This is a genomic window from Streptococcus sp. 27098_8_148 (assembly GCF_041432105.1).
GTDB lineage: Bacteria > Bacillota > Bacilli > Lactobacillales > Streptococcaceae > Streptococcus > Streptococcus parasanguinis_AE.
Map to the genome: position 1 here is coordinate 173,015 of NZ_JAPVYY010000002.1, position 56,457 is coordinate 229,471.

Annotated in this window: 69 protein-coding genes and 3 pseudogenes (2 of these 72 only partly in view); 70 read left to right on the forward strand and 2 right to left on the reverse strand. The window is 37.2% G+C overall.

Annotated features, from left to right (window positions below; all coding sequences use genetic code 11):
- The 3 genes from O3646_RS02275 to O3646_RS02285 form a co-directional block, all read left to right on the forward strand.
- Window positions 1–191: the 3' portion of a hypothetical protein gene (locus O3646_RS02275; protein WP_303942425.1), read on the forward strand. 151 nt of this gene lie to the left of the window's left edge; the window shows 191 of its 342 coding nt (coding positions 152–342); its start codon lies off the left edge, out of view; the stop codon is at window positions 189–191.
- Between the two features lie 46 nt (window positions 192–237).
- Entirely contained in the window at window positions 238–666 is a 429-nt protein-coding gene (locus tag O3646_RS02280) for a hypothetical protein (RefSeq protein WP_371610463.1), read from the forward strand.
- Between the two features lie 358 nt (window positions 667–1,024).
- The gene (locus O3646_RS02285; protein WP_070678959.1) at window positions 1,025–1,477 is read left to right on the forward strand and encodes a hypothetical protein; all 453 of its coding nucleotides are present in this window, start codon (window positions 1,025–1,027) and stop codon (window positions 1,475–1,477) included.
- A 72-nt stretch (window positions 1,478–1,549) separates the two neighbouring features.
- Here O3646_RS02285 and O3646_RS02290 read toward each other — a convergent pair whose 3' ends face one another.
- Window positions 1,550–1,702 carry a hypothetical protein gene (locus tag O3646_RS02290; protein ID WP_371610464.1) on the reverse strand — a complete coding sequence of 51 codons (153 nt, stop codon included), beginning with the start codon at window positions 1,700–1,702 and terminating at the stop codon, window positions 1,550–1,552.
- On the opposite strand from O3646_RS02290, the gene O3646_RS02295 reads away from it, so the two are divergent.
- The 22 genes and pseudogenes from O3646_RS02295 (at window position 1,664) to O3646_RS02400 (ending at window position 12,881) form a co-directional block, all read left to right on the forward strand.
- Complete coding sequence (locus tag O3646_RS02295) at window positions 1,664–1,753, forward strand: RHS repeat-associated core domain-containing protein (RefSeq protein ID WP_371610511.1); 90 nt, start codon at window positions 1,664–1,666, stop codon at window positions 1,751–1,753. The genes O3646_RS02290 and O3646_RS02295 overlap by 39 nt on opposite strands.
- A 145-nt stretch (window positions 1,754–1,898) precedes the next feature.
- A complete protein-coding gene (locus O3646_RS02300; RefSeq protein WP_371610465.1) occupies window positions 1,899–2,174 on the forward strand; it encodes a hypothetical protein in 276 nt (91 codons plus the stop codon).
- A gap of 296 nt (window positions 2,175–2,470) precedes the next feature.
- Window positions 2,471–2,770, forward strand: coding sequence for a hypothetical protein (locus O3646_RS02305; RefSeq protein ID WP_371610466.1), 300 nt, complete (start codon window positions 2,471–2,473; stop codon window positions 2,768–2,770).
- Window positions 2,771–2,950: an HNH endonuclease gene (locus O3646_RS02310; RefSeq protein ID WP_371610512.1), complete on the forward strand. Its 180-nt coding sequence runs from the start codon at window positions 2,771–2,773 to the stop codon at window positions 2,948–2,950. It abuts the gene before it with no gap.
- A 37-nt stretch (window positions 2,951–2,987) separates the two neighbouring features.
- Window positions 2,988–3,473, forward strand: a complete 486-nt coding sequence (locus O3646_RS02315; RefSeq protein WP_371610467.1) for an SMI1/KNR4 family protein — start codon at window positions 2,988–2,990, stop codon at window positions 3,471–3,473.
- 106 nt (window positions 3,474–3,579) lie between these two features.
- Entirely contained in the window at window positions 3,580–3,966 is a 387-nt protein-coding gene (locus O3646_RS02320; RefSeq protein WP_371610468.1) for an ankyrin repeat domain-containing protein, read from the forward strand.
- Between the two features lie 57 nt (window positions 3,967–4,023).
- On the forward strand, window positions 4,024–4,764 hold the full coding sequence (locus O3646_RS02325) for a hypothetical protein (RefSeq protein ID WP_371610469.1): 741 nt from the start codon (window positions 4,024–4,026) through the stop codon (window positions 4,762–4,764).
- 378 nt (window positions 4,765–5,142) lie between these two features.
- Window positions 5,143–5,352: a hypothetical protein gene (locus tag O3646_RS02330; RefSeq protein WP_371610470.1), complete on the forward strand. Its 210-nt coding sequence runs from the start codon at window positions 5,143–5,145 to the stop codon at window positions 5,350–5,352.
- 652 nt (window positions 5,353–6,004) lie between these two features.
- The gene (locus O3646_RS02335) at window positions 6,005–6,604 is read left to right on the forward strand and encodes a DUF6707 family protein (protein WP_371610471.1); all 600 of its coding nucleotides are present in this window, start codon (window positions 6,005–6,007) and stop codon (window positions 6,602–6,604) included.
- Between the two features lie 101 nt (window positions 6,605–6,705).
- On the forward strand, window positions 6,706–7,182 hold the full coding sequence (locus O3646_RS02340) for a hypothetical protein (RefSeq protein WP_371610472.1): 477 nt from the start codon (window positions 6,706–6,708) through the stop codon (window positions 7,180–7,182).
- 68 nt (window positions 7,183–7,250) lie between these two features.
- On the forward strand, window positions 7,251–7,568 hold the full coding sequence (locus tag O3646_RS02345) for a hypothetical protein (RefSeq protein ID WP_371610473.1): 318 nt from the start codon (window positions 7,251–7,253) through the stop codon (window positions 7,566–7,568).
- A gap of 94 nt (window positions 7,569–7,662) precedes the next feature.
- Window positions 7,663–7,788, forward strand: a pseudogene (locus tag O3646_RS02350) (RHS repeat-associated core domain-containing protein); the annotation flags it as partial.
- A gap of 99 nt (window positions 7,789–7,887) precedes the next feature.
- Window positions 7,888–8,157, forward strand: a complete 270-nt coding sequence (locus tag O3646_RS02355) for a polymorphic toxin type 8 domain-containing protein (RefSeq protein WP_371610474.1) — start codon at window positions 7,888–7,890, stop codon at window positions 8,155–8,157.
- A gap of 14 nt (window positions 8,158–8,171) precedes the next feature.
- Complete coding sequence (locus O3646_RS02360; protein WP_371610475.1) at window positions 8,172–9,011, forward strand: DUF2750 domain-containing protein; 840 nt, start codon at window positions 8,172–8,174, stop codon at window positions 9,009–9,011.
- 130 nt (window positions 9,012–9,141) lie between these two features.
- The gene (locus O3646_RS02365) at window positions 9,142–9,678 is read left to right on the forward strand and encodes a hypothetical protein (RefSeq protein WP_075567340.1); all 537 of its coding nucleotides are present in this window, start codon (window positions 9,142–9,144) and stop codon (window positions 9,676–9,678) included.
- 65 nt (window positions 9,679–9,743) lie between these two features.
- Window positions 9,744–9,908 (forward strand): RHS domain-containing protein, encoded by a 165-nt coding sequence (locus O3646_RS02370; RefSeq protein WP_371610476.1) that lies wholly within the window; start codon window positions 9,744–9,746, stop codon window positions 9,906–9,908.
- Window positions 9,909–9,962: 54 nt separating this feature from the next.
- Complete coding sequence (locus tag O3646_RS02375) at window positions 9,963–10,160, forward strand: RHS repeat domain-containing protein (RefSeq protein ID WP_371610477.1); 198 nt, start codon at window positions 9,963–9,965, stop codon at window positions 10,158–10,160.
- Between the two features lie 25 nt (window positions 10,161–10,185).
- Entirely contained in the window at window positions 10,186–10,536 is a 351-nt protein-coding gene (locus tag O3646_RS02380; protein WP_371610478.1) for a hypothetical protein, read from the forward strand.
- The gene (locus O3646_RS02385) at window positions 10,536–10,889 is read left to right on the forward strand and encodes a hypothetical protein (protein ID WP_247912216.1); all 354 of its coding nucleotides are present in this window, start codon (window positions 10,536–10,538) and stop codon (window positions 10,887–10,889) included. Before O3646_RS02380 ends, O3646_RS02385 begins: the two co-directional genes overlap by 1 nt.
- A gap of 59 nt (window positions 10,890–10,948) precedes the next feature.
- Window positions 10,949–11,449: an SMI1/KNR4 family protein gene (locus O3646_RS02390; protein ID WP_045615700.1), complete on the forward strand. Its 501-nt coding sequence runs from the start codon at window positions 10,949–10,951 to the stop codon at window positions 11,447–11,449.
- Window positions 11,450–12,102: 653 nt separating this feature from the next.
- A complete protein-coding gene (locus tag O3646_RS02395; RefSeq protein WP_247912218.1) occupies window positions 12,103–12,507 on the forward strand; it encodes an immunity 22 family protein in 405 nt (134 codons plus the stop codon).
- Window positions 12,508–12,698: 191 nt separating this feature from the next.
- Window positions 12,699–12,881, forward strand: a complete 183-nt coding sequence (locus O3646_RS02400; RefSeq protein WP_247912219.1) for a hypothetical protein — start codon at window positions 12,699–12,701, stop codon at window positions 12,879–12,881.
- Window positions 12,882–13,743: 862 nt separating this feature from the next.
- On the opposite strand, the pseudogene O3646_RS02405 reads toward O3646_RS02400, so the two are convergent.
- Window positions 13,744–13,940 (reverse strand): annotated as a pseudogene (locus tag O3646_RS02405) (hypothetical protein).
- Window positions 13,941–14,099: 159 nt separating this feature from the next.
- On the opposite strand from O3646_RS02405, the gene O3646_RS02410 reads away from it, so the two are divergent.
- The 45 genes and pseudogenes from O3646_RS02410 to lpdA form a co-directional block, all read left to right on the forward strand.
- Window positions 14,100–14,741 (forward strand): hypothetical protein, encoded by a 642-nt coding sequence (locus tag O3646_RS02410; RefSeq protein ID WP_000933083.1) that lies wholly within the window; start codon window positions 14,100–14,102, stop codon window positions 14,739–14,741.
- 9 nt (window positions 14,742–14,750) lie between these two features.
- Window positions 14,751–15,836, forward strand: coding sequence for a toprim domain-containing protein (locus O3646_RS02415; RefSeq protein WP_125394038.1), 1,086 nt, complete (start codon window positions 14,751–14,753; stop codon window positions 15,834–15,836).
- Between the two features lie 50 nt (window positions 15,837–15,886).
- On the forward strand, window positions 15,887–16,120 hold the full coding sequence (locus tag O3646_RS02420) for a DUF5965 family protein (RefSeq protein ID WP_371610479.1): 234 nt from the start codon (window positions 15,887–15,889) through the stop codon (window positions 16,118–16,120).
- A complete protein-coding gene (locus tag O3646_RS02425) occupies window positions 16,117–16,500 on the forward strand; it encodes a DUF5945 family protein (protein WP_002933294.1) in 384 nt (127 codons plus the stop codon). Before O3646_RS02420 ends, O3646_RS02425 begins: the two co-directional genes overlap by 4 nt.
- Window positions 16,501–16,537: 37 nt before the next feature.
- Window positions 16,538–16,810 (forward strand): hypothetical protein, encoded by a 273-nt coding sequence (locus tag O3646_RS02430; RefSeq protein ID WP_037606804.1) that lies wholly within the window; start codon window positions 16,538–16,540, stop codon window positions 16,808–16,810.
- A 67-nt stretch (window positions 16,811–16,877) separates the two neighbouring features.
- Window positions 16,878–17,354: a type II toxin-antitoxin system antitoxin PezA gene (pezA, locus tag O3646_RS02435; protein WP_000579622.1), complete on the forward strand. Its 477-nt coding sequence runs from the start codon at window positions 16,878–16,880 to the stop codon at window positions 17,352–17,354.
- Entirely contained in the window at window positions 17,354–18,124 is a 771-nt protein-coding gene (gene pezT / locus O3646_RS02440) for a type II toxin-antitoxin system toxin PezT (protein WP_037606801.1), read from the forward strand. Before pezA ends, pezT begins: the two co-directional genes overlap by 1 nt.
- Window positions 18,125–18,378: 254 nt before the next feature.
- Window positions 18,379–19,062, forward strand: coding sequence for a helix-turn-helix transcriptional regulator (locus O3646_RS02445; protein WP_037606799.1), 684 nt, complete (start codon window positions 18,379–18,381; stop codon window positions 19,060–19,062).
- 2 nt (window positions 19,063–19,064) lie between these two features.
- Window positions 19,065–20,481, forward strand: a pseudogene (locus O3646_RS02450) (Y-family DNA polymerase).
- Window positions 20,478–20,855 carry a hypothetical protein gene (locus tag O3646_RS02455; protein WP_037606795.1) on the forward strand — a complete coding sequence of 126 codons (378 nt, stop codon included), beginning with the start codon at window positions 20,478–20,480 and terminating at the stop codon, window positions 20,853–20,855. Before O3646_RS02450 ends, O3646_RS02455 begins: the two are co-directional and overlap by 4 nt.
- Window positions 20,833–21,123, forward strand: coding sequence for a DUF5960 family protein (locus O3646_RS02460; protein WP_037606793.1), 291 nt, complete (start codon window positions 20,833–20,835; stop codon window positions 21,121–21,123). Before O3646_RS02455 ends, O3646_RS02460 begins: the two co-directional genes overlap by 23 nt.
- 295 nt (window positions 21,124–21,418) lie before the next feature.
- Window positions 21,419–21,775: an SAG1252 family conjugative relaxosome accessory protein gene (locus tag O3646_RS02465; protein WP_125394036.1), complete on the forward strand. Its 357-nt coding sequence runs from the start codon at window positions 21,419–21,421 to the stop codon at window positions 21,773–21,775.
- Between the two features lie 4 nt (window positions 21,776–21,779).
- A complete protein-coding gene (locus O3646_RS02470) occupies window positions 21,780–22,145 on the forward strand; it encodes a MobC family plasmid mobilization relaxosome protein (protein ID WP_037606789.1) in 366 nt (121 codons plus the stop codon).
- A complete protein-coding gene (locus tag O3646_RS02475) occupies window positions 22,132–23,961 on the forward strand; it encodes an SAG1250 family conjugative relaxase (protein ID WP_371610480.1) in 1,830 nt (609 codons plus the stop codon). The genes O3646_RS02470 and O3646_RS02475 overlap by 14 nt, the downstream gene beginning before the upstream one ends.
- 103 nt (window positions 23,962–24,064) lie before the next feature.
- Window positions 24,065–24,292 carry a helix-turn-helix domain-containing protein gene (locus O3646_RS02480; protein ID WP_371610481.1) on the forward strand — a complete coding sequence of 76 codons (228 nt, stop codon included), beginning with the start codon at window positions 24,065–24,067 and terminating at the stop codon, window positions 24,290–24,292.
- Between the two features lie 269 nt (window positions 24,293–24,561).
- Window positions 24,562–24,831: a DUF3173 family protein gene (locus O3646_RS02485; protein ID WP_037606783.1), complete on the forward strand. Its 270-nt coding sequence runs from the start codon at window positions 24,562–24,564 to the stop codon at window positions 24,829–24,831.
- Entirely contained in the window at window positions 24,803–25,990 is a 1,188-nt protein-coding gene (locus O3646_RS02490) for a site-specific integrase (protein ID WP_037606781.1), read from the forward strand. The genes O3646_RS02485 and O3646_RS02490 overlap by 29 nt, the downstream gene beginning before the upstream one ends.
- Window positions 25,991–26,305: 315 nt before the next feature.
- On the forward strand, window positions 26,306–26,749 hold the full coding sequence (locus O3646_RS02495; protein WP_155169738.1) for a hypothetical protein: 444 nt from the start codon (window positions 26,306–26,308) through the stop codon (window positions 26,747–26,749).
- A gap of 196 nt (window positions 26,750–26,945) precedes the next feature.
- On the forward strand, window positions 26,946–27,398 hold the full coding sequence (locus O3646_RS02500; protein ID WP_031573157.1) for a lipoprotein: 453 nt from the start codon (window positions 26,946–26,948) through the stop codon (window positions 27,396–27,398).
- Between the two features lie 177 nt (window positions 27,399–27,575).
- Window positions 27,576–29,312: an ABC transporter ATP-binding protein gene (locus O3646_RS02505; protein ID WP_134974372.1), complete on the forward strand. Its 1,737-nt coding sequence runs from the start codon at window positions 27,576–27,578 to the stop codon at window positions 29,310–29,312.
- 13 nt (window positions 29,313–29,325) lie between these two features.
- On the forward strand, window positions 29,326–31,104 hold the full coding sequence (locus O3646_RS02510) for an ABC transporter ATP-binding protein (protein WP_371590429.1): 1,779 nt from the start codon (window positions 29,326–29,328) through the stop codon (window positions 31,102–31,104).
- A 190-nt stretch (window positions 31,105–31,294) separates the two neighbouring features.
- Window positions 31,295–33,322 carry a right-handed parallel beta-helix repeat-containing protein gene (locus O3646_RS02515; RefSeq protein WP_371610482.1) on the forward strand — a complete coding sequence of 676 codons (2,028 nt, stop codon included), beginning with the start codon at window positions 31,295–31,297 and terminating at the stop codon, window positions 33,320–33,322.
- 112 nt (window positions 33,323–33,434) lie between these two features.
- Window positions 33,435–33,944 carry a GNAT family N-acetyltransferase gene (locus O3646_RS02520; protein WP_070449994.1) on the forward strand — a complete coding sequence of 170 codons (510 nt, stop codon included), beginning with the start codon at window positions 33,435–33,437 and terminating at the stop codon, window positions 33,942–33,944.
- Window positions 33,945–34,073: 129 nt separating this feature from the next.
- Window positions 34,074–35,648: a cardiolipin synthase gene (gene cls / locus O3646_RS02525; protein WP_371610483.1), complete on the forward strand. Its 1,575-nt coding sequence runs from the start codon at window positions 34,074–34,076 to the stop codon at window positions 35,646–35,648.
- A 15-nt stretch (window positions 35,649–35,663) separates the two neighbouring features.
- A complete protein-coding gene (locus O3646_RS02530) occupies window positions 35,664–36,323 on the forward strand; it encodes a DNA alkylation repair protein (RefSeq protein ID WP_320909169.1) in 660 nt (219 codons plus the stop codon).
- A 285-nt stretch (window positions 36,324–36,608) separates the two neighbouring features.
- Entirely contained in the window at window positions 36,609–37,610 is a 1,002-nt protein-coding gene (locus O3646_RS02535; protein WP_371610484.1) for a DUF3137 domain-containing protein, read from the forward strand.
- Window positions 37,607–38,161 carry a LemA family protein gene (locus O3646_RS02540; protein WP_070673962.1) on the forward strand — a complete coding sequence of 185 codons (555 nt, stop codon included), beginning with the start codon at window positions 37,607–37,609 and terminating at the stop codon, window positions 38,159–38,161. Before O3646_RS02535 ends, O3646_RS02540 begins: the two co-directional genes overlap by 4 nt.
- 145 nt (window positions 38,162–38,306) lie before the next feature.
- Window positions 38,307–39,383 carry an aspartate-semialdehyde dehydrogenase gene (locus tag O3646_RS02545; protein WP_371610485.1) on the forward strand — a complete coding sequence of 359 codons (1,077 nt, stop codon included), beginning with the start codon at window positions 38,307–38,309 and terminating at the stop codon, window positions 39,381–39,383.
- A 140-nt stretch (window positions 39,384–39,523) separates the two neighbouring features.
- On the forward strand, window positions 39,524–40,459 hold the full coding sequence (gene dapA / locus O3646_RS02550) for a 4-hydroxy-tetrahydrodipicolinate synthase (RefSeq protein ID WP_070673960.1): 936 nt from the start codon (window positions 39,524–39,526) through the stop codon (window positions 40,457–40,459).
- 176 nt (window positions 40,460–40,635) lie between these two features.
- Window positions 40,636–40,974 carry an ATP cone domain-containing protein gene (locus O3646_RS02555; RefSeq protein ID WP_003001449.1) on the forward strand — a complete coding sequence of 113 codons (339 nt, stop codon included), beginning with the start codon at window positions 40,636–40,638 and terminating at the stop codon, window positions 40,972–40,974.
- Between the two features lie 113 nt (window positions 40,975–41,087).
- On the forward strand, window positions 41,088–41,939 hold the full coding sequence (gene ylqF, locus O3646_RS02560) for a ribosome biogenesis GTPase YlqF (RefSeq protein ID WP_371610486.1): 852 nt from the start codon (window positions 41,088–41,090) through the stop codon (window positions 41,937–41,939).
- Window positions 41,926–42,693 carry a ribonuclease HII gene (locus O3646_RS02565; protein WP_155169754.1) on the forward strand — a complete coding sequence of 256 codons (768 nt, stop codon included), beginning with the start codon at window positions 41,926–41,928 and terminating at the stop codon, window positions 42,691–42,693. The genes ylqF and O3646_RS02565 overlap by 14 nt, the downstream gene beginning before the upstream one ends.
- 3 nt (window positions 42,694–42,696) lie before the next feature.
- Window positions 42,697–43,626, forward strand: coding sequence for an ROK family protein (locus O3646_RS02570; protein ID WP_129299244.1), 930 nt, complete (start codon window positions 42,697–42,699; stop codon window positions 43,624–43,626).
- A 61-nt stretch (window positions 43,627–43,687) separates the two neighbouring features.
- Window positions 43,688–44,536 carry a DNA-processing protein DprA gene (gene dprA, locus O3646_RS02575; protein WP_227038262.1) on the forward strand — a complete coding sequence of 283 codons (849 nt, stop codon included), beginning with the start codon at window positions 43,688–43,690 and terminating at the stop codon, window positions 44,534–44,536.
- A gap of 86 nt (window positions 44,537–44,622) precedes the next feature.
- On the forward strand, window positions 44,623–46,704 hold the full coding sequence (gene topA / locus O3646_RS02580; RefSeq protein ID WP_023918171.1) for a type I DNA topoisomerase: 2,082 nt from the start codon (window positions 44,623–44,625) through the stop codon (window positions 46,702–46,704).
- 107 nt (window positions 46,705–46,811) lie between these two features.
- Window positions 46,812–47,489 (forward strand): SatD family protein, encoded by a 678-nt coding sequence (locus O3646_RS02585; RefSeq protein WP_118228157.1) that lies wholly within the window; start codon window positions 46,812–46,814, stop codon window positions 47,487–47,489.
- Window positions 47,473–48,177: a DUF3307 domain-containing protein gene (locus O3646_RS02590; protein WP_371610487.1), complete on the forward strand. Its 705-nt coding sequence runs from the start codon at window positions 47,473–47,475 to the stop codon at window positions 48,175–48,177. The genes O3646_RS02585 and O3646_RS02590 overlap by 17 nt, the downstream gene beginning before the upstream one ends.
- 153 nt (window positions 48,178–48,330) lie before the next feature.
- Window positions 48,331–49,665 (forward strand): methylenetetrahydrofolate--tRNA-(uracil(54)-C(5))-methyltransferase (FADH(2)-oxidizing) TrmFO, encoded by a 1,335-nt coding sequence (trmFO, locus tag O3646_RS02595; protein ID WP_371610488.1) that lies wholly within the window; start codon window positions 48,331–48,333, stop codon window positions 49,663–49,665.
- Window positions 49,666–49,758: 93 nt separating this feature from the next.
- Entirely contained in the window at window positions 49,759–50,586 is an 828-nt protein-coding gene (locus O3646_RS02600) for an alpha/beta hydrolase (RefSeq protein ID WP_277838687.1), read from the forward strand.
- Between the two features lie 39 nt (window positions 50,587–50,625).
- On the forward strand, window positions 50,626–51,366 hold the full coding sequence (locus tag O3646_RS02605; protein WP_049492864.1) for an esterase family protein: 741 nt from the start codon (window positions 50,626–50,628) through the stop codon (window positions 51,364–51,366).
- Window positions 51,367–51,387: 21 nt separating this feature from the next.
- Entirely contained in the window at window positions 51,388–52,554 is a 1,167-nt protein-coding gene (locus tag O3646_RS02610) for an acetyl-CoA carboxylase biotin carboxylase subunit family protein (protein WP_049492861.1), read from the forward strand.
- 219 nt (window positions 52,555–52,773) lie between these two features.
- Window positions 52,774–53,742, forward strand: coding sequence for a thiamine pyrophosphate-dependent dehydrogenase E1 component subunit alpha (locus O3646_RS02615; protein ID WP_003014979.1), 969 nt, complete (start codon window positions 52,774–52,776; stop codon window positions 53,740–53,742).
- Between the two features lie 16 nt (window positions 53,743–53,758).
- Window positions 53,759–54,751 (forward strand): alpha-ketoacid dehydrogenase subunit beta, encoded by a 993-nt coding sequence (locus O3646_RS02620; protein ID WP_003011072.1) that lies wholly within the window; start codon window positions 53,759–53,761, stop codon window positions 54,749–54,751.
- 333 nt (window positions 54,752–55,084) lie between these two features.
- A complete protein-coding gene (locus O3646_RS02625) occupies window positions 55,085–56,128 on the forward strand; it encodes a dihydrolipoamide acetyltransferase (protein WP_049492858.1) in 1,044 nt (347 codons plus the stop codon).
- A gap of 41 nt (window positions 56,129–56,169) precedes the next feature.
- A protein-coding gene (gene lpdA, locus O3646_RS02630) for a dihydrolipoyl dehydrogenase (RefSeq protein WP_371610489.1) crosses the window boundary here: on the forward strand, window positions 56,170–56,457 show its start. Its footprint extends 1,419 nt past the window's final position; only the first 288 of its 1,707 coding nucleotides appear in the window; it begins with the start codon at window positions 56,170–56,172; its stop codon lies off the right edge, out of view.

The window sequence follows — 56,457 nt, forward strand, 5'->3', positions numbered from 1 at the left end:
TAGTATGGAAACGTTTTGGTGATATGAAAAGTACTACTTCCAAAGAATTGAAAGCTGCTGATAAATTAATTTCTGAACTGAAAGACAACTCACAAATTATGTCATTAGCAAAAGATCATCTTAAAAAGACTCTGACTGATTTTGAAGGTGATTTAAATGACCCAAAAAGTACACTAGAAGTAAGGATATAGCTAAAAGAGAAATTGAAAAATTTAGGAAAATGTTAATGAGGTAATTATGGATATCATATCATTCTTAAAAACAGGTAGATTTAAAGATTTGTCTGTAGGTATGTCATATAGTAATTTTCAAAAGTTGAAACAATTCAAACATTCATCTAAATGGTTATACGATGACGATAATATAGAAAGTGCTTTTTCTATTTTTTGGAAGGGATTAGAAATTGGTTTTAGGGATGAAGTTATTTATTTACTATCAATAGATCCTTATTTTAAAGGTGTAACTATTGCTAAAAAATATAAAATTAATAGGAAATTAACTATTGAAAAGTTTGTAAAATATTTGTTTTTGGCCGATATTAAATGGGAATTTGTATCAAGGGAAGAGTGGGAACATGAGTGTGAGATAAAAACAGAAGGAGGAGTTTCTATTATTTTCACATTTGAATTAGATGGTGTAAGTATCTCTAAATTTTCAGTCTCATAAAAATAAACGTGATTAGGCCGAGCCTTCCCCGTAAGGTCCCCTTTTTTCAAATACAGAAAAAGCTAAAATCTACATCTTTCAACTATTTAGACGTTTTATATTGCTTATTAATTTATGCAAAACTAACAACAAGCGTAGGTCTGGTCTAGCAAGTCGCAGCCTACACAAAACCTTCAGTTCTGACGTAGGATATGTACGGTACGCACGTGGTTTCGCCTGTCTAAATCATATCAACGAATACGGAGAAAACAGCCAACAAACCCACTACTTCCACTACGACCGAAATCTGATTATGGTCATAATTGACATAGAAAATTTACATTTATTATCGTTTAACTTTATTGAGGAGGTGTATGCTATGAATTTAGATGCAGTTAACCCAGAATTAGAATCAAAAATTAATGATTTAGTTTGCGAAACTTATAATAAATCTTTTTTGGAACAAGAAAAATTACTAAAAGAAGCATTTGAGCTAATACCCAAGCCAGTAACTCAATGGGCGCATCCAACTACAATGGTTGCGATTGCCTTATTCGACTTATATTATAAAAATCAGAAATATGAACAGGCTGAAGAATGGCTGATTATTGCTTTAAGTGTTGCTGATTTAGGAACAACTAATGCAGGAACATACCTATTAGGCGGTCTTTTTTATTATGATATTGAAAAATATGATGATGCTTATAAATATTTCGATATTGCTTATAATGATGCCGGGTATTATCCATTTAGCATAGAAGACAAAAAATATTGGCAATTTTATAAGCAACGTAAAGAAGAATTAAATCCTAAGAAAAAAACCAAAAAGTAAGATTCGATATTTTCAGACGACCTTTTTTGTACCGTACTTAACCGCCGCTACGCCTACGACCCGTTCGGCATCTCAAGAGAGATGATCGACATCCACGGAAACCTCTTGTGGTTTGGCAACTACACCGGCTAGGGGCGTCTGAAAGATGAAACCAAGGTAACGGATAGCTCGTACCAGCACTTCTGCCTGCAAAACCAGTACGCTGACCGTGAGACGGGGCTGCATTACAATTTATTCAGGTATTACGCGCCGGATGCAGGGCGGTTTGTGAATTAGGAAAAGATTATGCTATGGGTAAAGCAACAGGATGTTGAAAAGGACATGATGATCCACAAGGAAAAGGACATGAAAAGTACCCGCACATAAGTATTAGACATCTGGATGGAAAAAAAGTGCGTATTGATATTATAGGAAAATAGATATGTTGAATTTAACTAATTTACAAACAAAAGGATATGATGAACTTATTGAAATTGATGGAGAAGTTGTTTATCAAGTGTTTGCTATTAAGAAAAGTAATGGAATTTATATTACATATTACTATACGGTACCCAAAATTAAATTGGATCAGGCCGAAGATTATGAGATAGAAGAATTCGATGAATTTAATGAATTTGAATTAGCTATAAGACATATACAATCAAAAGGTGCAAATCTATCAAGATTTAATGTATTTAAAGGTAACAAGCCTCTTTAAGACCATTTTTAGACCGTAGGTTGGGTCGAGACCCAACAAAACATCAAGGTCGTCTGAAATAGGAAACCAAGGTAACGGATAGTGCTTACCAACCGTTCAGCCTGCAAAACCAGTATGCCGACCGTGAGACGGGGCTGCATTACAACTTCTTCAGGTATTAAGAGCCTGATGTGGGGTGGGGTGACCCGTTGGGGCTATCTATTTCAACAGTCATTCATATGGTGCAAAAGGTAAACATATTGTTCCTGCATTGCCTGATATAACATAAATTCTATATTTTATTTGAGAAATTAATTATGAAAAAACAAGAAATTATTTTAAGTATGCAAATGGCTTTTCTTGGGGCAATTTGTAATAAAGTCAGACTTATTGCATTTGATATGACTGAAGAATTATTTGCTCTTTATGTATATATTGACTCACCACTGACAGATGATGAGTATGAAGCAATAGATAGTGCAGTTACAGATGTATTGGCTGATTTTCCAAATTTTCTATATGAAAAAATATATATTATTGAAAATAATGATAATATTCTTTCATTAAATATATACAAAGGATGCTTTTTTATGAGATTTGAAAATAAAGTAGATTAAATAACACGTTGTAAAAAAACAGCAAACGATAAATATGATGCAAAGACTCCTCCAGGGTTTGTATTGCATCATGATACAGGAGGGATGATGAGGTTACTTCCTAAAGATATACATAAGTCTGTGAAACATACAGGTAGTGCGGCTCAACATCAAACACGGAAGGGAAAAGGAAAGTGTTAAATAACTTAGTAAAATTAGTAATAGGAGTGATTTGAAAGTGAATATTAAATTTAAAAAATTCGGTCTAAGCCCAGAAGACATACAGCAGATGAGAAACTATGGAATTTTGCCAGATAAGAAGACTTTAAAAAGTTTAAGTAAAGCATATAATTCAATCAACCCTAGCATCGAAGATATTATTGAATTTCAAGATAAATTAGGTTTTAAAGTTGATACAGATTATGTTGATTTTTTACTTAGAAATAATGGAGGGATTCCATCAAAGGTTAGAATAAAAGGTAATAAGATAGTTATTGATCATTTTTTGTCTTTTAAGTCTGATTATAAACTTAATTCGATTATTGATATATATTCCGATTTTCAGCAATATGGATTACCAATTGCAAATACTCCTTCTGGAGATAGTATTATTTTGTCCTCAGATGGGAAAGTTCGTTTTTTTAATCATAATATTGATTCTATTGATGAAGAAGTCGGTGTGATTGCAAATAATTTTTTAGAATTGCTTGAGAAATTATATTAGTAAACTTTGGTTAGCTGAAACCCTCAATCCTTACATAGAGTGTGTACAGTACGCACGCGGTTTCTGTTTTATTAAATTTATCAACTTAGAACTATAGGTATTGTTAATGAAAAAAGAATTATTATCTATTTTAAAAAAATATGAAACGCATCCTGATTTTTTAGGTGACACTATTGAAGACGTAAATCAAGTAGGAAGTATGGATGATACAGTTTTACATATTGCAGCCAGAATTAATTCTTTAAATGATGCTCTTGTATTTCTTCAAAATGGGGCATTGATCGATCTTAAAGGGGACTTAGGATATACCCCACTACATTATGCATGCATGTTTGGAAATATAGAAATGGTGAAAGTACTCCTTGACAATGGATCTGATACAAATATACAAAATGAATTTGGAGAAAATGCCGTTAGTATTGCAATTAACTCATCCAGCGAAAATAAAGAGAAGATAGTAAAACTATTAAATAATTTTAAAAAACGTAAATAAAAAATAGATAATAAATCAATCAAATGGTGCCATATCTTAAAATGTAGAAAGTAAGACATGAAAAAAAATAATCTCATTTTATTAATTAAAAATCAAATGTCAGATAAACAAAAAAATGAAAATGCTTTACATTTAAATACACTTTTACTAAGCTCGATAGAAAATCCTAGTATAGATAATGATTGTTTCATAGAATTATTTAGCTATTATTCTAACCTATCCCAAGGAGAAGTAAGTGAACTATTTAATTTGCTACAATCTTTAACCAAAAATGAAATCAATATAATTCAAGATTTTTTAGAATATATCTCCAAATTTGTCAAAGACTTAGGACTATGTTGTGAATTTGAAAAATTTCTTATGGAGGTAAAATATATACAAGAACGAAATTGTCTAGAGGAAAAGATTAGGCCTACTTTCCCAGTTTTCAAAGTTGATAAAAATAACATCATAAGTTTTGATGACAGTGACAACTCTTATATATTTTCTATAACGCAACTATCTACTAAAACTTGGATTGAGATAACATACGATGATTTTCTCTCAATACTTGAATCATTAGAGTGGCAAGCTTATACTAATAAGGCTATATTATATTTTACTCCTTGCTGTTTAAAATATATTTTTTCTAATTTATCTAAATTTTATTTATATGGTTACGTTGTTGACTTTTTATATATTGCCCTAAGAAACCAAAGTATGATATTTAACACTACTCAAATCAACTTAATCATTAATTTTTTAAAATTAATCCAAAATTTTAACCAGGAAATTAGTGTCGAAACACAAAAAAAATAACAAATACTATCCAACTTTATTTATAACTTCCGGGACGCAAGGGCATACTTTCCCATACCGCCACCAAACCAGCCTGGCTGATGCGCCATTCTTCCTCACTTACAATGAGCAAACGCTATATCGTGCGCACCGGCGATATGTTCCATATGAACGGCAAGTTCAATAAAAGATCCCCCCGTCCAATCTGACCAAGACCCAATTAGGTTGCTAGGGGGCTTTTGCCTTTATCAACTTGCATCGAATACGTAAGGATGGGGTGATTGGTTAGGTCTTTCCAAAAAATTAACTAAAGGTATCGTATATCGAATGGGTTCAGCCACTGATAATAATTTAACTCCAAGACCTGGGAAGGATACTGAAAGTGGCCTATCTACATCAATGGATAAACCTATTGGAAAATGCCAAGCAATTGATGTTTCAAAACTTGAAAAATCAGGACTTGAGGCCATTAATGATCATGGAAATCATGTATTCTTTCGGTCAACTAATGACCCTGGTTTTATAAAATTGAAGGAATGGGCTTCTACTAGGGGAACAGATGTCACACATTCATTCACGCAAGCAGTCAAAAATGCAATAATTAAATAAACGGAGGTTTAAAATGGAAATTAATAAAATAATTGAACATTTTACAAAATTAAGAGAAACTTAAGCTTCAAATGATAAAATTCTTAAAGCGGATTTAGATATTTACTTAAAACAATCTAGTTTAAGAATTGTATTCAGTCTACTTTTAAAGGAAAATATTCTTATATACGACGATAATGATGAAATAGTTTTAGAGTTATTTATAAATCGAGAGAATTCAAAAGGAATGGTTGATATATCTGACTCCAGAGGATATTATTTTTTCAAAGACAAAGAAATAAAAATTTGCCCTGAAAATAGTAGTTATTTGGAAGAATTAATATATGATTCTATAAAGAATATTACTAAAGTTTAACTTAAGCAAGTGCGAATGGTTAAATCAAGATCCTATTCAGAAATCAAATATGTCATTTCAATTTCAAATATATGCAGGAGAGATAGATAATATGTTCCAGCAAGATTTTGGAGATGAGTTTTATTATTTTTTCTGTAATGAAAATTATTCAGAAGGTAATGTTTTTGTTCAAATTACCTAATGAAATATGTAGAGAAAGCAGCACCTAAATCTATAAAAGCAGCATTATCGCATTTGTCTGATGGTGTTCAAGTAAAATTCAAGATAATCTAGCCAATATATGGAGGCCTTAAAACTATGAATATAGACTTTAATAAAATTGCTGAATTTTGTGTTACAAAAAATCAGAAAAAGAAGATTGCTATTCTTCAAAAGAAATTTTCTTTTAATAATTCCAAGAGTAGAGAAGCGCTTACCGACTTAATTAGTAGTTTATTTGTCAATAAGATATATGAACCTTTCAAAATCATTATTCCTGCTATTTTACAAGTGAAATTTGAAGAGGATTTTGAAATATGGGGAGATGTAGAATATATACTTGGTCTTTTGAATGCGTCTCCTATTATTTCTAGTGCTCAGAAAAAGCAATCTTTTGAATTACTAAAGTCTGTAACCGAGTATAAAAGTCAAAAAGGTGCTCAAGAAGGATTAGATAATTATTTTGCACGACACCTATCACTATATTTTGTTGAAGAAGGAATGGAAAATGTGAAGGAATCAATTGAAGATGATGATCTTGAACTTGAATACTTTATGAGGTTAGGACTATTATCTTCTGCTTCTGTAGTTAAAATTATCTGCAACTCTACTAATGATTTATTAGAAAAACAAATGAACGAGATTATTTTGAAACAAATTCAAGCATTACATGAAGAAAAATTGTTGAAATATAGTTAAAAACCAGCAAGCCGTAGCCCGCACAAAACCTTCAGTCCCGACGTAGGGTGTGTGCGGCGCGCACGCGTTTTCTGTTTTCGAACAACATAGGAAATAGTATCATGACAACTTTAGAAAATAAGATCTTTACTTTAAAACAGAATCATTTAATGAAAAAAATGAAAGAAATTCATTTTTTAAATAATTTAATTTCAGATTCTGAAAAAATTATTCCATATCCACTCTCATGTGAAATAATAAATCGTACTTTTACCCCCTATAGAAATATAGAATTATCAAAAGAAAATTTTAGTTTATCGATAAAAAATGAAATATTAAATTTTTTTGCACCAGATGAAAATAATATTGCTTATGTATACTTTTATGGAGGAATAAATGATTCGACTGAAACACCAATAGAATTATTCCCCTTGTTTATTATCAAAATAAAAAATATTAGCGATTGGCTAGAATTAATAAACAAACCTAATTTTTATTGTTTAAAATTCTTTAGTCATAAAATAGATAAAGTTATCGATATATCTCTACTCGACAATGGGGAAGATGTGTTATCTATTTCTATTGGACTGAATGCTTAACTTTAAAAATAAATAAACTATTCCTGCAGAAGCAATCCTTTGCTTTGTATAACTTAAAGGTGGTTACCATGAAAGAATTATTAGAAAAACTTGAAAATAATAGTTTTATTGATAAGGTCAGAATGGATCTTGAATTCGATGTAAAGGAATATCAAGAATTATTAAAAATTTTAAATGAAATAAAGCATTATACTCATAATCATAATCTAATTGAAAAAAGATTGGCGTCTTATTTATATGAAATACCGAAATTAACACATATTTGGTATCTCAATTTAAAAGACGATCCAAATAAAAATGAATCTTCTATTGTTAATCAACTTGAAGAAGCATGGATAGAGTTAGATTCAATAATTGGAGAAGAAATTCTTGGTCAAGGACAATAACTTCCTCTTAACAAACAGTAGTCGTAGGTTAGGTCGAGTTACGCTAAATATCAAGGTTATCTGAAATCGATTTTCAGACGACCTCGAAGAAGAAACATGGTTTCATTACAACTTCTTCAGGTATTACGAGCCTGATGCAGGTTGGTTTGTTAATCAGAATCCGATTGGGTTGCTGGGTGGAGAGAATCTATATCAGTTTGCTCCTAATATTCAAAATTAGGTTGATTTTTTAGGACTGCGAAGAAGTTATGCAGGAAAACAGGAACGTATTAGGGCACTTGCAACTGATAAATCTCAACCTCGTTTTGTCCGTGGCTGGGTGCAGAATGAAATTAGAAGAGTAGAGACTCGTAAGAGTCTAGGTAAAACTACTAAATTGTCCTTGAGATTACCACCTAGCTTTGATTTAGCTCACTGGAGAAAATATGAGAGTAAGAAAGGGTTTAGTTATACCTTTACGAGTCTTTTGACAAGAATATTACATAGACTTCAGCATAAAAAAGATAATGGTGATCGAAGACAACCTTTGCGAGCATCAAAAGAATATGGTGGAAAATCTGAGCAAGAAATCAAAGATTCACGAAAGTAGAAAGGATTTAAATAATGGATCTGCCAAAACAAGCAATTGATTCAATTGTTAAACTATCAGCTAAAGAAAGATTGGATTATTCTATTAAAACTATATCTGGTATTGAAACTCTATACCTACTAAATGGAAAGGATGACTGGATATGTTTGCAAGATGATGAAGGAAAAGAATATCTAATGATCTTTCCAGAATATGAGTTTGCGGAGTTAGCTCTCCAATGGAATCCTCAAGCATTGAGAATAGATGAAATGGAACTAGAGAACTTCTTAGAAGATACCGTTCCTTTAATGTCTGAAAATAATATTAGATTAGCTATTTTTCCTATAGATGAAAAAAAAGAAACTATTATTTTGGATCCAATTGAATTTGCTAAGATGATCAATGACTATTTTTATGAGTGGTATGGGGAAGAATTTGATTTACCTTATTTGTCGATGGTTTTACAACAAAAAGCAATAAATGCAATTCTTAATTTGTCCAGTCAAGAACGTTGTGAGCATACTTTAAAAAGGATAGCTGACTCTGGAGTTCTATATGTTTTAGCAGACGAAGAAGGAGATTGGATATTATGGGGAGATGAGAAAAATTCATCTTTAGCCATATGGCCTGAATTAGAATTCGCAAGAATTATGGCAAATTCTGAAGATAAGAATTCTGATATTTATGAAATTGAGATAGAAGAATTTTTAGAGGATGGAATACCATGGTTGATAGAAAATAATATAGGTATAGCTGTCTTTCCGATTTCTGACAATCCTGAAACTATTGATATGAAGGCTATTCAGTTTGCCGCCTCAGTCAATAAAATCTTAGATGAAAGTTATGATGAGGCCTTAGATTTGCCTTATCTTTAAACGAATAGTCAGTTCAAGATCTAACCAAACCGTAAGGTTGTCTGAAATATTTGTTCTTTAAATAAACATTTTAAAAATATACTTGTACTGCACCAATTTCTAAAAGTAATAGTAAAAAAGGAAAAAAATGATGACTCTTTATCAAATATACTCTGCTGTTGATAATAAAGATGCTTATGCGGACTTAAAACAGGATGATAGAAAAATTGTGGAATTTATTAATTACAATAAAGGCAATTATACAGATGAAGCAGTTTTTATAGCTCAGAGTGGATATACCTCCAAAAATATTTCTAAAACAGATTATATTCAAACAATTCCTAAGATGTTATTGTTCTCTGAAACTTTTATTAATAAATTAGCTGATACATTAAAAAATGAATTAGATTTTTTTCCAGCTAAACTTAGAATTAAGAATGATGAATTTAAATTTTTCCTTGGAAAAATTAAATTAACTGCTGAATTGGTAAATTTGGAAAAATCAAATTTTTATGAAATAGATGGAGAGAAATTTATCGATTATCCACCTGTATTCTTTGAAAATATATCTGGCTTCGAGTTTTGTGCAAAAGATATAAATGATGATTTAATTTGGGCTTTTTCTGATAAATTCAAAGAATTAGTTGTGAGTAATAATTTGAAGATGGAATTTCTACCTCTAACATGAAATATTCTGTAAGTAAGTTATAGTAATCCGTAGCCCGCACAAAACCTTCAGTTCTGACGTAGGATATGTGCGGTACGCACGACCCCTTGGCGCAAGTCCGCAATTGGACAACCGCAGACGACGAAAACCGACAACAAACCCACTACTTCCACTGCGACCAAATCGGCATCCCGAGAGAGATGACCAATAGCGAAGGTAATCTGGTTTGGTTTGGTAACTACACCGGCTGAGGTCGTCTGAAAGAAGAAACCAAGGTAACGGATAGTACTTACCAACCCTTCCGCGTGCAAAACCAGTATTGCGACCTTGAAACGGGGCTGCACTACAACTTCTTCAGGTATTATGAGCCTGATGCGGGTCGGTTTGTTAATCAGGACCTGATCGGGTTGTTTGGTAGAGATTATCTATATCAGTTTGCGCCAAATGCGGCTATGTGGCTTGAACCTTGGAGATTAGCAAAATTTGGTTCTGGAAAATGTTAAGAAACAATGTTATAAGGAATTATTTATGGAAATTATTTCAAAAAACACGTATTACAAGATAGAAGATGGTATTCTTACCATTGCATTTGCAGATAGTAAAAAACCTAATCCTAATAATTACTTAATCTTGCAAAGAGAAGTTGACGACTTAGAATACTATTATTATGAAATAAACAGCCAGCAATATTCAGGAATAGGTGGCTTCAAAAAGGTAGAAATTCATTCCAATAAATTAGTTATTTATTTTCAAGAAAAACAAAAAATTTATCAAAATAGTATTGAAAATCTAATTATTACTTATCAACCTGATAAAAGATTAAATGAATATATTGAGTATATTTTTGGAGAATCAGATTGTGAGGTTGTAGTTTGCTAATGAAAAATAAATCTATGTGGAACCCAGTAGCAATTTCATTTGATGAGTCCGATGATGAAGGTTTGTCATATATCTACTTTGATTTGGGAAATTTTCATTATTTCACCCTAACCTTCAATCAAGATGAAGATGATCAAATATACCTTGAATTCAATGAACAAACGTTTTCAATTGAAAGCAATAACGTTGCTTATGATTTAAAAGGTAATATCTTATCATTCGATTTCGGAGAAGATATTCAGAAATCTTTGAAAATCGAGAAACATATTGATATTGAAATAAATATAGACACTGATATGGTTTCGTTTAGGAAAACACTAGAAAATATTTTTTTAGCAAAAAACAGAATATAACTTGTATAGGTAAGCTAGCTGTAGCCTAAACAAAAACTTTCAGTCCTAAGGAGTATTTTATGAAAATCAAAGAATTAATTGAAAAATTAGAACAAAAAGGTAGCCATCAATTTTTGAAGGCAGTATCAAAACCAAAATTTGCTTTTCCTTTGCCAAAAGATTTAGAATTCTTTTATGAAAATTATGAATATGCTATTCTCAATATTGATACTTCTTGTGAAATAAGAATCAGTTCACTTTCAGAATTGCAACCAACAAACCAAATTCTATATCCAGCTGATGATGTTATTTGGGAGGAGTTGGCAGATGATATCAGTAATGATTGGTTCATGATTGCATCTTCTCAAGAGCTTGGTCAATTTATCAGTATAGACTTAAACAAAAAAAGATTTGGTTTTTGTTATGATAGTTTTATAGAAACTCATGCTACACCTGATGAGTCTCCCATTATTGCTAAGTCATTTACAGAACTACTGGAAAAATTGGTTTCAAATGAAAAAGAATGGTTTTGGTTAGATTCTTCTTTTCAAAGCTATGGTGATGCTTATGAAAATGAATGAGTAGGTTGTAGCCCTTATGTAACTCTCTATCACAACGGAGAGTATGTTTGGAGCGCACGTAAGTAGTTTCTAAATTTCAACCCTAGGAAGGATTTAATCCATGATTAAAAATTTAAAAATTAATGACGGTAAAGCTACTGCTTTAATATCTTTATCGCCTAGTGATATGCAACTGTATGATATACCCATTTTTATTGATGATGAATCATGAGATATACAAAGAGAAAGCCAAATTTATCCAATTCTTGATAGGGTAGAGAGCTTTTTTAAACGAATAAACATTGATGATTTAATAAGAGACATTTCAATAGAGATTAATCAAGCTTGTTATGAGCAAAGTGATTATGAACCAATAGAATTAGATAATAAAGAATTAGCAAATGATTTAAAAATTGTCAATACTACAGCATATTTTGATGATTTAGTATTTATATACTATTCTGGTTCGTTTCTTCCTGATATGGAAATATCTGCTCAAATAACTTATGAAGGTGAATTAGAAAATTTGGAAATATATGATAAATAGCAAGCCGTAGCCCGCATGAAACCTCAAATCCCGACGTAGGGAAGCACGCGGTTTCTGTTTTCAGACGGCCTCTGTAATGAAATAAATTTTAAATTAAATTTTCGATAATTGAGAAAGGACGATTAAAATGCTTGATTCAGATACAAAAAATATGATTTCTGTATGGATAGGAACATCAAATAAGACGTTAGATGAATTTAATAAATACACTGAAGGAATGGAAGATTCAGATTCTCAATGTCCAGCATTTGCAGATTTTGGGGTTTCATTTATTGATTCAGACTTTTTTGTAGCTTTTCGTACCAAAAACGGAGAGATTGTTCCAATTGAAATTTTAGCTGAAGAAATTGGTACGCATTCGAAAAAAGCCACAGAAGAAATTATAAGAGCTTCTAAAGAAAAAGGTGTGAATGAAGGGAATTCTTTGTATTATTATGCAAACGCTACTTTTAAACCCGATAATCCAGAAAAACTTTATAATGACTTAAAATTTATAGGAACGTTTAAAGATCCTAGAAAAAAGTTTCGTTAAATTGGTTGCCTAGCCAGCTGTAACTTGCATAAATTTTTAAATTCACAGGTAGAGTGCGTGCCTCAAAGCATGCACGCAGTTTCTGCCTTTCAGACAACCTCAATTCTTTTTCGAGGTCGTCTGAAATATTTGTTCTTTAACAATCTCATTACCATTAGCAATAGCATTCTATCTAGAGGTCATTTTTCCTGATGGCTGATAAACTGGAGATAGCGGGGAAGCTTAGTAAAGAAGAAATTGATTGGATTATATCCAAAGCTGTCTGGATTGACCCAATAGTTTCTTCAACAGACGAATTACTAGGAATTAGAAATCATGAAAATTCTAGAGAACAAAAAGAACAATATCTGAGTGAGAAAAGGTACTATTGGTAATTTTGTGTTTTTAGTTTTACAGAGTGTAGTGTTATTGGAGTAAATTATTAACTAATTTAGTAATAAATTAGTTTACCTTTTTTAAAATAGGAATTTGGTACAAGACAGTATATTCTTTCGTTCTAAAGTGTTATTTAAATGTTGATTCTATCCCTTTCGTTCTATAATATAGATGCTTGCTAGCACCACATGAGGAGAAATCATGAGGGATATTATCAGTTGAATAAGTAAGAGTATAATCTACATCTCCAAAGTAGGAGTGGCTAGTTCCAGCAGAAAGACCTTCATAGGTTTTATAACTGAATAGATCGACTTACTTTGTTGTCGAATTTTTCCTGTTCTTCAAGTAATTCTAAGGAATAGACGACAACTTTAAAATCAAATAAGCTAAAAACGCTCTAAAATCATTAAATTAACATAAAAGTGTTTTTTATTGTCAAAATATACAATTGAAAAAATTTCCAGTTTTTTTAAAATCACTTTCTTAGATGATAATTTAATCAAAATATGATATAATACAGAAAAAGTAAAAATAACAAAAGTAACTTACAGAAGTAAAAGAAAAAAAGTAAATTGATAGCCACGGCGGATATTCCTTGCATCGTTTAGAAGGAGTTGCTGTGGTTATCGTTGTTGCTGAGCTAATTAATTGCTCTTATTACTTAGATGAAGTTACTTTTATTATTGAATTAATTTGAATAATAATAACGATCAATGAAAGTACTCATCGATATTCCCTTTATGCAGTTTAGAGCACAAAGGAAAATAGTACTGATTTGATCGTTTTTTTGTGTATTGACATCATAAAACACAGTAAGAACCTTCAGTCATAATAAACAAGGAGATAACATGAGATTTGTTGTCAAAAGACTTTATCTGAATCTAAATTCGGATAAGGTTTTTATTAGCCTTGATTCTTTCATATACTTCATAACTAAATTGGAGTAATAATTTATGAAAATCGTTATCCTCACTATTATTACTTGTATTTATGGCTTGTTTATGTCGTTCAATATGAGAAAGAGCTCTTCTCAAATTTTCTTCTTTTAATTTGTTCATATTTATATTATAAACTGAAGACAGCTAATTTTGATATTTTTCTCTGAACTGTACGATTTTGCGCCTGAAATGTAGGAATTACCTTTCGTTGTGATGTGATAAAACTTACAAGTTCTTTTTGTTATTCTTGACCTAGTTTTTATAGAAAGAAGGTCTAAGATGTTAAATAAAGTCAAAACTAAAGCCTTGATTAGTGTTGGAGCAGTGGCTGCGACTAGCTTTATTCTCATGATGGGATATACTGCTGGTCAACATTCTACTGCTAAACAAAGTCGCAAAGAAATCGAATTGGCTGCAGCTAAACTTGTAGAGGACAAACAAGCAGAAGATAAAGCCAGCATTTTGTCATCAGATACTGTAAAAGAATTTTTGACACAGTACTATACGAAAGAAAAGCTCGGAGAAAATAATACACGTATTCAACCTTATATGACTGAATCAGCTTATTCTCAAGAATTGTCAAGTCAAAATGATGCCATGAACCAAGTTTATAAGGACTATATTTTGGATTATCATTTTGAAAAAGCAGATATCTTTGTCAATCAGACTACGAATCAAGCCATTGCCATGGTCTCTTATAATGTAACCTATGTATCTGATTTAAAGAATGCCAACCAATCAAAGACAAATCAAACAGAAACCAGAACTGTTAAATTGTCCTATTCTAAACTACCTGGTAAGTTATTGGTCAACCAAGTACAGGTTTGGAAATCTGGGTTAGATGATTTAGATAAGGCAACTCCCAAAACTTTAGAAGAATCCTCATCTGTTCCATCATTACCAAATACTACAACAAAATGATGATATTGCATGGAAATAGAAGAATGTAAGCAAATTTCAATTCTTGATGTAGCCAATCGTTTAGGTATCTCCTTTAAACAAGTTTCGAGCAGTGTCTATGAACATCCTGAACACGATTCATTTCGGATTTTTTCAACTACCAATACTTTTAAATGGTTTTCAAGAGATATTCAAGGTGATGTCATTGATTTTGTTCGACTTGTTCAGGGAATTTCCTTTAAAGAAGCTCTAGCCTTTCTTTCTGAAGAACCTTTTCAAAAAGAAGCTGTTCAAGAAAAAAGAGAGAGACCTTTTTATTATCCTTTAAAGAGAATAGAAGATTCTAACTGTAGTCTGGCCAGATATTACTTAACAGAATGTAGAGGAATTTCAGAAGAAATCGTACAAAGGATGATTCAACAAGGTTTAATAGCACAAGCCAGCTGGAAAACAAATGAAACAGTTGAACCTGTTATTGTTTTTAAAATCTTTGATCATCGTCACAAGCTGCAGGCAGCAAGCTTACAGGGGATTTATAAGAATCACTCTCTTCCTAGAGAGAGGCTGAAAACGATTCTAAAAGGAAGCCATGGATATATTGGAATATCCTTTGATATTGGTAAACCAAATAGACTGGTCTTTTGTGAATCGTTCGTCGATTTGATGAGCTATTACGAACTTCATCAACAAAATCTATCTGATGTTCGTTTGGTATCTATGGAGGGATTAAAAAGGTCTGTTGTCGCTTATCAAACTTTACGACTGATAGCTGAAGAAAATCAGAAATTGGAATTTTTAGATACAGTAATACCTTCAAAGTTATTGCCTTTAATCAATACAATTCGTGATACAACCAGCTATTTTGATAATCATCCTGATTTATTGACACTGGCAGTAGATTGTGATGATGCAGGTAAAGATTTTTCTGATAAGTTATCTCAAGCTGGATTGCCTGTTTTACTGGATTTACCTGATAATGAATCTGGGAAAGAAAAAGTAGACTGGAACGATATTCTTCGAGAAAAGAAATCAGATTTACAATTGATGATCGAGAATGCAAAAGAGACATTTGGAAATCCACCAGTAAGACAAACCTCTCAATGTTTAGAATTGTGATAACAAAATCAAGATGTTTTAGCTAATATTAGAATGAAGGAGGATCGTATATGACCATTATTGAACGCTTAGAAGAAAAGGTCACTAGGCAAGAAAGTAAGGTAGCAAGAGAGACAGAAAAACTAGCTGCTTACAAAGAGCAACTGGAGACAGCGATGTTTGCGACGTTCAAAAGGCGTCAAAACATTAGTCACATGAGTTTTGAAGAAGCTCTTGACCATGCATTTGGCAAAGAAAGACAATTCGATGATTCTGAATTTAGAAAGGATGAAATGAGTGAATGACAAAAGATTGGAATTTTAATCAACCATTGGAAAGTAAATCAGAAAATCAAGAAGATCCAGATAAAATTGCGGCCTTATTTGGAAATCATCAAGGAGGTAATGATGTAAATTATGAAGCAGCTTTTCAAAAGCGCAAACAAGCACCTGTGACGGAATCAAATTCTAGTTCTAAACCCAAAGTTACAGAGGTTAGAACAGGAAAAGAGACAGATATCACTACAAGTTATCAGCAACATCTTAAAAGACTTATTGCAGATAACAATAGCGATATTCAAAGTAGTCAAAAGAAAATTGAAGAGCTACATACGCTGATTGACACAAAGAATAAAGACAATAAGAAATTGCAGTCAATTTATGATGCGATTTCCGAATTACACTAAGCAGTCCTGATAGGCTGCTTTTTTTGAGAGGTTATAGATGTTTACAAAACTTTTTAAGAAAAATCACGACAATAGTGATGTATTTAAAAAGCTGATTCATAGACTATCTGATATGTCTGTCCAAGATCTTGAAAAAATAGACCGACTGCTAGATATCATTTTCACTCCAGATCAAGGATCAGAACAACTAAAAACAGAAGCAACTTATAGAGAAGAAACTTTGGACGACACATTAAAGGAAGCTAAGAATCAACTTCATAAGGAACAATTGGAGAAGAATTTAGAGAGATTTAGGAAAAATAGTCAATAATGCACCAAATTTGGTGCATTATTCTTTTTTATGCTATAATTGAATTATAAAAATAAAGGAGTTTGCCATGATTGGAAAGAACATAAAATCCTTACGTAAAACACATGACTTAACACAAACCGAATTTGCACGGATTGTAGGTATTTCACGAAATAGTCTTAGTCGTTATGAAAATGGAACGAGTTCAGTCTCTACGGAACTAATAGACATCATTTGTCAGAAGTTTAATGTATCTTATGTCGATATTGTAGGAGAAGATAAAATGCTCAATCCTGTTGAAGATTATGAATTGACTTTAAAAATTGAAATTGTGAAAGAAAGAGGTGCTAATCTATTATCTCGACTCTATCGTTATCAAGATAGTCAGGGAATTAGCATTGATGATGAATCTAATCCTTGGATTTTAATGAGTGATGATCTTTCTGATTTGATTCATACGAATATCTATCTAGTTGAAACTTTTGATGAAATAGAGAGATATAGCGGCTATTTGGATGGAATTGAACGTATGTTAGAGATATCTGAAAAACGGATGGTGGCCTAGTGGGAATCCAAGATTATATTGATAGTGAATTCAAACATGCTCTAGCGCGAAACATTCGCTCACTGACAAGAGGAAAAAAGCCCAGTAAACACCCTATAGCGATTTTGCTTGGAGGGCAAAGTGGTGCCGGTAAGACTACAATTCATCGTATTAAACAGAAAGAATTTCAAGGAAATATTGTTATCATAGATGGCGATAGTTTTCGTTATCAGCATCCACACTATTTAGAACTGCAGCAAGAATATGGCAAAGATAGTGTTGAATACACCAAAGATTTTGCAGGGAAAATGGTAGAGTCTTTAGTAACCGAATTGAGTCATTTGGGATACAATCTTTTGATCGAGGGAACTTTACGAACAATTGATGTTCCAAAGGAAACAGCACAACACTTGAAAAGTAAGGGATATGAAGTACAATTAGTCATAATCGCAACAAAGCCCGAATTGTCCTATCTGAACACCCTTATCCGATACGAAGAATTGTACGCTATCAATCCAAATCAAGCACGCGCAACTCCAAAAGAACATCATGATTTCATTGTAAATCATCTAGTTGATAAAACACGACAATTGGAAGAACTAGCTATCTTTGAAAGAATTCAAATTTATCAACGAGATAGAAGTTGTGTATATGATTCAAAAGAAAATACAGCTCCAGCAGCAGATATTCTTCAAGACTTACTATTTGGAGAATGGAATCAAGTAGAGAAGAATATGCTTAAATTAGGAGAAGAAAGATTGAAAGATTTAACTAATCGAAATGGTTGTTAGATCATGAGTTTTAAAATATAGTCTATTGGATCGTCATTAAAAAAAAAACGATCCATTTTTTATTTTCAATTTTTTCTGGTTCTTTATCTTTTTCAAAAGTTATAACTTTCTTAAGTGATGGTTTCCTAACAATGTAAGTACAAATTAAGCACAGTTTATGATTATTTTAAATCTTGGGGGTTATTAAACTCTTGATTTTTTCAACAAGCTATGGTATCCTTTTGTTAGTTAATAAACTTACAAAAGGAGAACAAATGTTTTCACCTACTAAATTAAAAGAAAAAAGAGAAAGTCAAGGATTATCTCAATCTCAACTTGCATCCAGTTTGGGAATTAGTAGAGCTTCGTACTTTAATTGGGAATCAGGTAAAACAAAACCGAATCAAAATAATCTAAGCAAATTGAGTGAGATTTTGAATGTAGACCCTCGATATTTTGAATCAGAGTATGAAATAGTAGAAACCTATCTCAAACTAACGGAAAGGAATCAAGAAGCAACACTTCATTATGCTAAAGAACTGCTGAACAATCAAAACTTCAAAGTTTTAGAAGTTTCCGAACGATTTGCTTATAAGGTCTATGAAAAATTATCAGCTGGTACAGGAACAGCTTATTTTGATGATGGTAATTACGATACAGTTTACTTCAATCATCAATTTGATTATGACTTTGCATCATGGGTGTTTGGTAATTCAATGGAACCGACATATGAAAATGGTTCAGTTGCTCTTATTAAGCAAACAGGATTTGATTATGACGGAGCTATTTATGCGATAGATTGGGATGGTCAAACTTATATAAAGAAAGTTTATAGTGAAGAAAATGGGCTTCGTTTAGTTTCACTCAATCGGAACTATTCAGATAAGTTTGCGCCATATGATGAGAATCCTCGCATTATAGGGAAAATCGTTGGGAACTTTATGCCTTTAGAGGACTAAGTATGAGTTGGTTTGATTATAGTCTCGAACCTAAAAGTGACATTGCCTTTATTGATATGAAATCTTTTTACGCAAGTGTAGAATGTGTAGATAGAGGATTACACCCACTTAAGACTTCGCTTTGTGTTATGAGCCGTGCAGATAATTCTGCTGGTTTAATCCTTGCTTCCTCTCCTATGTTTAAAAAGGTATTTGGGAAATCAAATGTTGGATGTTCCTATGATTTACCATTTGATATAAAGACTCGAAAATTTTCTTACTATAATGCTAGAAAACAAGGCTTACCGACAACGATAGATTATGTCCGTTATATTGAGGAATGGGCAAAATCAACTGTGATTGTTCCTCCGAGAATGGATACTTATATTGAAGTCAATATGGATATTCAAAAAATCTTTCAAGATTTTGCGGCACCAGACGATATTTATCCCTATTCAATTGATGAAGGATTTATTGATTTAACCAGTTCATTAAATTATTTTGTGTCAGATAAAAGTATTGGACGGAAAGATAAGTTAGATATCATTTCAGCTGCAATGCAAAAAAAGATCTGGAGAAAAACAGGAATCTATTCAACGGTAGGTATGTCTAATGTCAATCCCTTATTAGCTAAGTTGGCACTTGATAATGAAGCTAAAAGAACTCCGACAATGAGAGCCAATTGGTCCTATGAAGATGTTGAAAAGAAAGTATGGACTATTCCTAAAATGACAGATTTCTGGGGAATTGGAAATCGAATGGAGAAGAGATTACATAATCTAAGTATCTTTTCGATTAAAGAATTGGCACAGGCTAATCCAGACTTGATAAAAAAAAGAGCTTGGCATTATGGGTCTAGAGTTATGGTTTCATGCCAATGGGATTGACGAAAGCAATGTTCATAAACCATATAAGCCGAAGTCAAAAGGGATAGGGAACTCGCAAGTTTTACCTAGAGATTATGTAAAGCAAAGAGATATTGAAATTATACTTCGTGAAATGGCAGAACAAGTTGCGGTTAGATTGAGAAGAGCAGGCAAAAAAGCAACAGTCGTTTCTATACACTTAGGGTATTCTAAAGTGGAACAGAAGAGATCTATTCATACTCAAATGAAGATTGAGCCGACCAATCAAACAGCACAACTGACAAACTACGTTTTAAAGTTATTTCATACTAAATATACTTCAGGTGCTATCAGGAATGTTGCAGTTAACTATTCAGGTTTAGTAGACGAATCTTTTGGATTGATTTCATTGTTTGATGATATTGAGAAAATAGAAAAAGAAGAAAGGCTCCAGTCCGCAATCGATGCTATTCGAACAGAATTTGGTTTTACTTCATTATTGAAAGGAAATGCCCTAGACCAGGCTTCTAGAACAATTGCAAGGAGTAAACTCATCGGAGGACATTCAGCTGGAGGATTAGATGGGCTAAAATGATAAATCGTTCTTATTTACCTTTTTTGTCTGCAAGAGAGTATCAAGATCGTGGAATGGCTAAGTGGATGGGATTCTTTTTGTCAGAGCATTCAAGTTCTCTTTGGGAAGAAAAAAATAAAGATGATATCTCCATTTCCCTATCAATGGAAGAGAAAGTTCTATTTGTTCGTCAACTTTATACGAATGTATTCCCTGCAACTTTTGTTTTTAAGCATTCAAATAGAAGAAAAGTAGTATCAGGTATTGTAAAAGAAATTAGAAAAGAGTCTATATCTATTAAAACAGACACTGGTTTTCTACGATTAAAATGGGAAGATATACTCGATATTCAGATAGAAGGAGAGAGTCTAGATGAATCGGAAAGAATTATATGATGATAAATTGCAACTAGATTATTTTTCGGATTCTTATTTACGGTTTGAATCAGATTTTTACAAGTATTCAGCTTTAGATATACCATTAACATTTATCACTGATGACATTTTACGCACAATGGCTATGTCTCAAAAACATTATTTTAAACTTAATAAAAGCAAATCTTTAGACGGTCGTGATCATTACTTTGTTTTTTCTATCAAGATGAACAAAGACAGTAGTGGCATTAGACAGTATGAATATCAGAGACATTGTTTTAATTTGTAAGAGTCCGACAGGGCTCTTTTTCTGTGATAATTTTATCAAAAAGTATTTGTTATACTTTTTTTTAATTTAGATTTATCTTGGGGGTTTGGGGGCGTGCCACCACATTGTCATATCGTTTGTTTTTTTGAACCGTGAGGTTTGAAATGGCAGGCGATATGATATTTGGGATATTGTGGACACAATATCTGAGCTCGCAAAGCCTTACAAAAATGTTGAATCTATTTTGTAAAACGTACTGACAGTGTCTGTAAGCTTACATTGTCAGTACAGGTATCAATGAAGGAGGAAAAATCATATGAAAAGAGATATACGTAGTATTCGGAAACAATTTCGCTTAACAGAAACGGAAGAAAAACAAATACTAGATTTAATGAGAGAGAAAGGAGAGGATAATTTTTCTGATTTTCTCCGTAAAAGCTTACTATTGTCTAATGGACAAAAACAGATAGAAAAATGGTTCAACCTTTGGAAAAAACAAAAGTTGGAACAAATTAGCCGTGATGTTCATGAAGTATTCATAATTGCTAAAACAAATCATCAGGTTACTCACGAACATGTTTCTATTTTGTTAACTTGTATTCAGGAATTAATTAAAGAGGTAGAAAAAACAGGTCCTCTTAGTGAAGATTTTCGTAACAAATACATGAGGTAGTAGAGTGGAGCACCGATATAGAACAAATTTAAAAAAAGTCTTTTTATCTGACCTAGAATTAGTCAAATTAAATGAAAATATCTCAAAAAGTAACTGCTTATCATTCTCAGAATATGCTAGACGAACTCTACTAGATCCTGGTATAAATTTTATCACCATTGATACAAATAGTTATCAAGATTTGATTTTTGAATTAAAACGAATCGGAAATAATATTAATCAAATAGCTAGAAGCATAAATTATTCGAATTTAATAACGGAAGTTGAATTAAATGAGTTGAGAAAAGGTATAGAAGAGTTAATAGTAGAAGTGGAGAAAGATTTTCTTATTCGATCTGAAAAATTGAGGAAATTTTATGGTCATCACTAAACACTTTGCGATTCATGGAAAAAATTATCGTAGTAAACTAATCAAATATATTTTGAATCCAAGTAAAACAAAAAATCTAACACTAGTTTCAGATTTTGGTATGAGAAATTATTTAGATTTTCCTAGTTATAAAGAACTAGTGAAGATGTACAATGATAATTTTTTAAGTAATGATACTCTTTATGAATTTCGTCATGATAGGCAAGAAGTAAATCAACGAAAAATTCATTCTCATCACATCATTCAGTCCTTTTCTCCAGATGACCATCTCACTCCTGAACAAATCAATCGAATTGGTTATGAGACAGCTAAAGAGTTGACAGCAGGTAGATTTCGTTTTATTGTAGCAACTCATGTCGATAAAGATCATATCCACAATCACATCATCCTAAATTCAATTGATCAGAATTCTGATAAAAAATTTCTATGGGATTATAAAGCAGAACGTAATCTAAGAATGGTTTCAGATCGTCTTTCAAAAATTGTAGGCGCAAAAATTATAGAAAATCGTTATTCTCATCATCAGTATGAAGTTTATCGCAAAACAAATTACAAATATGAAATAAAACAACGAATATATTTTCTAATCGAGAACTCGAAAAATTTTGAAGATTTCAAGAAAAAAGCAAAAGCTTTACATTTAAAAATTGATTTTAGACACAAGCATGTTACTTTTTTTATGACTGATTCAAATATGAAACAACTCGTACGTGATAATAAATTGAATAGAAAACAACCTTATAATGAAACATATTTTAAGAAAAAGTTTGTTCAAAGGGAAATCATAAACATCTTAGAATTTTTGCTTCCAAAAATGAAGAATATGAATGAATTGATTCAACAAGCAGAATTTTTTGGCTTAAAAATAATTCCGAAAGCAAAACATGTTCTATTTGAGTTTGATGGGATTAAGCTTTCAGAGCAGGAATTGGTAAAATCGAATCAGTATAGTGTTAGTTATTTTCAAGACTATTTTAATAACAAAAATGAAACTTTTGTCTTAGATAATAAAAATTTAGTTGAGCTTTACAATGAAGAAAAGCTAATTAAAGAAAAAAAGTTGCCGACAGAAGAGGTGGTATGGAAATCCTATCAAGATTTCAAGAGAAATAGGGATGCTGTTCATGAGTTTGAAGTAGAGTTGAATCTTAATCAAATAGAAGAAGTAGTAGACGATGGAATTTACATTAAGGTACAGTTTGGTATCCGACAAGAAGGACTTATTTTTGTACCAAATATTCAAATCACTATGGAAGAAGAAAAAGTTAAAGTATTTCTCAGAGAAACTAGTTCTTACTATGTATATCATAAAGATTCAGCAGAAAAAAATCGCTTTATGAAAGGTAAAACTTTGATTAGACAATTTAATCTTCAGTATGAAACGCAGTATATGTATAGAAGAATTTCTCTTAGCAAAATTAAAGAAAAAATAGAACAATTAGATTTTCTTATATCTGCGGAAAATAGTTCGAATGATTTTGAAGATATAACAAATGATTTCATTGCCCAAATATCATATCTAGAGAATATGATTGAACAAGTCCAAAATAAAATTGATGATTTAACTAATTTAGAGGAAGTATTGTTGAATAATACGACAAATAGTTCTAGCAATTTAGAAAATAGTATTCAAGGTAAAAGTTCAGTAGATACAATAGAGAAGGATTTATGCATATATAAAGGAAAGATTGAAACACTGAAGGAACACCATAGAGAAGCAATAAATTTATTTGAAATGTTTAATAAAACAATAAAGAAATATAAGAAAAAACAAAATATGAAATCCAACAAGGAAAAAGAGATACATATAGAGTAAATACTTTCCTAATAAGTATGTATAAAAGACTTTCGTGTGCCAATTTGTCACATTTCATAAAATAAGAAATCAACTATACTATACTTATTTTAGGAGACATTAGATGTTGAAAAGGATTGGAGATTTACGCGAGGATACTGATTTGACACAAGAGTATGTTGCAAAAACAATCTTAAATTGTACAAGATCAGCGTATTCTAAAATGGAATCAGGTACCAGATTAATCTCTATAGATGACCTTATCAAACTTGCAGATTTTTATAATGTAAGTTTAGATTACCTTGTAGGTCGAGTGGATAATAAAGAAGACCATTACTCCAAAAAGTATTAGGTTAAGAAAGCACATTGACAATTGAATAGTCCAAAATGGTACTTTCCTCATTTGTGGAGCAGTTTTGAATGGCTCGCCATGATAAGAGCGATATTAAAACCATCAATAAAATAGAGCGATACTTTATATGCCATGATACAAATGATATACAATGATACTTCTGACCGTTCAGGCTGCCATCGTAAAAGAGCAGCAAGTGAAATTCTTATGATGACTTCATCAGTCATGCCATGGAGGTGAAAAAATCTAAGAAAGGAAGTAGTAAAATCATGGAAACAGTAAACTATAAAGATTTAGTTGCGATTGGTTTTCCAGAGCACACATCGAGAAATATTATTAGACAAGCAAAAAAGATTGCTGTAAAAAAGTTTGAAGAAGCTAGAAAAAATGATAAGAATGCGGTACAATTAGGATGTTCACCTTTCGATAATAAGAGGTTAGGCATTGCTCCTAAAAATATTGTAGAAATTTTAATTGGTATTTCTTTTTCAGATATAGAAGGTGAGAAAAATGGTTATATCAAAGACAAAGAAATATAAAGGTGTATACAAAGATTCAAAAGGAAAAATTTATTTTCAAATTGAATTAGGAGTTGATCCAATAACTGGGAAAAGAATTCAAAAGAAAGGAAGGAAAAATCAACAGGGACTACCGTTTAATTCTTTTAAGGAAGCATATGAAGAGATACTTCGTTTAAAACATGAATTTGTGAACTCTACTATTAATAATAGTTTTCTAACTTTTAGAGAGTTTATGGAAGAGATTTATTTAAAATATTACCAACAAAAAGTTCAATTTGTAACTTATCAGACCGCTTTACCACATCATCAGTTTTTCATTAAGCAATTTGGTAGTAAAAAATTATCAGATATTAGTACTATTGACTGTGAAAGATTTCGCTTAGCTATTATAGACAAGTATTCTAGTAACTATGCTAAAAATATGTGGTCTAGATTTAAAGCATGTCTGGGCTATGCAGAAAGATTGGGTTATATTGATAGAGTTCCTTTTAAAGGATTAGATAATCCTAGAGGAAAGCATCCTGATACAAAATTTTGGACATTTGATGAATTTAAGAAGGTAATAAACTCTTTTGATATTAGTGAGTATGAGGGACTCCATAATTACATGACGATCTGGTTATATTTTATGACTGGCTTAAGAGTTAGTGAGGGTATTGCTCTTAAATGGGAAGATATTGATTTTGAACGTAAATGGATTCATGTTCATTCGACAATTGAGAAAGACAAAAACGGTGTATGGTATGCTAAACAACAAACAAAGACAGTAGCAGGGGATCGTAAAATTGATTTAGATGATTTTACGATTACAATACTTAAAAAATGGCGAGAAGTTCAAATCAAGAATGATGATAAAGATTATGTAATATCACGTTTTGGTGCCCCCTTGTGTAAGTCTACAATTTCTAGGATAATAAAAAGGCATGCTAAAATTACTGGTGTACCAGAAATTACGGGGAAAGGATTAAGACATAGTCATGCATCTTATCTTATAAATGTGTTACATAAGGATACTTTATATGTTTCATATCGATTAGGACACGCTGATAAGTCAACCACGTTGAATACATATAGTCATTGGTATTATTCAGGTGATTCAACAATTTCAGAAGAGATTACAAACAGTTTAGATAATCTTGGATTATCAATTTACCTACCAAATTCCTGCCAGAGTTGAAAATTGAGGAATTAACCCACTAATACTGGGAGAAAATAGGATTTGCAAATTGTTACTCTTAAATAATAGAGTTTCCAATCAAAACGAAAACCGAGGTTTAGGCCTCGGTTTTTTTGTCGTTGAAAATAATGATGATAGAATGTGAATAGAGGGCTTTTATAAAGCTAACATGTGTAGCTCTCTTTATTTTCTCTAAACCTACTAAATAGTGCAGTTTTAATGATGTTACAATGATTTTACATTTGCTATATTCCCTTGAGATGTTGCTAATTTGTTGCTATAATGGCTATAAATCATATCATAAAGGGGAAGATGATGAAAAATTTTAAACGTCTTTTGTTAGCTGTTGTAGCTGTCTTTGCAGCAGTCTTTTTGGTAGCTTGTGGCGCAAAAAGCGACAACGGTACTTACGTGTTTGAGCCTACTAAAGATGAAATCAAAGAAATTATGCCAAGTGAATTTCAATCTTTGATAGGTGATAATTACTCATTTACTATTTCTATTACAATTAAGGATAAGAAAGGCGAGATGAAAGTAGACACGAATGCAGGTGGTCAAAATGTTAATCAAGTGATTAAGTTGGAAGTAGACCAAAAAGCTAAAACTCTTGTCTCAGAAAATGAGTATGGGAAAGCGGAAATTACTTATCAAGTTTCAGGAAATGTGTTAACGATTAAGGATGTGAAGAATTCTTTAATGGGTGACACAGACATGTTTAATAACTACATGAAAATTGCTAAGTTTAAAAAAGTTAAATAGTTAATAGAGGTGGGATCTAAATCCTACCTTTTTATGTGTATTTATTATGATTATCTATTAGAATTCTAACTAAATTTTTGATTTTTATCTAATAGCAATAGTTTGAACCCAGTCAAACTAAATAATGTAACAATTTCATTGCGATGCAATGGAATTGTTGCTATAATAGGGATATTCTATGAAATGAGGAGAAATTATGAAAAACTTTAAACAGTTTCTTTTGGCTCTAGTAGCTTTCTTTGCTATTTTTCTTTTAACTGCGTGTGGTGCAAAAGGTGACAACGGAACCTATGTTTACAAACCATCTACAGCAGAAATGAAGAAAATTCTTAAAGATCAAGGAGCTTCCAGTTCAGATATTGATTCTCTAAACAATAAATATTCCTTGGAGTTGTCCATTGATATTAACGATTCAAAAGGATATTTAACTATTAAAACTAAAAGACCAGGCCATAAAACTACAGATTCAACAGAAATTAGAGTTAATCAAAAAACTAAAACAATTGGTGCGCTAGAAGACAAAGGTGAGAAGGTTAGATATAAGATTAATGGAGATACCCTAACATTTAGCTTTACAAAAGATCAAGAATCTACGAATCAATTTGCATCGTCGCTTCTTAAAAATGCTAAATTCAAACGTACAAAATAAACTAAATGAAGAGCAGGAAAACCTGCTCTTTTGCTTTACTTTTATAGCTGGTTTGGTATAATGAATGAGACTACAGATGGGACTGGGGCAGGAATGATTTTCTTTGAAAATGATTTCGTCTCACTCCCTCTTTTCTGTATGATCTAGGAAATTATTTATGGAAAAGGAGAATCATCTATGCTATATATTTGGTCTTACTTGAAAAAGTATCCCAAGTGGCTAGCCCTGAATCTATTTTCGGCGGTCCTGTTTGTTATTGTCAATTTGGGCTTGCCAACGATTCTAGCTCGCATGATTGATGAAGGGATTAACTCGCGTGATGTGGATCGGCTGTATTTCTGGGGCTGGGTCATGTTTGCGATTATTTTGCTTGGAATTGTGGGGCGGATTATCTTGTCTTACGCGGTTGGCCAGCTAACGACCACCATGGTCCGAGATATGCGCAATGACCTCTATGCTAAGTTACAGGAGTACTCGCATCACGAGTATGAGCAAATCGGGGTATCGTCATTGGTCACTCGCTTGACTTCTGATGCCTTTGTTTTGATGCAGTTTGCGGATTCTATGTTGAAGATGGGGGTCATCACACCTTTGATGATGGTTTCCAGTGTTCTCTTGATTCTGACGACCAGTCCTTCTTTAGCGTGGATTGTAGCGGTATCAGTACCATTTCTTGCTGTCGTCGTCTGGTATGTAGCAGTTAAGACACGTCCACTTTCCGAGAAGCAACAAAAGACACTCGACCATCTTAACCAGTTTGCGCGTGAAAATTTGACTGGACTTCGTGTGATTCGTGCCTTTGCTCGTGAAGAATTCCAAGAGGATAAATTTGCGGCTGAAAACGAAGTCTATGCGGAAAACTCGAATAAATTGTTCAAACTAACTGGTTTGACAGAACCTCTATTTGTGCAGATCATCATTGCTATGATTGTGGCGATTGTCTGGTTTGCTTTGGATCCTCTTCATGACGGTAGTTTGAAAATTGGGGATCTGGTTGCCTTTATTGAGTATAGCTTCCACGCGCTCTTATCTTTCCTCTTTTTAGCCAATCTCTTTACCATGTATCCTCGGACTGCGGTCTCTAGCCGGCGTCTCAAGGAAATCATGGACATGCCCATTTCGATCGATCCAAATGAGAATGGGATAACAGAAACAGCATCTCGTGGCTATTTGGAATTTGACAATGTCACCTTTGCTTATCCAGGTGAGACAGAGAGTCCAGTTCTTCACAACATTTCCTTTCAAGCCAAACCTGGCGAAACCATTGCCTTTATCGGCTCGACCGGTTCTGGGAAATCTTCACTTGTGCAGTTGATTCCTCGATTCTATGATGTCACCCTAGGGAAGATTTTGGTGGATGGCGTGGATGTCCGTGACTACAATCTGAAAGCCCTTCGCCAAAAGATTGGTTTTATTCCACAAAAGGCCTTGCTCTTTACGGGAACCATTGCTGAGAACCTTCGTTATGGGAAAGAAGATGCCTCTGTACAAGAGCTAGAACAAGCGGCTGAAATTTCCCAAGCCAAGGAATTTATCGACAGTCGTGAGGAGCGCTTTGATACGCATTTGGCAGAAGGTGGTAGCAACCTTTCAGGTGGTCAAAAACAACGCTTGTCCATCGCTCGTGCCGTTGTCAAAGATCCAGATGTCTTTATTTTTGATGATTCCTTCTCTGCCTTAGACTACAAGACGGATGCCACTTTGCGCAAGCGTCTCAAAGAAGTTACAGGAGATGCGACCGTTTTGATCGTAGCGCAACGCGTGGGAACCATTATGGATGCGGATCAAATTATTGTCTTGGACCAAGGGGAGATCGTCGGTCGAGGAACCCACGATGAATTGATGGAAAGCAATGAGATCTATCGTGAAATTGCCAATTCGCAGCTCGATAGTCCATCATTGACAGAAGAATAGAAAGGAGAAGCAGATGAAACAAGAACAAAACAGTTTTAGTAGACTATGGACCTATTTGAGAGCCTATCGCTTGGAAGTTTGCTTGTCCATTTTCTTAAAAATCCTGAGTGTCGTCATGAGTGTGGTCGAACCCTTTGTTTTGGGGCTTGCCATTACTGAGTTGACAAAAAATCTCATGGATATGGCAAAAGGCCTTGCAGGAGCTGGTCTTAATACATCCTATATTGCGATCATTATGACGCTCTATCTATTCCGTGGGGTCCTCTATGAGTTGGGATCTTATTATTCCAACTATTTCATGACCAATGCTGTTCAAAAGACCGTTCAGGACATGCGAAATGATTTGTCTCATAAAATCAATCACATTCCCGTTTCTTATTTTGACCGGCATCAGTTCGGAGATTTGCTAGGACGTTTTACTAGCGATGTCGAAACTGTCTCGAATGCCTTACAACAGTCCTTCTTACAAATCGTTAACGCTATCTTTACCTTGCTTTTTGTCATTAGCATGGTCTTGTACTTAAACATCCAGCTGGGGCTGGTGGTGATCATTTCCATTCCGATTACCTATTTCAGTGCTCGATTTATCATGAAAAAATCTCAGCCTTACTTTAAAGAGCAGGCAGATGTTTTGGGAGCAATGAACGGCTTTGTGCAAGAAAATTTAACAGGCTTTAATGTCCTTAAGCTCTACGTTCGGGAAAAATCTTCCCAGGAAGAGTTTCATGATATTACCCATCACCTTCAAAAAGTAGGGTTCAAGGCTAATTTCATTTCTGGCTTAATGATGCCGATTTTAAATGGGATTTCAGATTTGACTTATCTCATTATCGCTTTGTTTGGTGGCTTGCAAGTGATAGCAGGTCGTTTGACTGTCGGGAATATGCAGGCCTTCGTTCAATATGTTTGGCAGATCAACCAACCGATTCAAAACTTGACCCAATTGGCAGGACAGCTACAAAGTGCCAAATCGTCTCTAGACCGGATTTTCCAAGTCATGGATGAACCAGATGAAGTAGCAGATGTGACAGAAACCCTCTCTGGAGATTTGACAGGGCAAGTCAGCTTTAAAAACGTGGATTTCCAATATGTAGCGGATAAACCCTTGATTCGTGATTTCAACCTAGAAGTCAAACCAGGTGAAATGGTGGCCATTGTCGGACCGACTGGAGCAGGGAAAACAACCCTGATTAATTTGCTGATGCGCTTTTACGATGTGACTGCAGGATCGATTACAGTGGATGGTCATGATATTCGTCATCTATCTCGCCAAGATTACCGCAAACAATTCGGAATGGTGCTTCAGGATGCTTGGTTATATGAAGGAACCATCAAAGAAAACCTTCGCTTTGGTAATCTCGAGGCAACGGATGAGGAAATTGTGGAAGCTGCAAAGGCAGCCAATGTCGATCACTTTATCCGGACGCTTCCCGGTGGTTACAACATGGAAATGAACCAGGAGTCTAGCAATATTTCTCTAGGGCAAAAGCAACTCCTAACCATTGCGCGTGCGCTCCTGGCCGATCCTAAAATCTTGATTTTGGATGAAGCGACGTCTTCTGTCGATACGCGTTTAGAACTCTTGATTCAAAAAGCCATGAAGAATTTGATGAAAGGGCGGACTAGCTTTGTCATTGCTCACCGCCTGTCTACCATTCAAGAAGCAGATAAAATCCTTGTTCTCAAAGATGGCCAAATCATCGAGCAAGGAAATCACCAATCCTTGTTGGCAGACAAAGGATTCTACTATGAGCTCTACAATAGCCAATTTTCAAATAAAAAAGCGGAATAAGCTCGTGTCATCATAAGAGGTTTGAGAAAGCATTCTCAGCCTCTTTTTTCTTACTCACTTTTATTACTACATAAAAAGGTTAACATTTCTGCAACAAATTGATACAGAATATTCACACAATTTACCTTGTTTGTCATGATAATTTTTATTAGGATAGAATCGTTGTAAAAAATAAAAGGAGAAATGTGTGATGAATCATTTAAACAAAGATATCGTTTTTGGCATTCGCAAGTCTAAGCTTGGAGTCTTTTCTGTCGTGATTGCGATCATGGGGGCTTGTTTTTTGACTGGACAATCTGTGGCAGCTGATCAAGTTGGAGAGCAAGCACAAGTCCAAACACAAGGGCAAGAAGCGACAACTTCGGATCCCGCAAGCTCTCAAGTAGATACCAGCCAATATGGAGCATCTATGCCTTACACCCGTTATGAAGCAGACAAAGGAAACCTCCTTGGAAAGGCAGAGGTAGAGCAGTCTCAAGACAGTCACTCAACAGCTATTGAAGCTTCTGATCAGACCTATGTCGCTTTAAAAGAAAAGGGAGATGGTGTTTCCTTTAAGGTCAATGAACCAGCCAATGCTTTAACCGTACGCTACACGGTACCAGATGGCGCAAGTGGACAACTCGATGTACAGGTGAATGGTCATAGTGTTCAACAATTGGATCTTTCGTCCTCATCTAACTGGCAGTATTTGAATGACAAAGGTGTACACGATAGTGCACAGGCTGATACACGTGCCCGCTTCCAATTTGACGAAGTGCATAGCCTGCTTCCAGGCATTCAACTTCAAAAAGGAGATGTGGTTTCACTCGTAAAAAACAAAGCAGACGACGTCCATTACGGCCTTGACTTTGTGGAATTTGAGCAAGCTCCAGACCCGATTGCTCAAGGGGATAATGCTATCAATATTGTTTCTAAAGGAGCTACGCCAAACGACGATACTGATGACAGCCAGGCTCTCTATGATGCGATTTATGAAGCTAAACAAACCGGAAAGAATGTCTATATCCCAGCTGGGCGATTTAATCTCAATCGAAAAGTCGGTATCGATGCTTCTGATATGAAGATTTCAGGGGCTGGTATCTGGCATACCCAACTGCATTTTACTAGTGACCAAGCTGGTGGTGGTGGATTTGACTTCCTTCACCAAGACAACCATGTTGAATTTAGCGATGTCTATCTGTCCTCCAACCTTCGTTCACGCTATGGTGAAAATGCTCAGTACAAGGCCATTTCTGGAACGCCAGGGAAGAATTCTCATATTCACGATATTTGGGCCGAACATTTTGAAGTCGGCATGTGGATTGGCGATTATGCTGGAAAAAATGATATGAAGTACACAGATGGTCTAGTGGTAGAAAATGTCCGTTTGCGCAATAACCTGGCTGACGGGGTCAACTTTGCCCAAGGGACTAAGAATTCGATTGTCCGCAATTCGAGTATTCGTGGAAATGGAGATGACGGACTTGCCAGCTGGTCAAGTATTGCGGATGGGACAGAATCGGCAGTAGCAGAAAATAATAAATTCTTGCACAATACGATTGAACTCGGTTGGCGAGCTGGTGGTGTTGGGATCTTTGGTGGAAAAGGCCATGAGATTGCCTACAATCGGATTAAAGAGAATATCGGTGATGCTGGAATTCGCTTGACGACTGTCTTTAAGGGCCATAACTTTGATTTGAATGAAGAAGGGATTCGGGTTCACCACAATCTCTTGGAGCGCACAGGAACGAAGAGCGATATCTACAACAAGGATCGTGGATCGATTGATGTTGAAACGCGCTATGGAGATATTAAAAATGTCACAATTGAGGACAATGTATTTGTAGCGCCATTTGATACAGGTGTGACCGATCACCTCAATCCAAATGGAGGTATCCTAAACCATGTCGAAGTCAGAAACAATCAAACCATGAGTCAACTCTCTCATTCAGCACAAGCAGGACTATCTGCTCCTGCTTCAAAACCAGTTGGACAAGCCTTGAAGGTGAAAGAAAAACCCCTTCAAGCAGGCGCAGTGAAAGCTTCCCTTCAACCATCGAAAGTTCAACCGTCTAAAAAACAAACCGGCCTGAATCTAAAACAAGCAAAGACAGTCACTGAAACAGTCAAACCGAACTATGTGCTAAAATCAACAAATTCCAAGCAAAAGAGCTTTTTGAAAGCTCCGAGCGCTTTGTTCCTTTACCGGATGATGGGGTTACGTCAAACGGTTTAAGAAGGATGGAAATCCTGGATACATTTCCAGGATTTTTTGCTTGCTGCTAGACTTTCATTGACAGTGAGGAGGCATATCGGTATACTAGGTATAATCTAATGAGGAGGCCACCATGATGATTCGACCCGTTCTGCTCAGCGATGCAGCAGCTATCCGAGCGATTTACCAACCTTATGTAACAGAGACAGCCATTACCTTTGAGGTTGATGTACCGACTGTCCAGGAATTTGAAAGTCGCATCATAAAAACGCTGACCCAATTTCCTTATTTGGTCGCAGAAGTGGATGGGAAAGTTGTGGGGTATGCCTATGCTTCGACCTATTATGCACGCGCTGCCTATGATTGGACCACTGAATTGTCTATTTATGTAGCAAAAGAAGCGCGTGGACAAGGGATCGGATCGGCCCTTTATACTGCCTTAGAAGAGGAGTTGCAAGCACGAGGCTACTTACGCTTTCTGGCTTGTATCGCAGTTCCGAACGAAGCGAGCATTTCCATGCATGAAAAGCGAGGGTATGTCCAAGTGGCTCATTTCCCAAAGATTGGCTATAAGTTTAACAAATGGCATGATATCGTCTGGATGCAAAAGACGATCGAAGGGCCGGTGAGAAAAATACAGTAGAAATCACGACATTTGTAAATCGCAATAGTTAATTATCCCTGACTTTTTCATAGGCTAAAATGATACTAATAAAATTACTGAAAGAGACCGGAAAGTTGTGATGGTCTCCCCTACATGAAAGGAGCCTTTATGACTGAAGAACAAAGTGCTAGGCTGTTACCTCAAAAGCCCTCCAGATGGGCCAAAATTCTACTTAACCGAAAGGTTCCCATTCTTCTGTTCTTCTTACTGGAATTGGCCTTTCTTGTCTTTTCATATCTCAGTCTACAAGAGCATTTCCCATCCATTATCTTATGGGAACACTTGTTGAGTGTCTTTACCTTCTTTTACTTGCTCAATCGTTCCATGGATTCTCGTTCCAAACTGTCCTGGGTGATTATCATTGCCCTCTTTCCAATTTTTGGGACGGCTCTGCTTTACTTTTCGTTAGCTGATTTGGGTGTGAGACGCTTGAAAAAACGGCTTGAGGATGCTACAGTGCAGGCTTCCGACCATTTAAGCACCGGTCCAGAAGTTGCTGATTATTTATCCCAAAGTGATTGCCAATTACAGAAATTAGCTTATTTTTTGGAGCATAGTCCAGCACAGTTTCCTATCTACAGAGACACAGAGGTTACCTATTTTCCACTTGGAGATGACATGCTTCCAGCCTTGCTGGAGGATTTGAAAAAGGCAGAGCGTTATATCTTCATGGAATATTTCATAATTGATGAAGGGATCATGTGGGGTGAGATTTTAGCCATTTTAGAGGAGAAGGCCAAGGCAGGTCTTGATGTCCGTGTCATGTTTGATGGGATGAATGAGATGACTACCTTGTCCTACGATTATATCGAGCGGTTGCACAAGGTTGGTATTAAAGCTCAGGCCTTCTCACCAGTCAAGCCTATTCTATCAACCTATTACAATTACCGAGACCATCGAAAGATTACAGTGATTGATGGTCAAGTTGCTTATACTGGTGGCGTTAATATCGCTGACGAGTATGTTAATAAACGAGAACGCTTTGGCCATTGGAAGGACACGGCCCTTCGCTTAGATGGTTCAGCAGTTCAAACGCTAAAAGCTCTCTTTTTGACTATGTGGACAGTGACTGGAATAGAAGATAAAACGGATATGGAGCACTATCTACAAGAAAAACCTCAACAAAGAAAGAGTCAGGGCTTGGTTCTTCCTTATGGCAATTCTCCATTGACTTATCATAAGGTGGCTGAGGATGTTTATCTTCATTTACTGAATACATCGACCAATTATGTTCACATCATGACGCCGTATCTGATCTTGGATGACGAATTGGTTAGAGCTATGACTTTCGCGGCCAGACGAGGTGTGGATGTTCGTATCATTATGCCAGGTATTCCAGATAAACAGTATGCCTTTGATATTGCGACGACCTATTTTAAAGCCCTCTTGGATGCTGGCGTCCGTATTTTCCGTTATACCCCAGGCTTTGTCCATGCTAAGGTTTATGTTTCTGATAGCCAACAAGCTGTTGTAGGAAGCATTAATACAGACTACCGAAGTCTCTATCAAAATTTTGAAGATGGGGTCTATCTCTACAAAACTCTGGAAGTGCTAAAGATTGAAGAAGATTTTGAGAAAACCCAGGCTCTATCAGAGGAAGTCACTCTAGAAAGTTTATCTAAAATGCCTATGGTTCATCGTCTGGGTGGCTATCTTTTTTCTTTGATTGGACCTTTGATGTAAAAAAGGAGGAATCATATGGATACAAAAATTCTTTTGAAATTGTTAGAAAACCAAGCTGATCCAGCGAAAGTCTCAGCAATGGAAGCTTATATGAAAAATAAATTCAGCTTTCTTGGCGTTCAAAAACCAATTCTCAAAAAGATTGAAAGAGAGTTTTTTAAACCCTTCATAAAGGATCCAATTGATTGGACTTTTGTGGAAGAGTGTTGGCAGCAACCTTACCGTGAGTTTCAATATATTGCTATGGATTATCTGGATAAAAAGAAGAAGGAGCTTAGACCTGAAGATTTTCCAAAGCTAAAGGAATTGGCTCAAACCAAGTCCTGGTGGGATAGTATTGATCAGTTGGACCGCATCATCGGAGAGATTACTTTCACATATCCAGAAACCAAACAGGTTATGCTGGATTGGAGTAGGGATCAGGACTTTTGGTTGAGGCGGATTGCCATTGATCACCAGCTTATGAGGAAAGAAAAAACAGATACGGATTTGTTAGAAAAAGTGATCCTCAATAATCTAGGTCAAAGCGAGTTCTTTATAAATAAGGCAATTGGCTGGAGCTTACGCAACTATTCCAAGGTCAATCCGGATTGGGTAGGGGCCTTTATCGACCGCTATCGAGATCAGTTGTCACCATTAAGCATTCGGGAAGGAAGCAAGTACTTACCTTCTTGACAGTTTGTGGATGTTCATGGTAAACTAGATTCATGCGATGAGTCGATTGGCTCCTTTGGAGCCTTTTGCGCTGAGGAGGTCTACATTCAATTGTAACGCAGGAGCGGACCTTGAACAGTTGTGTGAACCTGCTGTTCTCACCGAAAGGTGCCTCGAATCCTGGTCTTCGGATCAGGATTTTTTTGTTTCCTCAAAGAACCAAAAACTATTATAATACAGTTGCTACAAAGTTATGTTGGTGTTATAATATAGTAAAGTGCCTAGGTCAGAAAGGAGTGGAGTTGATTGGGAGATTTCTATCATTCTAATGATTCAGCATCTATAGACTATTCGCAAAAAATTGAAGAGCTTGAAAACTCTAAACCATTTCAGGATGCTATCGGATTGATTCGAGAACAGATGAAGAACAATCTTCAGTGGAATGTTTTGCGATCCTTTGGTATTATTTGCGCCATACTGTCTCTCATTTTATTGCGTTTTGCAGCTATTCCTTTGATCCTTTTAGTGGCTGGTTTGTATTATTGGCCGCAATATAAAAAACGAAAAGCCTTGTTTGGGGATCGAATTCGTTCGAACGATGAGATTTATCTTGATGATATCCTGTCTCCTGTATTAAAGGAAGTTTTTCCTCGGGCTTCGATCAAAGAGGACGGTTCCATCCCTTCTGAAGCTCTCTCGCATTTATGTCCTCGGTCGACTGATTTTCTATGTTTTAAAGAGCTATCATTTCATGATGACAAAGAGCTGACGGTGTCAAATCTCTATGCCCATCATACGGAGACTCGTTACCGGACATCTAATGGACATACGAGGACGGAACATGTGGAAGTTACAGATTTCCTTGGACAAGTGTTCTCTTTATGTCTACCGATCAATTTCTCCGGTCATCTTCGGGTTGTGCCAACCAAGAAATCCTTTCTTTTTAAGAGGGAGGTGAATGGGATTTATCCTGGAGCCAGAGGAGATGAAGTTCAAATTGAAACCGAGGATATTCGCAATAACGAGAATTACAATATCTACTGTACAGATGAACTGTCTGCCCGTAAATTTCTCACCCCTAAGATGTTGGAATGGTTTGATCGACAAATTTCTCAAAATGCCATGTGTGTATTTTTGAAAGACAAGAAACTTTTTATTTCTTTGTATACCGATCGCTATATCTTTCCGACCCCCCAAAAACCAGAAGATATTGATCAACTATCTTTGGTATCTGAATATCATAAATTATGCAGAGAACTAGCTTTAATTAAAGAAATAACAGCAATTTTTGAAGGAGAAGCATCATGAACCTCATTATTGGAATCATTCTATTATTTGTTGCCCTATTGGCCATTTGGTTTATTAGTGTAGGAAATCGCCTCAATCGCTATCTAGTAACCATTGAAGAATCAAAGAGAACCGTTGATATCGTTCTCGTAAAACGCTATGATACCATTTCGGAAATGCTAAAAGTAGCGAAAGCCTATGCCAAACACGAGCAACAGATTTTTACTGATTTAGTTGCTTTACGCCAAGGAGCGACTATACAAGAATCTAACCAAGTTATTACCAATCAAAATGATGTCTTGGCACAAATTCGTGCAGTCGGTGAAAACTATCCAGAGCTCTTGTCTTCTAACCAATTCTTGGCCTTGCAAAAGGAAATTGCTGACGAAAATGAAGATCTTGCTGCAGCGAAGCGAATTGTCAACAGTAATGTCAGCCACATCAATCAAGAAATTGTTTCCTTTCCAGCGTCTATCGTAGCAGGTGTAAAGGGGATCCATCAAGTTCCATTCCTTGCTGAAGAAACACAAGGTAAGAAAGATTTAAGCGACTTGAACTATGACCTGAACTAAAGAGCTATTTATGATAAATAACCATCAAGAATCCTGGTCTTAGAATCAGGATTTTTTCCTACTGTTGGTACTTTTCATTTATGCCAAAAAATTGTATAATAGTACAAATACTCAATTTTTAGAAAATTTTGAAAGAGGATTTACTATGGGATACACAGTTGCTGTTGTCGGTGCTACAGGTGCCGTTGGTGCTCAAATGATCAAAATGTTGGAAGAATCTACTCTTCCAATCGATAAAATTCGCTACCTTGCGTCAGCACGTTCTGCAGGAAAAGTCTTGCAATTTAAAGGGCAAGACGTGACCATTGAGGAAACGACTGAAGATGCTTTTGAAGGCGTTGATATTGCTCTTTTCTCAGCTGGTGGTTCAACATCTGCCAAATATGCACCTTATGCGGTGAAAGCAGGCGCAGTAGTGGTTGATAACACTTCTTATTTCCGTCAAAATCCGGATGTCCCATTGGTAGTGCCTGAAGTCAATGCACATGCTCTTGATGCTCACAACGGAATCATCTCTTGTCCAAACTGTTCAACCATCCAAATGATGGTAGCGCTTGAACCAGTCCGTCAAAAATGGGGCTTGGACCGTATCATCGTGTCTACTTACCAAGCTGTTTCAGGTGCTGGTATGGGAGCTATTCTTGAAACCCAACGTGAGTTGAAGGAAGTCTTGAATGACGGAGTCAACCCACGCGATGTCAAAGCGGAAATCTTGCCATGTGGTGGTGATAAAAAACATTACCCAATTGCTTTCAACGCTCTTCCACAAATCGATGTCTTCACAGATAATGACTACACATACGAAGAAATGAAGATGACAAATGAAACCAAGAAAATCATGGAAGATGATAGCATTGCCGTTTCAGCAACTTGTGTGCGGATTCCAGTCTTGTCAGCTCACTCAGAGTCAGTCTACATCGAAACAAAAGAAGTGGCACCAATTGACGAAGTGAAAGCTGCGATTGCTGCCTTCCCAGGTGCCGTCCTTGAAGACGATGTCGCTCACCAAATTTACCCACAAGCGGTTAATGCGGTAGGTTCACGCGATACATTCGTCGGACGGATTCGTAAAGACTTGGATGCTGAAAAAGGAATCCACATGTGGGTTGTTTCAGATAACCTCCTTAAAGGAGCTGCTTGGAACTCAGTCCAAATCGCAGAAACTCTTCACGAACGTGGACTTGTACGTCCAACAGCTGAGTTGAAGTTTGAATTGAAATAGGGAGAAAAACAGAAGTCAGTAACTCGAAGAGTTTGATTTCTTCCGTAGCTTTTAAGCGAATCAACTTGTTTTTATGAACAGATCATGAGGCAAAGGCAAGCAGACCCCAGCCTCTTTCTTATATAGAGAAAGGTTTTTCTATGTCTTATAATGATTTAAAAGATTGTAAAATCATCACCGCATTTATCACCCCCTTCCATGAAGATGGAACCATTAATTTTGATGCTCTTCCTGCCTTGATCGAGCACCTCTTGGCACATCATACAGATGGGATTCTCTTAGCTGGAACGACTGCAGAAAGTCCAACTCTGACCCACGATGAGGAATTGCAACTCTTTGCGGCCGTTCAAAAGATTGTCAATGGTAGAGTTCCTTTGATCGCTGGTGTCGGAACCAATGAAACCCGCGACTCGATTGAGTTCGTTAAAGAAGTGGATGCTTTTGGTGGCTTTGCAGCAGGATTGGCTATCGTCCCATACTACAACAAACCATCCCAAGAAGGCATGTATCAACACTTTAAAGCGATTGCAGATGCATCCAATCTTCCGATTATTATCTACAATATTCCAGGGCGCGTGGTTGTGGAAATGACGCCTGAAACCATGCTTCGTTTAGCAGAACACCCAAATATCATTGGGGTCAAAGAGTGTACAACTCTTGCTAATATGGCCTATTTGATTGAACACAAGCCAGAAGAATTTCTCGTCTATACAGGGGAAGATGGAGATGCTTTCCATGCGATGAACCTTGGGGCTGATGGAGTGATCTCAGTGGCTTCTCATACAAATGGAGATGAAATGCATGAGATGTTCCAAGCGATTGAACACAACGATATTAAAAAGGCTGCGGCTATCCAACGTCAATTTATCCCTAAAGTCAATGCTCTCTTCTCATATCCGAGTCCAGCTCCTGTCAAAGCTGTCTTAAACTATATGGGCTTTGACGCAGGGCCAACTCGTTTGCCATTGGTGCCAGCACCGGCAGAAGAAGCGAAACGTATCATCAAGGTTGTAGTAGATGGGGATTACCATGCTACTAAAGAGATCATTACGGGAGTTTTAAGACCAGATTACTAATATTTTATTGTAGAAAATATGTTTGAATAAAAATAACTTAACTTCCCAATCAATGAATCTATTTTTTGAAAGACCTTTGATTCTTTGTAAAAAAATTATATAATAAAGTAGTAGGTCTTCATTTCTTTCTAAGGGAAATGAAGTATTCATGAAAATTTAAAATAAAGGAGACTCCGATGGAAGTCATTAAACGTAGTGGAGAAGTGGTTGAATTCAACCCAGATAAAATTTACCAAGCTATTTTGAAAGCTGCGCAAGTTGTCTATGTTTTGACAGATGATTTGCGACAAAACCTAGCTCAAGTGACCAAGAAAGTTGCTATGGATTTGGATGAAGCTCAGGTAGAACGCGCAACCATCAGTATGATCCAATCACTAGTGGAACAACGCTTGCTGGGAGCAGGTTATATTACCATTGCAGAACACTACATTTCTTATCGCTTGCAACGTGATTTGGAACGGAGCGGCTATGGTGATCACATCGCCGTGCATTTGCATTTTGAGCAAATTCGCTAGAATATAAAATAGAAGTTACTTAGGTAGCTTCTTTTTTAGTATTTTTATTAATCACAGTGATTCAAGAAAACATGGTATAATAGAAGAGATTGAACTGGAAAGGAAGTGAGATTATGGCAACTATTCAATGGTTTCCTGGACACATGTCCAAAGCTAGAAGACAAGTACAAGAAAATTTAAAATTTGTGGATTTTGTGACGGTTCTGGTAGATGCTCGTTTGCCCCTATCAAGCCAAAATCCTATGTTAACCAAAATTGTTGGTGATAAGCCTAAATTAATGATTTTGAACAAGGTAGACTTGGCAGATCCTGTGGCAACAAAAGAATGGCAGGACTATTTTGAGTCTCAAGGCATCAAAACCTTGGCTATCAACTCCAAAGAGCAATCTACGGTTAAGAAGGTCACAGATGCTGCTAAGTCTTTGATGGCCGATAAAATTGCTCGTCAGAAGGAACGAGGGATTCAGATTGAAACCCTTCGGACCATGATTATCGGGATTCCTAATGCCGGGAAATCAACTCTGATGAACCGCTTAGCGGGGAAAAAGATTGCTGTTGTTGGAAATAAACCAGGGGTGACCAAGGGGCAACAATGGTTGAAAACCAATAAAGACCTTGAAATCTTGGATACCCCAGGGATTCTCTGGCCAAAGTTTGAAGATGAAGAAGTGGCTTTAAAGCTCGCCTTAACAGGAGCGATAAAGGATCAGTTGCTTCCAATGGATGAAGTGACCATCTTTGGCCTTAACTATTTTAAAGAGCATTATCCAGCTGTTTTGAAGGAACGTTTTAAACAAATGGATCTGGAACAAGAAGCTCCTGAAATCATTATGGAAATGACCCAGAAATTAGGATTTCGTGAAGATTACGACCGTTTTTACCAACTCTTTGTTAAAGACGTCCGCGATGGAAAATTGGGACGCTATACGCTGGATCGTGTAGGTGAAATAGATGCCAACGATTAAAGAAATCAAAGAGCGTTTGGCAACGATTGACGATCTAGATCATCCCTTATTTGAAGAATTGATCCTTGATGGTCGAGCGGGGGTTCAAGCGGCTATCAGCAAACGAAAACGCGAACTCCAAAAACAAGTGGATGAAGACTTGCGTTTGGAAAAAATGCTAGCCTATGAGAAAGAACTTTATGCTCAAGGGATTGATCTTATTGCAGGTGTGGATGAAGTGGGACGCGGCCCATTAGCGGGTCCAGTTGTTGCAGCTGCCGTGATCTTGCCGAAAGCTTGTAAAATTCCGGGACTCAACGATAGTAAAAAGATTCCAAAATCCAAACACAAAGAAATCTATGAGGCTGTGCTCCAAAACGCCATTGCGATCGGAATCGGCATCAAGGACAATCAAGTGATTGATCAGGTTAATATCTATGAAGCTACGAAGCTAGCCATGATGGAGGCCATTGGTCAGTTAGAGCCTCAACCCCAGCATCTTTTGATTGATGCCATGAAGTTGGATCTTCCTATTCCCCAAACTAGTATCATCAAAGGGGATGCCAACTCCTTATCCATTGCTGCAGCATCCATCGTAGCCAAGGTGACTCGGGATCAGATGATGGAAGAGTTTGATTGCGAATATCCGGGTTATGATTTTACGCAGAACGCTGGCTATGGGACGGCTAACCATCTGGCTGGCCTCGACAAGCTGGGAGTGACTCCTATCCATCGGCGTTCATTTGAACCCGTCAAATCAATGTGTGAGGATTAGGCTATGCTATTTACCATCGATATCGGAGGGACCTTTATAAAGTACGGTCTGATGGATGCAGACTATCAATTGATCCGTACAGACAAGATCCCAACACCATCTACGATTGAGGACTTTTGGCAAGGATTAGAAGGAATCGTTGCTCCTGTACGGGAAGAAATCGAGGGAATCGCCATTTCATGCCCTGGTGAGATCCAAAAGAGCCTTGGCTTTGTCTTTCGAGGTGGTCTCATTCCATATTTGCGAGGCATTCCTCTAGCTAGTAGATTGCAACAAACATTTCAAGTACCCGTCACCGTTCTTAATGATGGAGAAGCTGCTGGTCTAGCGGAAGCAAGGCTTGGCAATCTAAAAGATTGTTCTTGCGGTGCGACCTTGGTCTTAGGGACAGGAGTCGGCCTTGCTCTTCTTTCTAACGGTGATCTATTGAGAGGATGGCAACTGACAGAATACATTCGGACTATTGATAAGGCAGAAAGAACACCAGAAAATCGCCGCTTTCATCGCGGACTCTTTTTGCAAGGTATTTCCAATCTTTTGGAAAACACCGGTTCAGCTGTTCAATTTGTTGAGAAGGCTAGTCACATCTTAAACCTAGAAAAGGCAGATGGTATAGCCGTTTTCAAGGCTCTTGATCAAGGAGGCCATGAGGAGCTGAAATCCTTGTTTCGGGAGTATTGTCATGATATTGCTATTCTGATTTTTAATCTTCAATCATTGCTCCTGCTTGAGAAGGTGACAATTGGAGGGGGCATTAGTAGCCAACCGCTACTGATCGATGAGATCAGTCGACAATACCATAACCTACTCTCTCAAAAAGGGCATAAACAATTTGAGGCCTTGCCGATCCAAGCGGCTCGCTTCCATAATGAAAGCAACTTGATTGGTGCCGCATCTTACTTTTATTCTTCTACATATCAAAAAAAGTTCTAGAAATAGAGCTTTTTTTCCATTCTTTTTCGAATAAATAAGTGAGAGGAAGTAGAAGGTGACCATGGAGAAATTTGAAATCTTTAAATTAAAAGAAGCTGGTTTATCAAATGAGCAAGTCTTGAGAATTTTGGACTACTGTAGGAAAGACCAAGCCTTACCAAGCTTAGAAGAGATAGCAAGGATCGCTCGCTGTCGCAGTATTATTCATTTTGTAGACAAATACCGGCAGCTGGATGAAGAGCATTTACACAAGGAGTTTGAACGGTTCCCATCTCTATCCATTTTTGATCCTGAATACCCGGAGGAATTGCTACAGATCTACAATCCTCCTGTACTCCTTTTTTACCAAGGAGATTTGGAGCTGTTAACCAAACCGAAGATTGCAGTCGTAGGAGCTCGGGAAACGACGCGAGAAGGGGTGCGATCTGTAGAGAAGATTATTAAAGAACTTGGAAATGAACTGGTCATCGTTAGTGGACTTGCTAAGGGAATTGATGCGACAGCTCATTATGCCAGTATACGAAATGGTGGCAAGACCATCGGAGTGATAGGAACGGGACTGGATGTCTTTTATCCTAAAAGCAATCAAAGACTGCAGGCACATATGGGGGAAAACCATCTGATCTTGAGCGAGTATGGTCCAGGGCAGGCCCCACTTAAGTTTCATTTTCCTGAGAGAAATCGCATCATTGCAGGTCTCTGTCAGGCAGTGATTGTGGCAGAGGCGCGACTCCGTTCAGGGAGTTTGATTACTTGTGAGCGTGCTATGGAAGAAGGCCGAGACGTTTTTGCTATTCCAGGAAATATTTTAGATGGAAAATCTGCAGGCTGCCATCATCTGATTCAAGAAGGTGCAAAGCTTGTCACCTCAGGCCAGGACATTCTTGATGAATTGAAATACGAATTGTGATTTTCCTATAGGAGAAGTTCCTAGTTGACATCTTTCTTAAAATGTATTAAACTCAATGAGATTTATACAAAACAGAGGGATAAAACGTGGTAACAAAAAAGAAAAGCAGTACAACCAAGAAAAATTTGGTGATTGTGGAGTCTCCTGCTAAGGCGAAAACAATCGAAAAATACCTTGGTCGTAACTACAAAGTCATGGCTAGTGTTGGCCATATTCGGGATCTGAAAAAATCTACGATGTCTATTGACTTCGACAATAACTATGAACCGGAGTATATCAATATTCGCGGAAAAGGTCCCTTGATCAATGATTTGAAAAAAGAAGCTAAAAAAGCCAAACAAGTCTTTCTCGCAAGTGACCCGGACCGAGAAGGAGAAGCTATTTCTTGGCATTTAGCGCATATTTTGAACTTGGATGCCAAAGAAAAGAACCGCGTGGTCTTTAACGAAATCACCAAGGATGCAGTAAAAAATGCCTTTAAAGAACCGCGCCAAATCGATATGGACTTGGTCGATGCCCAACAAGCCCGTCGTGTCTTGGACCGGATTGTAGGGTATTCAATTTCGCCTATTCTTTGGAAAAAGGTTAAAAAAGGACTTTCTGCAGGGCGCGTGCAATCAGTTGCCCTCAAATTAATTATTGATCGTGAAAACGAAATTAATGATTTCAAGCCGGAAGAATACTGGACCATTGATGGTGTCTTTAAAAAAGGGACCAAGCAATTCCAAGCTAGCTTCTATGGGATTGATGGCAAGAAGATGAAGCTCAACACCAATGAAGAGGTGAAAGCTGTTCTTGAACGCTTAGATGGCAAAGATTTTACTGTTGAAAAAGTTGAAAAGAAAGAACGTCGTCGGAATGCACCACTTCCTTACACCACCTCTTCTATGCAGATGGATGCAGCCAATAAGATCAACTTCCGTACACGCAAGACCATGATGGTCGCTCAGCAATTGTACGAAGGAATCAATATCGGCTCTGGTGTTCAAGGTTTGATTACCTATATGCGTACCGACTCCACACGGATCAGTCCGGTTGCGCAAAATGAGGCAGCTAACTTTATCGTGGATCGCTTCGGTGAGAAATATTCTAAGCATGGAAGCCGTGTGAAGAATGCTTCTGGTGCCCAAGATGCCCACGAAGCGATTCGTCCGTCTAGCGTCTTCAATACTCCTGAGAGCATTGCTAAATACTTGGACAAAGACCAATTGAAACTCTACACCTTGATTTGGAATCGTTTTGTAGCTAGTCAAATGACAGCTGCTGTCTTTGATACTATGAATGTCCGTTTAGGTCAAAATGGGGTTCAGTATACAGCAAATGGGAGCCAGGTGAAGTTCGATGGTTATTTGGCTATTTATAACGACTCAGATAAGAACAAGATGTTGCCGGATATGGTAGAAGGCGATATCGTTAAGCAAGTCAATAGCAAGCCGGAGCAACACTTTACCCAACCACCTGCTCGATATTCTGAAGCGACCTTGATTAAGACCTTGGAAGAAAATGGGGTTGGTCGTCCTTCAACCTATGCTCCGACGATTGAGACCATTCAAAAACGCTATTATGTGAAGCTGGTAGCAAAACGCTTTGAACCAACAGAGTTAGGGGAAATCGTTAATAAACTGATCGTTGAATTCTTCCCAGATATTGTCAACGTGACCTTCACAGCAGAGATGGAAGGGAAACTCGATGATGTCGAACTTGGAAAGGAAGAGTGGCAAAAAGTCATCGATGCCTTCTACAAACCATTCTCTAAGGAAGTCGCAAAGGCTGAAGAAGAGATGGAAAAAATCCAAATTAAAGATGAACCAGCTGGTTTTGATTGTGAAGTCTGTGGTAGCCCGATGGTGATTAAATTAGGACGTTTTGGTAAGTTCTATGCTTGTAGTAATTTCCCAGATTGTCGTCATACGCAAGCCATTGTCAAAGAAATCGGTGTGGAGTGTCCTGACTGTCATCAGGGACAAATCATCGAGCGTAAAACCAAGCGCAACCGTATCTTCTATGGATGCAATCGCTATCCAGAGTGTGAATTTACCTCTTGGGATAAACCAATCGGTCGGGATTGTCCAAAATGTGGTCACTACTTAGTTGAGAAAAAAGTTCGTGGCGGTGGCAAACAAGTCGTTTGTAGCAATGGTGATTACGAAGAAGAAAAAGTGAAATAATCTTTTGAATAATTTAATGTCTATTATAACGGCAATTTTTATAAATGTCTGTTATAATAGACATTTTTTGTTTTTTTCGTTATAATAGACATAAGGAGGTGGGCTTTATGTATCTTGCTTTGATTGCAGATGTGATTGATTCCAAAATCGTACAAGAACGTTTTGACCTGCAAAAACAGTTAGAAAAAACCCTTCAAAAGATCAATGAGCTTTTTAAAGACTGCCTAGCATCGGCTTTTACCCTAACTTTGGGGGATGAGTTTCAAGCGCTTTTAAAAGTGGAGGCTCCGGTTTTTCAAATCATTGATACCCTACGTTCAGAACTAAGACCGACTCAACTTCGTTTCGGCATTGGCCTCGGGGAGATTGTAACGGATATCGATCCCCTGCAAAGTATCGGTGCAGATGGACCAGCCTATTGGAATGCACGCGCAGCTATTAATCTGGTCCATCAGAAAAATGATTATGGTAACACCCAGATCTATTTTTTGAGCGGTAATGACAGCCAGGACTTAGTGGTGAATGCGCTCATCGCTTCCGGAGAAGCCATACGTTCGGGTTGGCGAGAGAGTCAGGAAGAGATTCTGCTCAATCTGCTAAAGAGATCTGTCTATAGTGAAAGCTTTAGCCAACAGGAATTGGCCCAAGCGCTAGAGCTCAACCCTAGTGCACTGTCCAAGCGATTAAAGAGTAGCAGTATTCGTGTTTATTTACGGGGGCGAGCAGCAGCACTAGCTTGTATTCAAAACTTAGAGAAAGGAGAGGCCCATGAGCGGATTGTCTAGTATCGTAATGAATCCATACTTGATCCTCTTGTTGATTTGTCATTTGTTATCGGATTATTATTTTCAAAGTCAAAAGATGGCGGATCGCAAGGATCAGGATAAGAAGGTGCTCGGGCTTCACATTCTATATGTGGCTTTGCCTTTGTTCATTGTTTCGCTCTTTCATCTAGCCTTGTGGTGGATTTGCTTGGTCATTTTACTGACACATGCTGGAATAGATTTCTTGAAACCGATCGTGCAGAAGGGATTGAAATTACCAACCGCCTGGATTTTTGCATTGGATCAAGTCTTGCATATTGGTATCCTAACTTGTCTGGTCCTTATGGGAGCGAAGAATGGCACGACCTATCTACCCTTGGACATTTTAAATCTAATCTTTTATGTCCTCCTAGTTGGGAAACCAAGCAATATCGCCTTTAAAATTCTGTTTGCCAAGTATCAACCCACCAGCAAGAAGAAAATGGATACGATCACTGGGGCTGGTTCCATGATTGGTTTTTTAGAACGTTTGGTGATCGGCGCCTGTCTCGTCTATGGGCAATTCGCTTCGATCGGCCTGGTCTTTACGGCCAAATCCATCGCCCGCTACAATAAAATTTCGGAGAATCCAGCCTTTGCGGAGTATTACTTGATTGGATCCTTATTCAGTATCCTATCTGCCCTCTTAGCAGCTTGGTTGTGTCTATAAGAAAATAAATATAAAGTCTAAGACAGGAAGGAAAAGCCTCCCTGTCTTTTTACTTAGCTTTTTGGTATAATGGACCAAGTAGAAAATTAGAAAGATTTGTGGGTGTCAAACAGTCCAGAAGGGTGTTTTGATACCCAAAGAGGTATTAGTGTCATGTCTCAATCTTATATCAATGTTATCGGTGCGGGTCTTGCTGGCTCGGAAGCAGCTTACCAGATTGCCCAACAGGGTATTCCGGTCAAGCTTTACGAAATGCGTGGGGTCAAATCCACTCCGCAACATAAAACAGACAACTTTGCTGAGTTAGTGTGTTCCAACTCTCTTCGTGGGGATTCTCTCACCAATGCTGTCGGGCTCCTCAAAGAAGAAATGCGCCGTCTGGGTTCTGTCATCCTTGAAGCAGCGGAAGCGACTCGCGTGCCGGCTGGTGGAGCGCTGGCAGTGGACCGGGAAGGGTTTGCTAGCCGGGTGACGGAGAAGGTGTCCCAACATCCGCTCATTGAAGTGATTCGCGATGAAATTACGGAATTGCCGACAGATGCCATCACAGTGGTCGCAACAGGCCCTCTAACCAGTGATGCCTTGGCAGAAAAGATCCATGCTCTCAATGGTGGCGACGGTTTCTATTTCTATGATGCAGCAGCTCCGATTATCGATGTCAATACCGTTGATATGAACAAGGTCTATCTCAAGTCACGCTATGACAAGGGAGAAGCAGCCTATCTCAACTGCCCCATGACCAAACAAGAATTTATGGATTTCCACGAGGCCTTGGTCAATGCAGAAGAAGCCCCGCTCAACTCTTTTGAAAAAGAAAAGTATTTTGAAGGTTGTATGCCCATTGAAATCATGGCCAAACGAGGCATCAAAACCATGCTCTATGGCCCTATGAAGCCAGTTGGGCTCGAGTATCCAGATGATTACAAAGGGCCACGTGATGGGGAGTTTAAGACCCCTTATGCGGTAGTCCAATTGCGCCAAGACAATGCGGCTGCCAGCCTCTACAATATTGTTGGTTTCCAAACTCACCTTAAATGGGGCGAACAAAAACGGGTCTTCCAAATGATCCCAGGTTTGGAAAACGCGGAATTTGTGAGATATGGTGTCATGCACCGCAATTCCTACATGGATTCTCCAAATCTGCTTGAACAAACCTATCGTTCGAAGAAACAACCAAACCTCTTCTTTGCGGGTCAAATGACAGGGGTAGAAGGCTATGTTGAGTCAGCTGCCTCAGGTTTGGTAGCTGGAATCAATGCAGCTCGCCTTTTCAAAGGAGAAGAAGCAGCGATTTTCCCTGAAACGACAGCTATCGGAAGCCTGGCTCACTATATCACCCATGCTGACAGCAAGCATTTCCAACCCATGAATGTCAACTTCGGGATTATCAAGGAGCTAGAAGGCCCACGTATTCGGGATAAAAAGGAACGTTATGAGAAAATTGCCGAACGTTCTTTACAAGATTTGGCTCAGTTTATGGAAAAATAACCCAAGAAAGAAAAAAGTTTGGAGAAAATCCAGACTTTTTCTTCTAAAAATGGTATAATGAATAAAATTTAGAATATAGAGAGTTTTCTGACAATGAACAAATCCTATTTTTATTTAGATATGAAGACACACGAGTTGAAAGTGCCTTATACCGGAAAACTCCGTCGTGTGCGAGTCTTATTACCTAAGAATTATGAAACGGATACAGATAGACGTTACCCTGTGGTTTATTTCCACGATGGGCAAAACGTTTTGTACAGCAAGGAAGCTTATGCGGGTCATTCCTGGAAAGTTATTCCAGCCATTAAGCGGAATCCAGATATTAGTCGCATGATTGTTGTTGCGATCGATAATGATGGTTTCCAACGCATGAATGAATACTCTGCCTGGAAGTACAAGGAATCCAATATTCCTGGCATGCAATTTGGTGGCAAGGGAGTTGAGTACGGCGAATTTGTCATGGAGGTGGTGAAACCTTTTATCGACCAAGAATACCGGACTCTTGCTGATCGAGAACATACGGCCATGATTGGATCTTCCTTGGGTGGGAATATTACCCAATTCTTGGGCTTAGAGTACCAAGATCAAATTGGTTGTTTAGGTGTCTTTTCATCTGCTAACTGGCTACACCAAGATGCCTTCAATCATTATATCGAACGCAAAAAATTATATGCAGATCAACGGATCTACATCTATGTAGGTACTGAAGAGGCGGATGATACAGATAAAACGCTGATGGCGGGAAATATCAAGCAAGCCTATATTGATTCATCCCTTCGTTATTATCACGACGTCATTCAACAAGGGGTGGCTTTAGAGAATATCGACATTCGGATTCAATCCGGCGCTATTCACCATGAAGAAGCTTGGGCCGAACATTTACCTGAGTGCCTTCGCTTTTTGACCGAAAATTGGGATTAATGGACTCAGAACAAATCAATAGAGAGAAAGAGGAAACTTATGAATATTGAACATTTAAGCCACTGGAGTGGCCAACTCAACCGTGAAATGTATTTGAACCGCTATGGACACGCTGGTATTCCTGTTGTGGTCTTTGCTTCATCAGGTGGGAGCCATAACGAGTACTATGACTTTGGTATGATTGATGCTTGTGCTCAGTTTATCGAAGAAGGTCGGGTTCAATTCTTCACCCTTTCGAGTGTCGATAGTGAAAGCTGGCTTTGTGATTGGAAAAATCCTCATGATCGTGCCGAAATGCACCGTGCTTATGAACGCTATGTGATTGAAGAAGCCATTCCTTTTATCAAACACAAAACAGGCTGGTTTGATCCGATGATGACAACGGGTTGCTCTATGGGGGCTTACCACGCCCTTAATTTCTTCTTGCAACATCCAGATGTCTTTAATAAAGTGATTGCCTTGAGTGGTGTCTATGACGCTCGTTTCTTTGTTGGTGATTTTGGAGGCGATGAAGCCATTTATCAAAACTCGCCATCTGATTATATTTGGAACCAAAATGATGGCTGGTTTATCGATCGTTACCGTCAGGCGGAAATCGTTGTTTGTACTGGTTTAGGGGCTTGGGAACAAGATGGGCTTCCATCTTTCTACAAACTGAAAGAAGCCTTTGATCACAAAAATATTCCTGCATGGTTCGCTGAATGGGGACATGATGTAGCCCACGATTGGGAATGGTGGCGCAAACAAATGCCTTATTTCCTAGGCCAAATGCATCTATAAGTAAAAAGGGAGGAGACCTCTATGAATTATCTTGTTATTTCACCTTATTATCCACAAAATTTCCAACAATTTACCATTGAACTAGCTAACAAGGGAATCACAGTCTTGGGAATTGGTCAAGAGCCGTACGAACAGTTAGATGAGCCTTTGCGCAATAGTTTGACAGAGTATTTCCGAGTTGAAAATTTGGAAAATCTGGACGAAGTGAAGCGTGCGGTAGCCTTTCTGTTCTATAAACACGGACCAATTGATCGTATTGAGTCCCATAATGAGTACTGGTTGGAATTGGATGCGGCGCTTCGGGAGCAATTCAATGTCTTCGGAGCTAAGCCAAAAGATCTGAAGAAAACTAAGTTCAAATCCGAAATGAAGAAACTCTTCAAGAAGGCTGGAGTCCCAGTCGTTCCTGGTGCCGTGGTTAAAACAGAAAAAGACATTGATAAGGCCGTGAAGAAGATTGGGTTGCCATTGATTGCCAAGCCTGATAATGGAGTAGGTGCAGCAGCGACCTTTAAACTTGAAACACCAGAAGATGTCGACCATTTTAAAGCAGATTGGGATGGACATACGGAGTACTTCTTTGAGAAATTCGTCACTTCTAGCGAGATTTGTACCTTTGATGGTCTGGTCGATCGTGATGGCAATATTGTCTTCTCAACGACTTTTGACTATGCTTATACGCCACTCGATTTGATGCTCTACAAGATGGATAACTCTTATTATGTCCTCAAAGAGATGGATCCAAAATTGCGTCAATACGGGGAAGCGATTGTCAAAGCCTTTGGCATGAAAGAACGTTTCTTCCATATCGAGTTCTTCCGCGATGGGGATGACTATATTGCAATCGAGTACAATAATCGTCCAGCAGGTGGCTTTACGATCGATGTCTACAATTATGCTCACTCCATTGATTTGTACCGTGGTTATGCTGCCATCGTAGCAGGAGAGCCTTTCCCAGCTTCTGAGTTTGAGCCCCTTTATTGCTTGGCGACTTCTCGCCGTGCCAATGCAGCCTATGTCCTTTCAGAGGATGAAGTTTTGGCTAAATACCATGATCAATTCCGTGTGAAAAAAGACATGCCAGCGGCCTTTGCGGAACTTCAGGGAGATTTCCTCTATATGCTTACAACACCTAGTCGTGAAGTAATGGAACAAATGATTCATGACTTTGGTCAACGCCAATCATAAGATAACGACCGGTAGGATAGGATCCTATCGGTTTTTTATAATTTAATGCAATCCCATGAAAGAAAAGTTTGTGAAATGTTTTGTTTGAAGTTGAAAAAGCTTATAAAACCTCCCTCCAAGGTATAAAATTTGTGAAATCATTTGAGCATTATTTTTGACAGTGCTTTCATTTTTGGCTAGAATGAAAGAGAATGAATAAATGCTAAGAAAGGCGAAATAATGGCAACATTAGATAAAAGTCTCTTATTGGAAATGTTCCGTAAAATGGAAGAAATCCGTCGCATGGACTTAAAAATTGCACAGTTAGTAAAAAAAGGGAAAGTGCCAGGAATGACGCACTTTTCTGTTGGGGAAGAAGCAGCAAACGTTGGAGCGATGCTGGCTTTAAATGATGACGATTTGCTGACATCTAACCACCGTGGTCACGGTCAAGCGATCGCTAAAGGTATCGACCTGAATGGCATGATGGCTGAAATCCTAGGCAAGTATACTGGTACTTGTAAAGGGAAGGGAGGCTCTATGCATATCGCTGACCTGGATGCTGGTAACCTTGGTGCCAACGGGATCGTTGGTGGTGGTATGGGGATTGCTGTAGGGGCTGCCCTTACTCAACAAATGAAAAAGACTGGTAAGATTGTCGTCTGCTTCTTTGGGGACGGAGCAACCAACGAAGGTGTTTTCCACGAAGCGGTGAATATGGCTTCTATTTGGAATCTTCCGGTAATTTTCTACTGTATCAATAACGGTTATGGAATCTCTGCTGACATCAAGAAAATGACCAATATCCAGCATATCCACGAACGTAGTGCTGCTTACGGCATTCCTGGAATGTTTATTCCTGATGGAAATAACGTTATCGATGTCTATGAAGGATTCCAAAAAGCTGTTGAACACGTCCGCTCTGGTAAAGGACCTGTCTTGATTGAAAGTGTCACCTATCGTTGGCTTGGTCACTCATCTTCTGACCCTGGTAAATACCGGACCCGTGAAGAAGTAGAAGAGTGGAAGAAGAAAGATCCAATCGAAAACCTTCGCAAGTATCTCCTTGAAAATGAGATTGCGAGCGCAGAAGAATTGGATCAGATCCAAGAAGAAGTGAAAGAAGCAGTTGAAGCTTCAGTGAAATTTGCGGAAGAAAGCCCATTCCCTCCACTCGAATCAGCTTTCGAAGATATTTACGCAGACTAAGGGGGAGTAGAGAATTATGGAAACTAAATTAATGTCTTTCCGCGATACCATTATCCTTGCTATGTCTGAGGAAATGCGTCGCGACGAAAATGTATTGTTGATGGGGGAAGATGTCGGAGTTTTCGGTGGAGACTTTGGTACATCTGTAGGGATGCTTGAAGAATTTGGACCAGAACGTGTACGTGACTGTCCTATTTCTGAGGCTGCAATTTCAGGTGCAGCAGCTGGTGCTGCTATGACAGGGCTACGTCCAATCGTTGATATGACCTTCATGGATTTCTCTGTTATTGCCATGGATGCTATCGTCAACCAAGCCGCTAAAACTCGTTACATGTTTGGTGGTAAAGGTCAAGTGCCGATGACCATTCGCTGTGCTGCTGGGAACGGAGTAGGTTCTGCGGCTCAACACTCACAATCATTGGAATCATGGTTTACTCATATTCCTGGTTTGAAAGTTGTTGCTCCTGGTACGCCAGCGGATATGAAGGGACTGCTCAAGTCATCTATCCGTGATAACAACCCCGTTATCATTCTTGAATACAAATCAGAATTCAACCAAAAAGGGGAAGTGCCAGTTGATCCAGACTACACGATTCCACTTGGTGTCGGAGAAATCAAACGCGAAGGAACTGACGTCACTGTCGTAACCTACGGGAAAATGCTTCGTCGCGTGATGCAAGCAGCTGAAGAATTGGCAGAAGAAGGCATCTCAGTAGAAGTAGTAGACCCACGGACCTTGGTCCCACTCGATAAAGAGATCATCATTAATTCTGTCAAGAAGACAGGAAAAGTAGTCCTTGTCAATGATGCTCATAAAACAAGTGGCTATATCGGTGAAATTTCAGCTATCATTTCTGAATCAGAAGCATTTGATTACTTGGATGCACCAATCCGCCGTTGTGCGGGGGAAGATGTGCCAATGCCTTACGCACAAAACCTTGAAAATGCAATGATTCCAACAGTTGAAAGCATCAAAGATGCCATTCGTAAAACATATAACAAAGAATAATACATAACATAAATTATGTAATGTCATTTAAATTAGACGAGGAAACTTTGTATCTTTTTAGGTACAAAGTTCTCTGCGTCCTTAATATCTTAGATTAGATCACGGGCTAAAGTCTGGGTGAAAAAGATAAACTTTCCTAGAAACTAAAGTTTCTTCGTCAAGTTTCCTATTTTCACTTTGACTTTTGACGCCCTTAGTATCTTATAACTGAATCCGGACGGAGGACTGTGAAAAAAAGATAGATTTCCTTGTGTTCATCGAACACATCGTCAATCTCCTATTTTTTCTTTGTCCTCTACGTCCTTGATATCTTATAATAGAATAGGAGAGGTCATGGCTGATGATAAGCTAAGAGCGACTCCTGCGGCTAGAAAATTAGCGGATGATCTTGGGATCAACCTCTATGATGTTTCTGGTTCAGGCGCAAACGGTCGTGTCCACAAAGAAGACGTGGAAACCTATAAAGACACAAATGTGGTTCGCATTTCACCACTTGCAAAACGAATTGCTTTAGAACACAATATTGCTTGGCAAGAGATTCAAGGAACTGGTCATCGTGGTAAGATCATGAAGAAGGACGTTCTTGCTTTCCTTCCTGAAAATATTGAGAATGAGACCATTAAGTCACCTGCTGAAATCGAGAAGGTGGAGGAAGCTCCAGATAATGTGACACCTTATGGTGAGATCGAGCGGATTCCGATGACACCAATGCGCAAGGTGATCGCTCAACGGATGGTGGAATCTTACTTGACAGCACCAACCTTTACTTTGAACTATGACGTTGATATGTCTCAAATGTTGGCCCTTCGTAAGAAAGTATTGGATCCAATCATGGAAGCAACTGGCAAAAAAGTCACTGTAACAGATTTGCTTTCTCTAGCAGTGGTTAAGACCTTGATGAAACACCCATACATCAATGCGTCATTGACGGAAGATGGCAAAACCATCATCACTCACAACTATGTCAATTTGGCAATGGCAGTTGGGATGGACAATGGACTCATGACTCCAGTTGTCTACAATGCTGAAAAGATGACCTTGTCAGAGTTAGTTGTATCCTTCAAGGATGTTATCGGACGTACCTTGGATGGTAAACTTGCTCCAAGTGAATTGCAAAACTCAACCTTCACCATCAGTAACTTGGGGATGTTTGGCGTTCAATCATTTGGACCGATTATCAACCAACCAAACTCTGCTATCCTTGGAGTTAGCGCAACGGTTGAAAAACCAGTTGTTGTGAATGGTGAAATTGTCATTCGTCCAATCATGAGCTTGGGCTTGACCATTGACCACCGCGTTGTCGATGGAATGGCTGGTGCCAAATTCATGAAAGACTTGAAAGCCTTGATTGAAGACCCGATTTCAATGTTGGTCTAATCAACGAGAGAGAATAGAAACAAGAAAAAGAGGGAAATAAAATGGCCTTAGAAGTAATTATGCCAAAAGCCGGCGTAGATATGACCGAAGGACAAATCGTTCAGTGGAATAAGAAAGTCGGCGAATTTGTAAAAGAAGGAGAAGTTCTCCTTGAAATCATGACAGACAAAGTCAGCATGGAGTTGGAAGCGGAAGAAGACGGTTACTTGATCGCTATCCTGAAAGGGGATGGAGAAACTGTTCCTGTAACAGAAGTAATCGGTTATCTTGGTGAAGAAGGGGAAAATATCCCTACAGCTGGAGCAGTAGCACCAGAAGCAAGCCCAGCA

What these genes read in the sequence shown, in the direction of transcription:
- O3646_RS02280 (WP_371610463.1), top strand. Translation starts at nt 238, where the DNA reads ATGGATATCATATCATTCTTAAAAACAGGTAGATTTAAAGATTTGTCT.
- O3646_RS02285 (WP_070678959.1), top strand. Translation starts at nt 1,025, where the DNA reads ATGAATTTAGATGCAGTTAACCCAGAATTAGAATCAAAAATTAATGAT.
- O3646_RS02290 (WP_371610464.1), bottom strand. Translation starts at nt 1,702, where the DNA reads ATGCAGCCCCGTCTCACGGTCAGCGTACTGGTTTTGCAGGCAGAAGTG.
- O3646_RS02300 (WP_371610465.1), top strand. Translation starts at nt 1,899, where the DNA reads ATGTTGAATTTAACTAATTTACAAACAAAAGGATATGATGAACTTATT.
- O3646_RS02305 (WP_371610466.1), top strand. Translation starts at nt 2,471, where the DNA reads ATGAAAAAACAAGAAATTATTTTAAGTATGCAAATGGCTTTTCTTGGG.
- O3646_RS02320 (WP_371610468.1), top strand. Translation starts at nt 3,580, where the DNA reads ATGAAAAAAGAATTATTATCTATTTTAAAAAAATATGAAACGCATCCT.
- O3646_RS02325 (WP_371610469.1), top strand. Translation starts at nt 4,024, where the DNA reads ATGAAAAAAAATAATCTCATTTTATTAATTAAAAATCAAATGTCAGAT.
- O3646_RS02330 (WP_371610470.1), top strand. Translation starts at nt 5,143, where the DNA reads ATGGATAAACCTATTGGAAAATGCCAAGCAATTGATGTTTCAAAACTT.
- O3646_RS02335 (WP_371610471.1), top strand. Translation starts at nt 6,005, where the DNA reads ATGAATATAGACTTTAATAAAATTGCTGAATTTTGTGTTACAAAAAAT.
- O3646_RS02340 (WP_371610472.1), top strand. Translation starts at nt 6,706, where the DNA reads ATGACAACTTTAGAAAATAAGATCTTTACTTTAAAACAGAATCATTTA.
- O3646_RS02345 (WP_371610473.1), top strand. Translation starts at nt 7,251, where the DNA reads ATGAAAGAATTATTAGAAAAACTTGAAAATAATAGTTTTATTGATAAG.
- O3646_RS02360 (WP_371610475.1), top strand. Translation starts at nt 8,172, where the DNA reads ATGGATCTGCCAAAACAAGCAATTGATTCAATTGTTAAACTATCAGCT.
- O3646_RS02365 (WP_075567340.1), top strand. Translation starts at nt 9,142, where the DNA reads ATGACTCTTTATCAAATATACTCTGCTGTTGATAATAAAGATGCTTAT.
- O3646_RS02370 (WP_371610476.1), top strand. Translation starts at nt 9,744, where the DNA reads ATGTGCGGTACGCACGACCCCTTGGCGCAAGTCCGCAATTGGACAACC.
- O3646_RS02380 (WP_371610478.1), top strand. Translation starts at nt 10,186, where the DNA reads ATGGAAATTATTTCAAAAAACACGTATTACAAGATAGAAGATGGTATT.
- O3646_RS02385 (WP_247912216.1), top strand. Translation starts at nt 10,536, where the DNA reads ATGAAAAATAAATCTATGTGGAACCCAGTAGCAATTTCATTTGATGAG.
- O3646_RS02390 (WP_045615700.1), top strand. Translation starts at nt 10,949, where the DNA reads ATGAAAATCAAAGAATTAATTGAAAAATTAGAACAAAAAGGTAGCCAT.
- O3646_RS02395 (WP_247912218.1), top strand. Translation starts at nt 12,103, where the DNA reads ATGCTTGATTCAGATACAAAAAATATGATTTCTGTATGGATAGGAACA.
- O3646_RS02400 (WP_247912219.1), top strand. Translation starts at nt 12,699, where the DNA reads ATGGCTGATAAACTGGAGATAGCGGGGAAGCTTAGTAAAGAAGAAATT.
- O3646_RS02410 (WP_000933083.1), top strand. Translation starts at nt 14,100, where the DNA reads ATGTTAAATAAAGTCAAAACTAAAGCCTTGATTAGTGTTGGAGCAGTG.
- O3646_RS02415 (WP_125394038.1), top strand. Translation starts at nt 14,751, where the DNA reads ATGGAAATAGAAGAATGTAAGCAAATTTCAATTCTTGATGTAGCCAAT.
- O3646_RS02420 (WP_371610479.1), top strand. Translation starts at nt 15,887, where the DNA reads ATGACCATTATTGAACGCTTAGAAGAAAAGGTCACTAGGCAAGAAAGT.
- O3646_RS02425 (WP_002933294.1), top strand. Translation starts at nt 16,117, where the DNA reads ATGACAAAAGATTGGAATTTTAATCAACCATTGGAAAGTAAATCAGAA.
- O3646_RS02430 (WP_037606804.1), top strand. Translation starts at nt 16,538, where the DNA reads ATGTTTACAAAACTTTTTAAGAAAAATCACGACAATAGTGATGTATTT.
- pezA (WP_000579622.1), top strand. Translation starts at nt 16,878, where the DNA reads ATGATTGGAAAGAACATAAAATCCTTACGTAAAACACATGACTTAACA.
- O3646_RS02445 (WP_037606799.1), top strand. Translation starts at nt 18,379, where the DNA reads ATGTTTTCACCTACTAAATTAAAAGAAAAAAGAGAAAGTCAAGGATTA.
- O3646_RS02455 (WP_037606795.1), top strand. Translation starts at nt 20,478, where the DNA reads ATGATAAATCGTTCTTATTTACCTTTTTTGTCTGCAAGAGAGTATCAA.
- O3646_RS02460 (WP_037606793.1), top strand. Translation starts at nt 20,833, where the DNA reads ATGAATCGGAAAGAATTATATGATGATAAATTGCAACTAGATTATTTT.
- O3646_RS02465 (WP_125394036.1), top strand. Translation starts at nt 21,419, where the DNA reads ATGAAAAGAGATATACGTAGTATTCGGAAACAATTTCGCTTAACAGAA.
- O3646_RS02475 (WP_371610480.1), top strand. Translation starts at nt 22,132, where the DNA reads ATGGTCATCACTAAACACTTTGCGATTCATGGAAAAAATTATCGTAGT.
- O3646_RS02480 (WP_371610481.1), top strand. Translation starts at nt 24,065, where the DNA reads ATGTTGAAAAGGATTGGAGATTTACGCGAGGATACTGATTTGACACAA.
- O3646_RS02485 (WP_037606783.1), top strand. Translation starts at nt 24,562, where the DNA reads ATGGAAACAGTAAACTATAAAGATTTAGTTGCGATTGGTTTTCCAGAG.
- O3646_RS02490 (WP_037606781.1), top strand. Translation starts at nt 24,803, where the DNA reads ATGGTTATATCAAAGACAAAGAAATATAAAGGTGTATACAAAGATTCA.
- O3646_RS02495 (WP_155169738.1), top strand. Translation starts at nt 26,306, where the DNA reads ATGAAAAATTTTAAACGTCTTTTGTTAGCTGTTGTAGCTGTCTTTGCA.
- O3646_RS02500 (WP_031573157.1), top strand. Translation starts at nt 26,946, where the DNA reads ATGAAAAACTTTAAACAGTTTCTTTTGGCTCTAGTAGCTTTCTTTGCT.
- O3646_RS02505 (WP_134974372.1), top strand. Translation starts at nt 27,576, where the DNA reads ATGCTATATATTTGGTCTTACTTGAAAAAGTATCCCAAGTGGCTAGCC.
- O3646_RS02510 (WP_371590429.1), top strand. Translation starts at nt 29,326, where the DNA reads ATGAAACAAGAACAAAACAGTTTTAGTAGACTATGGACCTATTTGAGA.
- O3646_RS02515 (WP_371610482.1), top strand. Translation starts at nt 31,295, where the DNA reads ATGAATCATTTAAACAAAGATATCGTTTTTGGCATTCGCAAGTCTAAG.
- O3646_RS02520 (WP_070449994.1), top strand. Translation starts at nt 33,435, where the DNA reads ATGATGATTCGACCCGTTCTGCTCAGCGATGCAGCAGCTATCCGAGCG.
- cls (WP_371610483.1), top strand. Translation starts at nt 34,074, where the DNA reads ATGACTGAAGAACAAAGTGCTAGGCTGTTACCTCAAAAGCCCTCCAGA.
- O3646_RS02530 (WP_320909169.1), top strand. Translation starts at nt 35,664, where the DNA reads ATGGATACAAAAATTCTTTTGAAATTGTTAGAAAACCAAGCTGATCCA.
- O3646_RS02540 (WP_070673962.1), top strand. Translation starts at nt 37,607, where the DNA reads ATGAACCTCATTATTGGAATCATTCTATTATTTGTTGCCCTATTGGCC.
- O3646_RS02545 (WP_371610485.1), top strand. Translation starts at nt 38,307, where the DNA reads ATGGGATACACAGTTGCTGTTGTCGGTGCTACAGGTGCCGTTGGTGCT.
- dapA (WP_070673960.1), top strand. Translation starts at nt 39,524, where the DNA reads ATGTCTTATAATGATTTAAAAGATTGTAAAATCATCACCGCATTTATC.
- O3646_RS02555 (WP_003001449.1), top strand. Translation starts at nt 40,636, where the DNA reads ATGGAAGTCATTAAACGTAGTGGAGAAGTGGTTGAATTCAACCCAGAT.
- ylqF (WP_371610486.1), top strand. Translation starts at nt 41,088, where the DNA reads ATGGCAACTATTCAATGGTTTCCTGGACACATGTCCAAAGCTAGAAGA.
- O3646_RS02565 (WP_155169754.1), top strand. Translation starts at nt 41,926, where the DNA reads ATGCCAACGATTAAAGAAATCAAAGAGCGTTTGGCAACGATTGACGAT.
- O3646_RS02570 (WP_129299244.1), top strand. Translation starts at nt 42,697, where the DNA reads ATGCTATTTACCATCGATATCGGAGGGACCTTTATAAAGTACGGTCTG.
- dprA (WP_227038262.1), top strand. Translation starts at nt 43,688, where the DNA reads ATGGAGAAATTTGAAATCTTTAAATTAAAAGAAGCTGGTTTATCAAAT.
- O3646_RS02585 (WP_118228157.1), top strand. Translation starts at nt 46,812, where the DNA reads ATGTATCTTGCTTTGATTGCAGATGTGATTGATTCCAAAATCGTACAA.
- O3646_RS02590 (WP_371610487.1), top strand. Translation starts at nt 47,473, where the DNA reads ATGAGCGGATTGTCTAGTATCGTAATGAATCCATACTTGATCCTCTTG.
- trmFO (WP_371610488.1), top strand. Translation starts at nt 48,331, where the DNA reads ATGTCTCAATCTTATATCAATGTTATCGGTGCGGGTCTTGCTGGCTCG.
- O3646_RS02600 (WP_277838687.1), top strand. Translation starts at nt 49,759, where the DNA reads ATGAACAAATCCTATTTTTATTTAGATATGAAGACACACGAGTTGAAA.
- O3646_RS02605 (WP_049492864.1), top strand. Translation starts at nt 50,626, where the DNA reads ATGAATATTGAACATTTAAGCCACTGGAGTGGCCAACTCAACCGTGAA.
- O3646_RS02610 (WP_049492861.1), top strand. Translation starts at nt 51,388, where the DNA reads ATGAATTATCTTGTTATTTCACCTTATTATCCACAAAATTTCCAACAA.
- O3646_RS02615 (WP_003014979.1), top strand. Translation starts at nt 52,774, where the DNA reads ATGGCAACATTAGATAAAAGTCTCTTATTGGAAATGTTCCGTAAAATG.
- O3646_RS02620 (WP_003011072.1), top strand. Translation starts at nt 53,759, where the DNA reads ATGGAAACTAAATTAATGTCTTTCCGCGATACCATTATCCTTGCTATG.
- O3646_RS02625 (WP_049492858.1), top strand. Translation starts at nt 55,085, where the DNA reads ATGGCTGATGATAAGCTAAGAGCGACTCCTGCGGCTAGAAAATTAGCG.